Genomic DNA, 55844 nt, shown 5'->3' with positions numbered 1-55844 from the left:
GGACGGGCTGCGCGACGGTTCCTGACCCGGACCGGCAACCGCGGAGCCCGCCGCGCGCGTCCCTCGCACCATGATCAGACCAGCCGTTCCCGAAGACCTCGACGCCATCACCGCCCTGCACGCCGAGGCCCGTGCCACGTACTACCGCGGGCACATACCGGACGAGGCCTTCGACAGCCCCGCCGAGCACGCGCGCACCCGCGCGGGCTGGGCGGCGGCCATCGAGCGCGGTGCGGTGCTCTGCGCGGAACAGGACGGGGCCCTCGCGGGCGTCGCGGCCTCCCGTGCGATCGACGGCGTCATGACGCTCACCCAGCTCCATGTCGACCCCGCTCTCTGGCGCGCCGGTATCGGCACCGCGCTGCACCGGGCGTGCGTGGAGGGCTGGCGCGGCGCGGGCGTGGCCACCGCCCGGCTGGAGGTCTTCGAGCACAACCGGCGCGCCCAGGACTTCTACACCGCACACGGCTGGACCCCCGACCCGGACGAGCCGCTCTCGGGCAATCATCTGGTGATGCGGCTCACCGTGCCGGGCGCCGCGGAATGAGCCGGGTGGCCCGGGTGTTCACGTCGGAGCGGAGGTGGCCTCCGTACCGTTCGGACCCTGGAGAGAATCAGCATGCGCGTCGAGATCTGGAGCGACATCGCCTGCCCGTGGTGCTACATCGGCAAGGCGCGCTTCGAGAAGGGGCTCGCGGACTTCGCCCACCGTGACCAGGTCGAGGTCGTGCACCGGTCCTTCGAACTCGATCCGGGCCGCGCCAAGGGGGACACCGCGCCCGTCGTCGACATGCTGGCCCTGAAGTACGGGCGCAGCCGCGAGGAGGCACAGGCCATGGAGGAGCACGTCGCCTCCAACGCCCGCTCCGAGGGCCTCGGCTACCGCACCGAGGGCCGCGACCACGGCAGCACCTTCGACATCCACCGCCTGCTGCACCTCGCCAAGGCCCGCGGCCGCCAGGACGAACTGCTCGACCTCGCCTACCGTGCCAACTTCGCCGAGGAGCGCTCGGTCTTCGACGCCGAGGTGCTGGTGGAGCTCGCGGTCGAGGCCGGACTGGACGCGGACGAGGCCCGAGCGGTGCTCACCGACGAGGACGCGTACGCCGACGACGTACGGACCGACGAGCGCGAGGCCGCGGAGCTCGGCGCGAACGGCGTGCCCTTCTTCGTCCTCGACCGGCGCTACGGCATCTCCGGCGGTCAGCCGGCCGAGCTGTTCACCCAGGCGCTGGAGCAGGCCTGGCAGGGCCGGACCCTGACACCCGTCGCCATGGACGGCGCCGACGCGCCCGCGTGCGACACCGACGGCTCCTGCGAGGTACCGCGGCACTGATCGCGCGGGCCGGGTCCGGCGCGCCCGACGATGAAGCACCGCTGATGGGTACTCCTCAACGATTCGCGGTTGACCTGCGGTTGACCGCACCGCAGGGTGATCTCATGGAGACCCTGGGCGGTGCCGCGTTCGCGCCGGACAAGACGTATCTCAACACCTGTAGCGCCGGGCTGCTGCCCCGCCGAGCGGTCGATGCCCTCACGGCGCTGGCCGAGGAGCTCGCGGCCGGCCGGCCCGGCGGGGCGGGCGACTGGCCGAGAGTGGGTGCCGTCCGGCGGTCCTTCGCCCGGCTGACCGGTACGGACGAGGCCCGGGTGGCCGTCGGCGGCTCGGTCGCGGTGCACGTCGGACTCGTCGCGCAGTCCTTCGCGCCCGGCTCCGAGATCCTCTTCCCGGAGGGGGACTACTCCTCGGTGATCACCCCGTTCGCGGTGCGCGGCGACCTCAAGCTGCGCTTCGTGCCGCTGGACGGCCTCGCGGAGGCGGTGCGCCCCGGGACGGCGCTGGTCGCCCTCTCCTCCGTGCAGTCGTCGGACGGCCGGATCGCCGATCTGCAGGCGGTCCGGGCCGCGGCGGCCGCGCACGGGGCCCGGACACTCCTCGACGCCAGCCAGTCGGCGGGCTGGCTGCCGCTGGACGCGGACGCGGACGCGTGGGACTTCACCGTCACCGGCGCCTTCAAGTTCCTGATGTGCCCCCGCGGGGTCTCGTTCCTGACCGTGGGCGAGGAGGCGCAGCGGTCGGTGGTGCCGATCCACGCGGGGCCGTTCGCCGCCGAGGACGAGAACGGGTCGATCTACGGCCCGGTCGAGGAGCTGGCCCGCTCGGCCCGCCGCTTCGACGAGCCGCCGGCCTTCCCCTCGTACCACGCGGCCGAGCAGTCGCTCGCGCTGCTGGAGGAGATCGGCATCGGCGCCGTGCACGCCCATGACACCGCGCTGGCCCGGCGGTTCCGTGACGGGGTGGCACGGCTGGGGTACGAGGCCGTGCCGGGCGATTCGGCCGTCGTCGCCGTGCCGGGGCTCGACGACCGGGTGGCCGACCTCGCCCGCGCGGGTGTCGTGGTGTCGGCCCGGTCGGGGAACCTCCGGGCCGCGTTCCACCTCTACAACTCGGCCGCCGACGTGGACCGGGCGCTGGACGTGCTCGACGGCTGAGCGGCGGGGCCTACTGAACGGCGTGGGCCGGCTGAGCGGCGGGGGACTGCTCGGCCGCGCCCTCGGTCCGGGCGGGGGACTGCTCGGCCGCGTGCTCCGTCCGGTCGGGGCAGTCCCCGGCCTGTACGCAGAGGTTCTTCTCGACCTTCGCCAGCAGCCGGACCAGTTCGGTGCGTTCGTCGGTGCTCAGCCCGTGGAGTGTGTGCTCCTCCAGGTTCGTCCAGGCCTCTTCCACCGCGGAGTGCAGCGCGCAGCTGTCGGCGGTGGCCTCGATCAGGACGGCGCGCCGGTCGGCGGGGTCGGGACAGCGGCGGACGTGCCCGGCCTGCTCCAGCCGCTGGAGCATCTTGGTGACGGTGGACGGATCGAGTTCCACGGCCTTGATCAGCTCGGACTGACGCACCGGCCCGGCGTCCCACAGGTGCATCATCACGAACTCCTGCCCCGGGTAGAGGCCGGCGCCCTTGAGGAGCTTGCCCGCGGCCATGCGGTGCAGCCGGGCGACCCGGGAGACGGCATGGCTGACGGGACCGCCGAGCGCGGAGCCCGGCAGCGGGACCGTACAGGCGGGGTCGGCCGCGGTCTCGGACATCATCGGCCCTCCTTCTCGGGCGAGGCGCTGTCGTCGGGGACAGTCTTGCGGACAACTTTACCTTGGTCGGCCAATTAATGAGTTACAGTGGCTCCCGGCACGGATACTTGGCCGACCACATAACTCTCCGGGAGCCCCCCATGACCACCGTCTTCGACCCGATCGACCTGTCCGGTACACAGCTCGGCAACCGCATCGCCATGGCGCCGATGACCCGCAGCAGGGCGTTCGGCGAGGGCCTCACCGTCACCGACTCCACGGTGGAGTACTACAGCCAGCGCGCCGGCGCGGGGCTGATCATCACCGAGGGCATCCAGCCGTCCGTGACCGGACAGGGCTACCCCGACACCCCCGGGCTGCACAGCGACGAGCAGGTCGCCGCCTGGCGCAGGGTCACCGATGCCGTGCATGCCCAGGGCGGCACGATCTTCGCCCAGATCATGCACGCCGGACGCATCGGCCACCCGGTGCTCTTCCCCGACGGCCGGAGCAGCGTGGCCCCGTCCGCCGTGGCGGCCGCCGGCCAGCTCTTCACGCACGAGGGCCCGAAGGACTTCCTCGCCCCGCGCGAGCTGACGGCCGAGGAGATCCGCTCAGTCGTGGACGACTTCGCCGCCGCAGCGCGCAACGCGATCGCGGCCGGCTTCGACGGCGTCGAACTGCACGGCGCCAACGGCTACCTCATCCACCAGTTCCTCGCGCCCAACACCAACCTGCGCACCGACGAGTGGGGCGGTCCGGTGGAGAACCGCATCCGCTTCGCGGTGGAGGTGACCAAGGCCGTCGCCGCGGCCATCGGCGCCGAGCGCACCGGACTGCGGCTCTCGCCCGGCAATGTGTACAACGACATCGCGGAGACCGACACCGAAGCCCTCTACCCGGCGCTGGTCGAGCAGTTGGAGCCGCTGGGCCTCGGCTATCTGCACATCACCGAGACCAACGCGGGCGCCCGGGACGTGACGCTCGCCCTGCGCAAGCAGTTCAGCGGCACGTTCATCCTGAACCCCGTGACGGAGGGCCCCACCGACCACCGTGTCCTGCCGCTGGTCGAGGACGGGATCGCCGACATCCTCGCCTTCGGCGCGCTGTTCCTCGCCAACCCGGACCTGCCCGCCCGGCTGCGGACCCAGGGTCCCTACAACACGCCGGACACCGCGTCGTTCTTCGGCGGCGGCGACCAGGGGTACACCGACTACCCCACCCTGTAAGTCCTCGGCGCGGTGAGGCAGTAGTACGGCCCAGGGCCCGGCGCCCCTCACGAGGAGGGGAGCCGGGCCCTGGGCCGCGAAGCGTGTCAGCGCACGAGGCGTCAGCGCACGGGGGTGAAGTCCCGCGCCCCGATGAACTCCGGACGCGGTACCGGAGCGGCGAACGGCTCCTCCGCCACGTTCTCCACGCTGTTGAACACGATGAAGACGTTGCTGCGGGCGTACGGCGTGATGTTGTCGCCGGAGCCGTGCATGCAGTTGCAGTCGAACCAGGTCGCCGACCCGGCCCGGCCGGTGAACAGCCGGATGCCGTGCCGGTCCGCGAACCGGGTCAGCGCGGCGTCCGACGGTGTGCCGGCGTCCTGCATCTGCAGCGACTTCTTGTAGTTGTCCTTAGGCGTCTCGCCCGCACAGCCCAGGAACGACTTGTGCGAACCGGGCATGATCATCAGCCCGCCGTTGGTGTCACGGTTCTCGGTCAGCGCGATCGAGACCGAGACGGTGCGCATGTTCGGCAGTCCGTCCTCGGCGTGCCAGGTCTCGAAGTCCGAGTGCCAGTAGAAGCCCGAGGCGCCGAAGCCCGGCTTCACATTGATCCGCGACTGATGGACGTACACGTCCGAGCCGAGGATCTGGCGGGCCCGGCCCACCACCCGCTCGTCGCGCACCAGCGACGCGAAGATCTCGCTCAGCTTGTGGACCTCGAAGACCGAGCGCACGTCCTGCGACGTCGGCTCGATGATCGAGCGCTCGTCGGCGCGGACGGCCGGGTCGGCGATCAGCCGGTCCAGCTCGGCACGGTAGAGCGCGACCTCGTCGTCGGAGATCAGATCCTCGACCGTGAGGAAGCCGTCGCGCTCGAAGCCCGTCAGATCGTTCTGGCCAATCGGCCCCCCAGTGCCGGGCGGCGACCAGACGACCGGGTCCTGGCGGGGGGTCACCACCTCGCCAACGCCTCGGGTCGGGTAGAGATCGGTGCGTACAGCGGCGGTGGTCATTCTTCAGCCCTCCTCGGTGAGCAGCGGGTAGACGCCGTTCTCGTCGTGGTCCTCCCGTCCGGTGACGGGGGGGTTGAAGACGCAGACACAGCGGAAATCGGTTTTCGGACGGAGCGTGTGGCGCTCGTGCCCGTCCAGCAGGTACATCGTGCCGGGCTCGATCCAGTGGGTCTCGCCGGTCTCGTCGTCGGTGAGTTCGGCCTCACCCTCCACGCAGAGCACGGCCTCGATGTGGTTCGCGTACCACATCGACGTCTCCGTACCCGCGTACAGCACGGTCTCGTGGAGCGAGAACCCGACCTTCTCCTTGGCGAGCACGATGCGCTTGCTCTCCCAGGTGCCGGATGCGGACCGCACATGGCGATCGGTGTTCTCGATGTCCTTGAACGATCGGACTAGCACGGTGAGTTGATGCCTTTCCTTCAGGTACGGGTGTCAGGCGGTCTCGCGGACCGCGCGGGCCAGGATGCGCAGGCCCTCGTCGAGCTCGTCGGGCGTGACGGTGAGCGCGGGAAGCAGCTTCACCACCTCGCTCTCCGGGCCGGAGGTCTCCAGCAGCAGCCCCAGCTCGAACGCGCGGGCGCAGACGGCCGATGCGCGCGGCTTGTCGGTGAACTCCAGGCCCCAGACCAGTCCGCGTCCGCGGAAGCTGAGCCCGGTGTCGCCGCTCTCGGCGACGATGGCCAGCAGCGCCTGCTCGACCTGCTCGCCGCGGGCGAGGGTCTGCTTCTCCATCTGGCCGTCGGCCCAGTAGGTGTCGAGCGCGGCGGCGGCGGTGACGAACGCGGGGTTGTTGCCGCGGAAGGTGCCGTTGTGCTCGCCGGGCTCCCAGACGTCCAGCTCCGGCTTGAACAGGCAGAGCGACATGGGCAGTCCGTAGCCGCTGATCGACTTCGACAGCGTCACGATGTCCGGCGTGATGCCGGCCTCCTCGAAGGAGAAGAAGCCGCCGGTGCGGCCGCAGCCCATCTGGATGTCGTCGACGATCAGCAGCATGTCCTGGCGGTGGCACAGGTCCTGGAGCGCACGCAGCCACTCGGCGCGGGCGACGTTGATGCCGCCCTCGCCCTGCACGGTCTCGACGATCACGGCGGCCGGCTTGTTGAGCCCGGAGCCCTGGTCCTCCAGCAGTCGCTCGAACCACAGGAAGTCGGGGACCTGGCCGTCGAAGTAGTTGTCGAACGGCATGGGCGTGCCGTGCACCAGCGGTATGCCGGCGCCGGCCCGCTTGAAGGCGTTGCCGGTGACGGCCAGGGAGCCGAGCGACATGCCGTGGAAGGCGTTGGTGAACGAGACGACCGACTCGCGGCCCTTGACCTTGCGGGCCAGCTTCAGGGCCGCCTCGACCGCGTTGGTGCCGGTCGGGCCGGGGAACATGACCTTGTACGGCAGATCGCGCGGCCGCAGGATCACGTTCTGGAACGACTCCAGGAACGCTCGTTTGGCCACGGTCGCCATGTCCAGGCCGTGGGTGATGCCGTCACGCTCGATGTAGTCGATCAGCGCGCGTTTCAGCACCGGGTTGTTGTGTCCGTAGTTGAGCGAGCCTGCTCCGGCGAAGAAGTCCAGGTAGGTGTGGCCGTCCTCGTCGTGGAGGTAGCTGCCCTGCGCACGGTCGAACACTGCGGGCCAACCGCGGCAGTAGCTGCGCACCTCCGACTCCAGGGTCTCGAAGACACTTAGGGCGGGCGGGGTGATGGTCACAGCAGTCTCCAGAAGTGTGGGGGATCAGGCGGAGATGGGGCCGATGCGGTACAGAACTTCCGGCAGATGGGTTCCCTCGGGGAACAGATCGCCGTCGAAGAGGACTTCGCGTTCGAGCTGTGCGCCGTGGCGCTTGGCGTACGAGGTGAACAACCGGTCGGACGCCGTGTTGTCCGGCGTGATGGTCGTCTCCATCTGCGTCACGCCGCGGTCGCCGGTGACCTTGACGGTCAGCGCGTCCAGCAGCACACCCGCGAGTCCCTGCCCCTGGTGCTCCCGGTCGACGGCAACCTGCCAGACGACCAGGGTCTCGGGGCGGTCGGGGCGCGCGTAGCCGGTGACGAAGGCGATCGGCTCGCCGCCTGCGTCACGCGCCACCAGCGATGTGGCCGCGAAGTCGCGACACCACAGCAGGTAGCTGTACGAGGAGTTGAGGTCCAGGACCTCGGAGTCGCGGGCAATGCGCCAGATCGCGGCTCCGTCCTCCACTCGTGGGGTGTCGATCTCCGTGAATTCGCTCGGGGAAGTGGCTCGTACAAGGTCTTCTTGTGCGGCGGTCATGTCGATGCAATTTACCGAGCAAATTCAAAAAATGCATTGTCAGGAGGGGTTGGCTGGAGTCCCTTCATGTGTTATCGCGCGTGCCCGAGTCTGAGGGGGCCGAGGGGGCGGTATGGGTGGTTCTGCCCCGCAAATAGGCGGCGAATCGGGCACCCTGTGGAGTCGGTCACACGTCCGTAACGACTCCGAGATCTGCTCGAATCAGGCGTCGGATTCTTGATGGATCTCTGACGTTTAGGGTCGTCGAACGGGGGCAGAAGAAGCCGGGAAGCCGCCAGCAGTAAAAGAATTCACGGAATTGGTTTATTCACGCGGACTTCGACGCAGTGAGAAATGCCGTTCACTCTCCGGAAGAATTGCCGGAAAGGCGGGCCCGGCCCGCGGGAGAGATCCCGGCGCCGGGCACGTCGATGCGTGGGCACGCGAGCTGGGCACGATCCCAACGGCAGGCCCCGCATGGCCTCAGCGCCAGGCTTCGGTGACCGCGCTCCGAGCGGCCTCCAGGTCCACCCGCACACCCGTCTCCGCGAGCGCGGCACCCAGCGCCGCGAGGGAGGACTGCACCACGCCACGGGTGGCGTCCACGCCGTAGTGGTTCACCCGGATCATCTCCTTCGACAGCGCACCGCCACCGGCGATGAGCGGCAGGGAGGGGTCGGCGGCCAGTGCCCTGGCCACCAGCTCGGAGGCGTTCACGCCGGGCGGGGTGCGCAGCGTCGTCGCCACCGGGGCCGCGTCCCTCGCCTCGTGCACATACGGCCCGAGGCCGCCGCCGAGGGCCGTGACACCCGCGCGCGTGGCCGCCGCGGCCGAGGCGTGGCGGGCTGTCACCGCGTCGAGACCCTCCGTCTCGATGCGCTCCACACAGGCCTCCAGCGCCAGCATCTCCAGCTGCGCCGGCGCGTGCAGCAGCGCGGTGCGGCCGCCGTCGATCCACCGTTCCTTCCAGTCCAGCAGCGAGAGGTACGAGCGCCGCGGCGCCGCGGGATTGGCCGAAATCCGCTCCCAGGCGCGCTCGCTCACCGACACCGCCGAGACCCCGGCGGGGCCGCCCATGGCCTTCTGGGCGCCGATCACGCACAGATCGACGCCCCAGACGTCCGGCAGCAGCGGCTCGGCCGCCACCGACGCCACGGCGTCGAGCATGAAGAGCGCACCGTGAGCACGGACGACCTCACCGATCGGGGCGACGGGGTTGGTGTTGCCCGTGGCCGCCTCCGCGTGCACCAGCGAGACGAAGTCGATCTCCGGGTGCGCGGCCAGCGCCTGTTCCACCTGGTCGGCGGTGACCGCCGTGTGGAAGGGGATCTCGAGGTCGACGACGTTCGCGCCGCAGTCCCGCAGCCAGTTGCCGAAGGTCTGTCCGTACGGCCCGGTCACCACGTTCAGCGCGGTCGAACCCGGCCGCGCGCCGCCGCGGATGCACCCCTCCAGTGGGAGCAGGGCCTCGCCCTGCATGATCACCACGTCCTGCTCGGTGCCGAGCAGCGCGGCGACCCTCCGTTCGATGCCGGCGAACTGCGCGGCGGTCAGCGGGGCCAGGTCGAGCAGGGGGTGCGTCACGGTGGTGCCTTCTTCGTCGCGGTGTTCTCGGTCCTCCCGGCCGAGCCTACCGACGCCCTCGTACAGTGCTGGGCATGAGGGATCACGTGACGCTGCATGTGAAGGGGCGGGTGCTCGTCGGCCCGGAGGACGTCCGCGACGAGCTGTGGGTCGTCGACGGGCGCGTCAGCTACGACCGGCCGTCCGGGGAGACGACGACCGTCGAGGGGTGGGTGCTCCCGGGCCTCGTCGACGCGCACTGCCATGTCGGGCTGGACCACCACGGCGCGGTGGACGAGGCGACCAGCGAGAAGCAGGCGCTCACCGACCGCGAGGCGGGCACACTGCTCATCCGGGACGCGGGATCGCCCTCCGACACCCGCTGGATCGACGACCGCGACGATCTGCCGAAGATCATCAGGGCGGGCCGGCACATCGCCCGTACCCGCCGCTACATCCGCAACTTCGCGCATGAGATCGAGCCCGAGGACCTGGTGGCGTACGTCGGCGCGGAGGCCCGGCGCAGCGACGGCTGGGTCAAGCTCGTCGGCGACTGGATCGACCGGGAGGCGGGCGATCTGACCGCCTGCTGGCCGCGCGGTGCCGTCGAGGCCGCCATCGCCGAGGCGCACCGGCTGGGCGCGCGGGTCACCGCGCACTGCTTCGCCGAGGACGCGCTGCGTGACCTGGTCGAGGCCGGTATCGACTGCATCGAGCACGCCACCGGACTCACCGAGGACACCATCCCGCTGTTCGCGGAGCGCGGGGTCGCCATCGTCCCGACCCTCGTCAACATCGCCACGTTCCCGGCGCTCGCGGACGGCGGCGAGTCCAAGTTCCCCGTCTGGTCGGCCCATATGCGGCGGCTGTACGAGCGCCGCTACGACACCGTGCGCGCGGCGTACGACGCGGGCGTGCCGGTCTTCGTCGGTACGGACGCGGGCGGTTCGCTGGCCCACGGTCTGGTGGCGGCGGAGGTGGCCGAGCTCGTACGGGCCGGAATCCCGCCGCTGGAGGCCCTGTCGGCGACCGCGTGGGGAGCCCGCGAGTGGCTGGGCCGGCCGGCCCTCCAGGAGGGCGCTCCGGCGGACCTCGTCGTGTACGACACGGATCCGCGGGCGGACGTGCGGGCGCTGGCGGCACCGCGGCGGGTGGTCCTGAACGGGCAGGTCGTCGGCTGACGCGCCCGCCTCATCACCCGCTCGGTCACCGCCTCACCACGCGCTCGGTCACCGTGTCGACCGCGCCCGCGTCACCGTGTTGACCGAGCGTTACCCGGCGCCCCGGCCGTTCGTTGAAGCACTTTCGCACGCGACCCGTACACCACCCCGGGGCGGACCGGCGCACCTCCCTCACTCGTGTGTCCACGGCGCGTCGGGGAACGTGCGTGCATCAAGAATCGAATGCAGTCACGGAAACCCCCCTTTGGGGTGAACTGACGTCAGGTGTCTGTCAGTTCACTCTCCGTGCGTAAAGATTCCGGTGTCTCGGTCGCCGCCGCCCACGTGTCCCCGTGGGCGGCGGGCGACGCCGTGTCTCCTGTGGGGGTTCCACCACCTTGAACAGCAACGCCTTCCGCATGCCCGCACGCCGCTGCGCAGCCGCCACCGCCGCCGTCGCCCTGATGGCGGTGCCGGTCGCCCTGGCCGGTCCGGCGCACGCCACCGGCGGCGGCGAGGGACGGGCGAGTGCGGTCGTGCTCCGTACCGGGCTCGACGTGTCCCTGCTCAACAAGACCGTCAACGTCCCGCTCCGCGCCTCGCTCAACGAGGTGCAGGCCCCGGCCGATGCCGACAAGACCGCGCTCACCGTCGAGTTGGACGGGGTGGACGGCGGCAGGCCCTTCCAGGTGCTGCGCGCGGACGTCGCCACGGCGAAGGCCACCGCCGACCGAGGGAAGGCCGAGGGGTACGCCTCCCTGGCGCGTGCCAAAGTGCATGTCCCCGGCCTTCCGCTGCTGTCCCTCATCGAGATCCAGCAGGTCACCTCGAAGGCGGTGTGCGAGGCGGGCCGCAAGCCGGTGGCCGAGTCGAACCTTCTCGGGCATGTGCGGGTGCTCGGCAAGAAGGTCACCCTCACGACGGGTGGTCCCACGCGGATCGAGGTGCCCGGGGTCGGCGAGGTCACGCTCGAACTCTCCTCGACCCGCGTCACGTCCCGTACGGCGGCGGCCACCGCCCTCGAACTCGACGTCGCGGTGAACCCCCTCAAGCTCAACGTCGCGGAGGTGAACGGTTCCGTCACCCTCGCCCGGGCGACCTGCGAATCGCCCACCGCCCGGGAGCCGGAGAAGGAGGAGCCGTCGAAGGCGCCGGCCGAGGAGCCGACCACGGGCGTCCAGGCGCAGTCCGGCGGTGAGCCCACGCAGGCCCCGAAGGAGAACCTCGCCGAGACCGGCGGCAGCGCCACCACGATCTGGCTCGCGGGAGGTTCGGCGCTTCTGCTGGGCCTCGGCGGAGCCGCGGTCGTCGTCGCCCGCAGCCGCGCGCGCGGCTGACGGGAGCGGCCGGCGACAGCAGGCCAGGGGGAAGGGGCCCGCGACAGCAGGCCGGGGGCGACGGGGGACAGCGGGCCCGGGGGAGCGGGCCCGGGGTGGGGAGCAGGGGTTCGGGGCCCGGGGGGACCCCGGACCCCTGCCCGGGCACCGGTCGTACGGGACAGCTCTCAGCCGACCGTCGTCAACGCCTGGTCCAGCGCCTGGAGAAAACGGTTCGTCGTCGTCCGGTCCCGCACCGCGAGCCGCAGCCAGCCCGGGCCGAGGCCGGGGAAGGTGTCGCCCCGCCGGGCGGCGAAGCCCAGCCTGCGCAGCTGCTCGCGGACCTCGGCGCCGCGTCGCACACGGACGAGGACGAAGGGGGCCTCGGCCGCCTCCACCACCCGTACCTCTTCGAACTCCGCCAAGCCCGCCAGCAGATGGGCACGCTCCACGGCGATCAGCGCGGCCGCCTGCGCCGCCTCCTTCAGCGCCGCCGGATCCATGCACGCCTCCGCCGCGGCCAGGGCCGGCGTGGACACCGGCCACAGCGGCTGTGCCCGCTCCAGCGCCGCGATCGTCCCCGGATCGGCCAGCACATAGCCGATGCGAAGGCCCGCGAGCCCCCAGGTCTTGGTGAGGCTGCGCAGCACGATCAGCCCGGGGACGTCCGTACGGTCCGCCAGACTCTCGGACTCCTCCGGCACCGCGTCCATGAACGCCTCGTCCACCACCAGCAGCCGGCCCGGGCGGGCCAGCCGCTCGACGGCGGCGGCCGGGTGGAGGACGGAGGTGGGATTGGTCGGATTGCCCACCATCACCAGATCCGCCGCGTCCGGCACCGCCGCGGGATCGAGCCGGAAGCCGTCCTCCTCCCGCAGGAGCAGCCGCTCCACCCGGTGGCCCGCGTCCCGCAGCGCCGCCTCGGGCTCGGTGAACTGCGGGTGCACCACCAGCGGATGACGCAGCGTCAGAGCGCGGGCCAGCAGCACGAACGCCTCGGCAGCGCCCGCCGTCAGCAGCACCCGCTCCACCGGGAGACCGTGCCGCGCGGCCACGGCGGCGCGAGCGGCCCGCCCGTCCGGGTAGGCCGCGAGGCCCGTCAGGGACCCGGCTATGCGCTCGCGCAGCCACGGCGGCGGAGTGCCCGTCCGCACATTGACCGCGAGATCGGTCAGACCCGACGCCGCGTCCCGCACCTCCGCGTCACCGTGGTGACGCAGATCGTGTCCGTCAGTGTGCGTGTGCATGGCTGCCGTGGTGATGGCCGTGGTGGTGTCCGTCGTCGTCCGGATGGAAGTGCGGCTGCTGAGGCATCCCCACCTTGTCCTCGAACCCGGGCAGCGCGATGCGGTACACGCAGGTGTCGCAGTTCATCCGGATGTCGCCGGCGACGGCTTCGCGGTAGCGCTCCATCACCAGGTCGAGCAACTCCTCGGTGGGGCCCACGACATCGGCCGACAGCACCTCCACCTCCGGGTGCGCCTCCGCCCAGCCCTGTGTCTGGGCGCGCACCCGCTCCGGCAGAATGCCGGTGAACAGGAAGTACGGCAGCACGACGATGCGGCGCGCGCCCAGCAGCACACAGCGGTCGAGCCCGCTCGGCACGTCGGGCGCGGCGAGGGAGACGAAGGCCGTCTCCACGCCCGCGTATCCGCGGCCCTCCCACAGCAGTCGCGCCGCCTTCAGCACCTCGGCGTTGGCGTCCGGGTCGGTCGAACCCCGGCCCACCAGCAGGACGGTGACATCGGCGCGGTCGCCCGGGGTGCGAGAGGCACCGCCGAGCGCCTCGTCGAGCCGCCGCTCCAGGACCCGCAGCAGCGACGGGTGCGGGCCGAGGGGACGCCCGTAGGTGTACGAGATGCCGGGGTGCCGCTCCTTCTCGCGGGCCAGCGCGGCCGGGATGTCGCCCTTGGCGTGCCCGGCGGACACCAGCATGAGCGGCACCGCCGCGAAGCGTTTCACGCCCCGCTCCACCAACTCGGTGACGGCTTCGCCGAGCGGCGGCGGGGACAGCTCGATGAAGCCGCCGGCGACGGGGAGTTCGGGGTGCCGGCGGCCCAGCTCCCGTACGAAGTCCCGGAATGCCTCGGCCCCCGCTTCGTCACGGGTGCCGTGGCCGGCGATCAGCAGTGCGGGCGGGGTGGTCACGCGTTCTCCTCGGTGTGGGGGTGGTACAGCAGGGCGTTCAGCGCCGCCGCGGCGACGGCGCTGCCGCCTTTCTCGGACACATTGCTCACGGCCGGCAGTCCGCTCTCGCGGAGCGCGGCCTTGGATTCGACGGCCCCGACGAAGCCGACGGGCAGACCGATGACGAGCGCCGGCTCGGCGCCGATCACCAGCAGTTCCTCCAGGGCGGTGGGAGCGCACCCGACGACCCAGACGGCGCCCGGGCCGACCTGCTCGTACGCGAGACGCACGGCGTGGGCGGAGCGGGTGAGCCCGGGACCGGCGGTGGCGTCTTTCAACCGGCAGACGGTCTCGCGGCGGGTGATCCCGGCGGCGACCATCTCCACATCGGTGACGACGGGGGCGCCCGCGTGCAGGGCGGCGTGCGCCGCCGTCAACGAGGCCTCGTCGCAGACGAGATCGGCCGCGTAGTCCAGATCGGCGGCCGAGTGCACGACACGCTCCACGACGGCACGGGTCAGCGGCGGGAAGACAGTCGTGTCCAGACGCGCCCGCAGCCGCCGGAACGACTCCTGCTCGATGGGGTGAACGACGCGGTTCACAGGGCGGCTCCGGGATGCGGCGTGGGACGTGGGGAAGGGGCGGTGCGCCGGGTCATGACTGCCACCGGTAGCCACGGGGGGTCACCATGCGGCCCGCGATGTCCCGGGTGGCCGTGTTGCCGACCGTCACGACCGTCATCATGTCCACCGTCGCCGGATCCACTCCGGCGAGGGTCGTCATGCGGCTGGATTCGTCCGGCCGGGACGCGTTGCGCACGACGCCCACCGGAGTGTCCGGCGCCCGGTGCTCGGCGAGGATCGCCAGTGCCTTCGGCAACTGCCAGTCCCGGCCGCGGCTGCGCGGGTTGTAGAAGGTCACGATGATGTCCGCCTCGGCGGCCGCGCGCACACGCCGCTCGATGACCTCCCACGGGGTGTGCAGGTCCGAGAGGCTGATCGACACATGGTCGTGGCCCAGGGGCGCGCCCAGGATCGAGGCCGCGGCCAGTGCCGCCGTCACCCCGGGCACCCCGACGACGTCGATGTCGTCCGACGCCTCGGCGAGCGCGGGGGAGGCCATCGCGTACACCCCCGCGTCGCCGCTGCCGATGAGCGCGACCGCATGCCCGGCACACGCCTCGGCGACGGCGGTGCGCGCCCGTTCCTCCTCCGCGCCCAGACCCGACGCGAGGATGCGGGTGCCGGGCCGGAGCAGGTCGCGGATCTGGTCGACGTACTGGTCGAGACCGACGAGCACGGAGGCGCGCCGCAGTTCGGCCGCCGCCCGCGGGGTGAGCAGATCGCGGGCTCCCGGGCCGAGTCCGACCACGGCGAGACGGCCGCGCGGCCGCCTGCGGACCACCGCGCAGGTCGCCATCGCGGCCCGGCCCTGGGGGCTCGACTTCCGCTTGGGCACGAGGAGTTGACCGCCGCCCGCGAGCGCGGAGGCCTCCGCCACCGACGGCGTGCCCACTGCGGCGAGCGGCGCCTCGGACGGGTTCGGCACGTCGATGTCGGCGAGGCGTTCGGCGGCGTGGGTCACCAGCGGTACGCCGAAGTGCCCGGCGGCTGCGAGGATGCCCGGCTCCGACGCCTTCGCGTCCACCGTCGCCAGTTCCCCGATGCTCAGCGCGGACAGGCCGACATCGCGCAGCGTCTCCTCGATCAAACCGATGATCTCGTCCGCGGGCGCCCCGGAGGACGCGCCGACCCCGACGGTCAGCGACGGCGGCCGCAGGACCGCGTCGCCGGCGCCGACGTCGACGATGCGGTCCGTGACATGCAGTACCGCGCTGCCGTCGCCGGCGGGCCCCACATGCGCGGGCAGCGGCGGCAGCGGCCACACCACGTCCGCCCGCAGTTCCACCGGATCGCCGTCCAGCACCGCCCGGGTCACGGACGCCACCGCGCCCTCGACGGGCCAGCCGAGCGTGTCGAGGCCCGGCACCCCCGTCGCGTCCGTCGCGGTCGTGACCACCGGCTCGCAGCCGAGGACGTCCGCCACCTGCTCCGCCAGCAGATTGGCGCCGCCGCCGTGCCCGCCCAGCAGGGACACCGCGTACCGCTGCCCCTCGTCGACGCACACCACACCCGGATCCGCCGACTTGCCCGCGAGCAGCGGGGCGACCAGCCGGACCACCGCGCCCGTCGCGAGGAAGCACACCAGCTGCCCGCACTCCGCGAACGCGCGCTCCACGGCGTCGCGCACCGGGCCTTCGTACACCCGGGTGCGGCCGGGCCAGGCGGCGGCGAGCCGGTCGCGTGCGACGGCTCCCGCCGCCGTCGCGGAGATCAGGCCGATCACTGAACTGCTCCTTCGGTAGGCGCTTGTACGGGGCGGTCGCCCCACAGCAGGAAGACCGGGTTCGCGGCCGCCAGCCGCGTCACGTCACCCGGCAGCGGCGCCAGCCGTGCCGAGTTCAGCAGAACGCCGTCCGCGGCGAAACCCGCCGCGGCCAGCGCGCCGCGCACCGCGGGCACCCGGTCCAGCGCCGCCAGCGCGACCACGACGGTGCGCCGGGCCCGCCGGGCCGAGGCCGCGACGACGGCGGGCAGGTCGGCGCCCCCGCCGCCGATGAACACCGCGTCCGGGTCGGGAAGCTGGGAGAGCACGGTGGGCGCCGACCCGTGCACCGCGCGGACGTCCACGCCGTGTGCGGCCGCGTTGGCCCGGATGCGTCCGACGCCGTCCGCGGCCTTCTCCACCGCGACCACCGCCGCGCCGAACCGGGCGCACTCCACGGCCACCGAACCCGAACCGGCGCCGATGTCCCAGACGAGATCGCCGGTACGCGGCCCGAGCCGTGCCAGCGCGAGGGCCCGTACCTCGAACTTGGTGATCATCGAGTCGCGGTGCGCGAACGCGCTCTCGTCCAGCGCCCATCGGGACGGCCCGAGCTGCCGCCCGGCGACCGTTCGCTGACCGGTGGCGAGCGACCGGCTCTCGTCCAGACACAGCACGACGCTCACCGCGTCCCACTCGCGCTCCGCGGCCTGCGCCGGGGTGAGCCGCTCGACACGCTCGTGCTCCGGGTCGCCGAGCGCCGACGCCACCACCAGCACACGGTCGGCGGACCGGTACGCCAGCTCGGCGCCCAGCTCCGCCGGCCCCGCTCCCGGCCCGGTCAGCACCGCCGTCTTGGGATGCGCACGGCACACATTGACCGCGGTCCGCAGATCACGGCCGTGCGCGCTGACGACGACCGCGTCGTCCCACGGAAGACCGGCCCGGGCGAACGCGACCGCCACCGACGCGGCTCCGGGCCGCACGTCCAGCGCGTCCGCGCCGAAGCGTTCGGCCAGCACCCGGACGATCCCGAAGAACCCCGGGTCGCCGGAGGCGAGCACCACGACGCGCGCCGTACCGTCCGCCCGGGCCTTCTCGATCGTGTCGAGCGCCGGCCCGAGCGGCCCCATCGCCACCTGCTCGGCGGCGGCGGGCACCCGGGCCGCCGTCAGATGCCGCCGCGCGCCGACCACCAGGGTCGCCGCGTCGAGTGCCTCGGCGTCCCGGACGGAGGGCGGCGCGCCGGTCCCGGTGCCGATGACCGTGATCACGGGGTGGCGCCCTGTGCGCGCAGCGCCTTGCGGGCGGCCGGGTCGGCCTTGCGGAAGCCGTGGAAGTGGCCCGGGTGGTACAGGTGCGAGCGGGTCCCCGAGGCGGAGAGAGCCGGGCCGACCAGGAACAGCGTGTGCTTCCAGAGCTTGTGCTCCTTGACCGTCTCCTCCAGCGTGCCGAGCGTGCAGCGCAGGATCAGCTCCTCGGGCCAGGTCGCCTGGTACGCGATCACCACCGGCGTGCTGGTCGGATAGCCGCCTTCGAGGAGCTCCTGCGTCAACTGGCCCGAACGGGCCGCGGACAGGAACAGCGCCATCGTCGTGCCGTGCCGGGCGAACTCGCGTACCTCCTCGCCCTCCGGCATCGGCGTCTTCCCGCCCCCGAGCCGCGTCAGGATCACGGACTGCGCGACCTCCGGGATCGTCAGCTCGCGCTGCGCGATCGCCGCGACCGCCGAGAACGAGGAGACGCCCGGCACGATCTCCACCTCGATGCCCAGCTCCACGCAGCGGTCGAGCTGCTCCTGCGTGCCGCCCCACAGGGCCGGGTCGCCGGAGTGGATGCGGGCGACCTTCAGGTCCTCGTCGTGCGCCCGCCGGTAGACCGCCACGACGTCCTCCAGGGACAGCGCGGCGGAGTCGAGGATCTCGGCGCCCTCGCGTGCGTGGTCGAGCACTTCGGCCTGCACGAGGCTCGCCGCCCAGATCACGATGTCGGCGTCGGCGATGGCACGCGCGGCGCGGAACGTCAGCAGATCGGCGGCACCGGGGCCGGCGCCGACGAAGGTCACCTTGCCGTGGAGGTCGGCATCGGCCATGAGCGGGGGTCCTCTCGGGTCAATCGGGTGATTGCGACGGATCGCAATCCGGGATGTGCGAAGAAGGCGGTCAATCCGCTAGCAAGGGCGCATGGCGGTGTTCGTCGCGCTCGGCGCGTTCCTGATGACGCTGTTCGGCGGCTGGACGGCGCAACGCGTCACCGACCGCCGCCACCTCGTGCTGGGTCTCGCCGGAGGGCTGATGCTCGGCGTGGTCGGCCTGGACCTGCTGCCGGAGGCCCTGGAGGCGGCGGGGCACGAGGTGTTCGGCGTACCGCAGGCGTTGCTGCTGTTCGTCGGCGGCTTCCTCACGGCCCACCTGGTGGAGCGTCTGCTGGCGAGCAGGCAGGCGGCGCACGGGGCGGACGAGCGGGAGAAGGTCCCGCAGGTGGGGCTGACGGCCGCGGCGGCGCTGGTGGGCCACAGCCTGCTGGACGGTGTCGCGATCGGCGCGGCGTTCCAGGTCGGCGGGGCGATGGGCACCACCGTGGCGCTCGCCGTCATCGCCCACGACTTCGCGGACGGCTTCAACACGTACACGATCACCAGCCTGTACGGGAACACCCGGGCCAAGGCCGTCGCGATGCTCTTCGCGGGAGCGCTCGCGCCCGTCGTCGGCGCGGCGTCGACCCTGCTGTTCACCCTTCCGGTGGAACTTCTCGGCAGCTATCTCGGGTTCTTCGGCGGCGCCCTGCTCTACCTCGCCGCCGCCGAGATCCTCCCCGAGGCACACCACACCCACCCGGCCAGATCGACCCTGCTGTGCACGGCCGCGGGGGTCGGCTTCATCTGGCTGGTGGTGGGCATCGCCGAGTGACGAGGCGCGTGTACGCGTCGGACGCGGGGTCACAACTTGCCGCCCCGGGCGCCGTCCCGCGGTGCGGGGGCGATGAGCGTCGACAGATAGGGCAGCGGTCCCTCCGTCAGCTCGGACGCCTGCCGGATCGACTCCTCCGGCAGCCCGAGCGCCGACCCCCACACCGCTCCCTCGGTCCGGCCCGTCTCCCGCAGCGCGGTCGCCACCTCCGCGGCGAGCCGCCCGAACTTGTACGCCACGACCGTCCCCGGCCCGTCGAGGGCGTCCTTGAGCACGGCGGCGCCCGCGGTGACCGGCACCAGGGTCAGCGGCTCCGTGCCCTCGGTCAGCACCGCGCCGCTGCGGGCCGCCAGATCCTGCATCGCGGTGATGCCGGGCACCGTCTCCACGGCCGTACCGGGCACGAGTTCGCCGATGGTGTGCGCGAGATAGGTGAACGTCGAGTACACGTTGGGGTCACCGATCGTCGCGAACGCCACGCTGCCGCCGTCCCGCAGCAGTTCGGCGACGTGCGCGCCCGCCGCGTCCCACGCGGCCTCGCGCCGGGCCCGGTCGGTGCGCTCGTTGAGCGCGAAGACGATGCGCACGACCTTGGCGGCGTCGACGTAGTGCAGCACGGTCGCCTCGGCGCGCCCTCGCTCGCCCGTCTCCATGACGGGCACGACGACGACATCGGCCTCCCGCAGGACGCGTACGCCCTTGACGGTCACCAACTCCGGGTCACCGGGCCCGACTCCGACCCCGATCAGCCTGCTCATCGTGTACACCTCTCGACAAATCGACGGGCGATCCCGGGCTCGGCGGCCCAGTGCGTGTGCAGATAGCTCGCGTGCACGCCCTGCTGGACGAAACCTTCGAGCCGGCGTTCCGGCCGGTGCATCCCCCAGGCGGCGGCGGGCCCGGCGCCCGGTTCGACGGTGGTGCGGTGGAACTCGTGCCCCCGCAGACGTGTCCCGGCGACGGCCAGAGCGCTGTCGCTCACGGCGACGGCGTCGCGGTATCCGAGGGTCAGCGCCGCACCCATCCGCGTCTCCGCGTCCAGCACACCGCACATCTTCTGTCCGTCCAGGGAGCGCGACAGATACAACAGCCCGGCGCATTCGGCCGCGACGGGCGCACCGGAGCGCGCCAGTTCGCCGACCGCCTGACGCAGCGGCTCGTTGGCGCTGAGCTCGGGCGCGTACACCTCGGGGAACCCGCCGCCGATGACGAGCCCGTCGGTCCCGTCGGGGAGCCGTGTGTCCCGCAGCGGGTCGAAGACGGTGACGTCGGCGCCGGCGGCGGTGAGGAGTTCGGCGTGCTCGGTGTACGAGAAGGTGAAGGCCGGGCCGCCCGCGACGGCGACGACGGGTCTGCGCCGGGGCTGTTCCCCGCCCTGCCCCTTCCCGTCGCCGTGGGCTCCGCTCCCGGACCCCCGCGCCTCGATCGTCCGCGGGGCTGGTGCATCCAGGCCGTCCGGCGATGGAGGACACGGCCGGAGGCCGGACGCGGTCCACGGCTCACCCCCGAGGTCCGACGCACCGCGTGCCAGCGCGAGCAGCGCGGCCAGGTCGCAGCCGCGCCGTACCAGCTCACCCATCGCGGCCACCGCGGCGACCGCGTCCCCCCGCCGCTCGGCCACCGGCACCAGCCCCAGATGCCGGGACGGCGTCTCCACGGGAACCGCCCGCCGCAGCACGCCGAGCACCGGCACCCCCACCTCCTCGACGGCCTCCCGCAGCAGCGCCTCGTGCCGGTCCGAGCCGACCTTGTTGAGGATCACGCCCCCGATCCGCACCTCCGGGTCCCAGCTCACGAACCCGTGCACCAGCGCGGCCACCGACCGCGACTGCGAGGAGGCGTCGACCACGAGCACCACCGGCGCCCGCAGCAGCTTGGCGATCTGCGCGGTCGACGCCAGTTCGCCGGCGCCGGCGGCTCCGTCGTACAGGCCCATCACACCCTCGACGACGGCGACGTCCGCCCCGGCCGCGCCGTGCGCGAACAGCGGTGCCATCAGCTCCGGCCCGCACAGGTAGGCATCCAGATTGCGGCCCGGGCGGCCCGTCGCGAGCGCGTGATAGCCCGGGTCGATGTAGTCGGGGCCCACCTTGTGTCCGGACACCGTGAGGCCCGTCGCCGCGAGGGCCGCCATCAGGCCCGTCGCGACGGTGGTCTTGCCGCTGCCCGACGAGGGGGCCGCGACGACGAGACGTGCTACCACTCGATGCCCCGCTGCCCCTTCTGGCCGGCGTCCATCGGATGCTTCACCTTCGACATGTCGGTCACCAGATCGGCGAAGTCCACCAGCTCCGCGGGGGCGTTGCGGCCCGTGATCACCACATGCTGACCACCGGGTCGGTCCCGCAGCACCGAGATCACCTCGTCGGTGTCCACCCAGCCCCAGTGCATCGGGTAGGCGAACTCGTCGAGGACGTACAGCCGGTACGTCTCGGCCGCCAGGTCACGCTTGACCTGCTCCCAGCCCTCGCGCGCCGCCTCCTCGTTGTCGAGCTGTTTGTCGCGCTGCACCCACGACCAGCCCTCGCCCATCTTGTGCCAGTCCACGCTGCCGCCCTCGCCGGACGCCCCCAGCACCTTCAGCGCGTTCTCCTCGCCGACCTTCCACTTCGCCGACTTGACGAACTGGAACACCCCGATGGGCCATCCCTGGTTCCAGGCGCGCAGCGCGAGCCCGAACGCGGCCGTCGACTTGCCCTTGCCGATGCCCGTGTGGACGACGACGAGGGGACGGTTGCGGCGCTGGCGGGTGGTGAGCCCGTCGTCCGGTACGACGGACGGCTGTCCCTGCGGCATTACGCTGCCCTCCTGGCGGTCTGGACGTCCTTCACGAGCCCGGCGATGGCGTCGGCCCGCAGCTCGTCGAGCGTGACGGCGGTGCCGCCGAGGTCACCGGCGAGCGAGCGTGCGAGCCCGAGCCGCACCGGACCCGACTCGCAGTCGACGACGATCGCCGCCGTCCCCTCGGCCGCGTGCAGCCGCGCGGCCCGCGAGGCGAGCGCCACCGGCTCGACCCCGCCCGTCGCCCGGCCGTCGGTCACCACGACCAGCAGCGGCCGGCGCGAGGGATCACGCAGCCGCTCCACCCGCAGCACATGCTGCGCCTTGAGCAGTCCGGCGGCCAGCGGCGTCCTGCCGCCCGTCGGCAGCAGATCGAGCCGGGCGGCGGCCGCGTCCACCGACGAGGTCGGCGGCAGGGCCACCTCCGCGTCCTTGCCGCGGAACGTCACCAGACCGACCTTGTCCCGCCGCTGGTAGGCGTCCAGCAGCAGCGACAGCACCGCGCCTTTGACCGCGGTCATCCGCTGCCGCGCAGCCATCGACCCCGAGGCGTCGACCACGAACAGCACGAGGTTGCCCTCGCGTCCCTCCCGGGTCGCCTGCCGCAGATCGTCGCGGCGGACCACCAGACCACGGCCGCTGCGCCCGCGTGCCCGCTGGTGCGGGGCCGCGGCCTGCACGGTCGCCGCCAGATGCAGCTTGGTGAGGGCGCCACGGGGCCGCCGGGCGCCGGTCGTCCGGCCGTGCTCGGTCCGGGCGCGCGACCGGCGGCCCGCCGCGCCCTCGCCGATCCCGGGCACGCTCAGCGCCTTGGTGCGGAACGGCTCCCCGGCGCGTACCGGCTGCTGCTCGCCGCCGCCCGACGACCGGGGACGGCCCTCCTCGGCCTGTTCCTCGCGCGCCGAAGAGTCCTCCGCCGATGCGTCCCCCGGCGACGGCGCGTCGTCGGGCCCGTCCTGCGGAGGACGGCCACCGCCCCCTCCGTCCGGGTCGGGATCGGGGTCGTCGTCCTCGCCCCGCTCGGCCTCGCTCCGGTCCTCGTCGCCGCCGAACTCCTGGAGCGTGTCGTCGAGTTTGTCCTCGTCGAGGCCGGGCGCGTCGAACGGATTGCGCCGCCGCCGGTGGGGGAGTGCCAGCAGAGCGGCCTGCCGTACGTCCTCCGCCAGGACGTCGGTGCGCCCGGCCCAGGCGGCCAGCGCGGTCGCCGTGCGGGCCATCACGATGTCGGCGCGCATACCGTCCACCTCGAACGCCGCGCAGGTGGCCGCGATCTGCCGCAGCGCCGCGTCACCGAGACGGACCGAGGGCAGGAGCGCCCGCGCCGCCACGATCCGGGCACGCAGCGAGGTCTCCTCGTCGGCCCACCGTGCCGCGAAGCCGGCCGGATCGTCGTCGTACGCCAGGCGCCGACGCACCACCTCGACCCGTTGGTCCGGCTCGCGCGACGCGGCGACCTCGACGGTGAGCCCGAAGCGGTCCAGCAACTGCGGCCGCAGCTCGCCCTCTTCGGGGTTCATGGTCCCGACGAGCAGGAAGCGCGCGGCGTGCCGTACCGAGACGCCCTCACGCTCGACGTACGAGGCACCCATCGCCGCCGCGTCCAGCAGCAGATCGACCAAGTGGTCGTGCAGCAGGTTGACTTCGTCGACGTACAGGATGCCGCGGTGCGCGTCCGCGAGGAGGCCGGGCTCGAAGGCCTTCACACCCTCGGCCAGCGCCCGCTCGATGTCGAGCGCGCCGACGAGCCGGTCCTCGGAGGCACCGACGGGCAGTTCGACCATCCAGGCCGGCCGTGAGCCGGCGCCGCCCGCCTCGTGCGGCCCGTCCGGGCACGCCGGGTCGGGGGCCGCGGGATCGCAGGAGAACCGGCACCCGGCGACGACGTCCACCTCGGGCATCAGGGCGGACAGCGCGCGTACCGCGGTGGACTTGGCGGTGCCCTTCTCGCCCCGCACCAGCACGCCGCCGACCTGCGGGGACACCGCGTTGAGCAGCAGCGCCAGGCGCAGGTCGTCCTGCCCGACCACGGCGGTGAAGGGGAACGGGGTACTCATACAAGCTCCTCGGTGGTCTTCGGCCTCGGCGGAGGTGCGGTGTCAGGGGCGGTGGCGCGGCCGTTCACTCGTCGCCCTCCAACTGGCCCTCGAGCTCCAGATACGTCGCGCGCAGCCGTTCCAGCGTCTCCGCGTCCGGCTCCGCCCACAGTCCGCGCTCGGCCGCCTCCAGCAGCCGCTCGGAAATCCCGCGCAGCGCCCAGGGGTTGGACTTCTGCATGAACTCCCGGTTCTCCGGGTCGAAGACGTACTCCGCCGACAACTTCTCGTACATCCAGTCGTCGACGACCCCGGCCGTGGCGTCGTACCCGAACAGGTAGTCCACCGTCGCGGCCATCTCGAACGCGCCCTTGTAGCCGTGCCGCCGCATCGCCGCCATCCAGCGCGGGTTGACCACCCGCGCCCGGAACACGCGGTGCGTCTCCTCGCCCAGCGTCCGGGTCTTCACCTGGTCCGGGGTGGCCGAGTCTCCGACGTACGCCTCGGGCGAGGTGCCCGTCAGATGGCGCACCATCGCCACCATGCCGCCGTGGTACTGGAAGTAGTCGTCCGCGTCGACGAGATCGTGCTCACGGGTGTCGACGTTCTTCGCGGCGACCGCGATCCGGCGGAACGCCGTCTCCATGTCACCGCGCGCCGCACGACCGTCGAGCTCCCGCCCGTAGGCGTAACCGCCCCACACCGCGTACACCTCGGCCAGGTCGGCGTCGCTGCGCCAGTTGCGCGCGTCGATCAGCGGCAGCAGACCCGCGCCGTACGCGCCCGGCTTGGAGCCGAAGATGCGAGCGGTCGCGCGCCGCCGGTCGCCGTGCGCGGCCGTGTCCTCGTCGGCGTGCGCCCGTACGAAGTTGGCCTCGCCCGGCTCGTCCAGCTCGGCCACCGTCCGCACCGCGTCGTCGATGAGCCCCACCACGTGCGGGAACGCGTCCCGGAAGAAGCCGGAGATGCGCACGGTCACGTCGATGCGCGGCCGTCCCAGCTCTTGGAGCGGCACGACGTCGAAGCCGGTCACCCGGCGGGAGGCGTCGTCCCACACCGGGCGGCAGCCCAGCAGCGCGAGGATCTCGGCGATGTCGTCGCCCTGGGTGCGCATCGCCGAGGTGCCCCAGACCGTGAGGCCGACGGACCGCGGGTAGTCGCCGGTGTCCGCCAGATAGCGGGCCACCAGCGAGTCGGCGAGCGACTGGCCGACCTCCCAGGACAGCCGCGAGGGGATGGCCTTGGGATCGACCGAGTAGAAGTTCCGTCCGGTCGGCAGCACATTGACCAGGCCGCGCGTCGGGGAGCCCGACGGGCCCGCCGGGACGTAGCCGCCGTTCAGCGCCCGCAGGATGTTGCCGATCTCGTCCGTCGTCCGGGCGAGCCGCGGCACGACCTCCGTGCAGGCGAACCCCAGTACGGCCACCGCCTCGGGCAGTTCGGTGCCCAGCACCTCGCGCACCAGCCCGGCGGCGTCCGCGATGTCCCAGCCGCGCGCCTCCATGCCCTCCGCGAGCCGCCGGCACAGCTGCTCCAGCAGGTCGATCGCGTCCGCGCCCGTCCTGGCCGGTCCCTCGACCAACTCGGTGAGCTCGACGGGCACCTTCACCGGCGCGCCGGGCTCGCCCAGCAACTCCTTCTCCACCAGCCCGAAGTGCTCGGCGAGGGCGGCCCGCAGCCCCGGCAGGGCGTTGGCGTTGCCGCCCCACACCTGGGAGGCGCGCAGCACGGCCAGGACGAGGTTGACCCGCGCCTCCGCCTCGGGGCCGCCGCCCAGGATGTGCAGTCCGTCGCGGATCTGGACGTCCTTGATCTCGCACAGATAGCCGTCGATGTGCATGACGAACGAGTCGAAGTCGTCGTCGCCGGGCTGCTCGTCGACATGCAGGTCGTGGTGCAGCTCGGCGGCCTTCACCAGCGTCCAGATCTGCGCCCGTACCGCCGGGGCCTTCGTCGGGTCGAGATCGCTGACGAGCGCGTACTCGTCGAGCAGCTGCTCCAGTTTGGCCAGGTCGCCGTAGGTGTCGGCGCGCGCCATCGGCGGCACCAGATGGTCCACGACGGTCGCGTGGCCGCGGCGCTTGGCCTGGGTGCCCTCGCCGGGGTCGTTGACGATGAAGGGGTAGACGAGCGGCAGTTCACCGAGCACCGCGTCGGGGCCACAGCCCGCGGACAGTCCGAGGCCCTTGCCCGGCAGCCACTCCATGGTCCCGTGCTTGCCCATGTGCACGACCGCGTCGGCGCCGAACGACTCCTCCAGCCACCGGTAGGCCGCCATGTAGTGGTGCGAGGGCGGCATGTCCGGGTCGTGGTAGATCGCGATCGGGTTCTCGCCGAAGCCGCGCGGCGGCTGGATCATCACGACGACGTTCCCGAACTGCAGGGACGCCAGCACGATGTCGTCGCCGTCCACGTACAGCGAGCCGGGCGGCTCGCCCCAGTGCTCCATCATGCTCTCGCGCAGCGAGGGCTCCAGTTTGTCGAACCAGCTGCGGTAGTCCGCGAGCGGCACCCGCGCAGGGGCGGCGGCCAGCTGCTCCTCGGTCAGCCACTCCACGTCGTGGCCACCGGCGTTGATGAGCCGGTGGATCAGCTCGTCGCCGTCGTCGGGGTGGCCGTCGACCCGGTAGCCCGCGTCCCGCAGGGCGTCGAGGACCCGCACCGCGGACGCCGGGGTGTCCAGACCGACGGCGTTGCCGACCCGGGAGTGCTTCGTCGGGTAGGCGGTGAAGACGACCGCGAGCTTCTTCTCGGCGTTCGGCTTGTGCTTCAACCGCGCGTGACGCACGGCGATTCCGGCGACCCGCGCGGCCCGCTCGGGGTCGGCCACGTACACCGGTACGTCGTCGGGCCCCTGTTCCTTGAAGGAGAACGGCACGGTGATGAGCCGGCCGTCGAACTCGGGGATCGCCACCTGCATCGCCGCGTCCATCGGGGACAGGGCCGCGTCCGACTCCTCCCAGGCGGCGCGGGACGAGGTCAGGCACAGTCCCTGGAGCACGGGAACGTCGAGATCGGCGAGCGCCCCGATGTCCCAGGCCTCGTCGTCGCCGCCCGCACTGGCGTCACTGGCGCGGGTGCCGCCGGCCGCCAGCACGGTCGCGACCAGGGCGTCCGCGCGGCCGAGCAGCTCGTACAGCTCCGCGTCGGCTCCCCGCAGCGAACCGCAGTACACGGGCAGCGCGTTGGCGCCGCGCGCCTCGATCCGGTCGCAGAGTGTGTCGACGAATCCGGTGTTCCCGGAGAGTTCGTGGGCGCGGTAGAAGAGCACACCGACCGTCGGCCTGCCCTCGACGAGAGCGCGGTCGCCGTGCAGACCCCATTCGGGCATCTTCCGCGGCTCGGCACTGTGCCTGCTCAGGGTGTCCGCGGCGGGGCCCTGACCGGCCGGCAGCACGTCCTCCGTCAGGAAGCGGGCCAGCTGGACGAGGTTCGCGGGACCGCCCTCGACGAGATACCGCAGGGCCTCCGCGACCGTCCCCGCGTGCACGGTCGACTCGGCCATCAACTCCGCGTCGGGCACGCTCTCGCCGCCCAGCAGCACGGTCGGCAGGCCGGACGCCTTGAGCGCCGCGAGCCCGTCCTCCCAGGCACGCCGGCCGCCCAGCAGCCGTACGACGACGACGGAGACGCCCTCCAGCAGGGCCGGCAGCTCCTCGGCCACGTCGATACGGGTCGGGTTCCCGATCCGGTACGGCGCGCCGGAGGCCCGGGCCGCCAGCAGGTCCGTGTCGGCGGTGGACAGCAACAGCACGGTGGTCTCGGTGCTCATGGCGCTCCAGGTGCGATGAAGGGAAGTCCTGCCGGTGCGCCCGACTCGATGAGGTGGAGCAGCGCACCCGTGTCCGTGTGTTCCTCGATCAGATCGCCGAGGCGGTCGAGCTGTTCCTCGCGCAGCGCGGCGAAGCAGGTGTCCGGTGCGGGGACGAAGCGGCGCCCCGCCTCCCGGGCCACTTCGCGCAGGAAGGCACGGCGGAAGCCGTCGCTCTCCAGCGAGCCGTGCCAGTGGGTGCCCCGGACCGCGCCGACCCGGCAGCCGTCCAGGAAGACGTCGCCGCCGAGGACGTCGGCGACGCCGTGGTGGATCTCGTAGCCCTCGACCGGCTCGCCCAGTGCCTCGCCGACCGGACGGGCGAGGGTCTTCTCGGCCGCGAACCGCACCCGGACGGGCAGCAGTCCGAGCCCGTCGACGGCTCCGGCACGCGACTCGACCTCGTCGTCGATGTGCTCGGCGAGCATCTGGAAGCCGCCGCAGATGCCCAGCACCGGCCGGCCCTCGGCGGCCCGCCGGACGAGGGCGTCCGCGAGCCCCCGCTGTCTGAGCCAGTCCAGCGCCCTGACCGTGCCCCGGGTGCCCGGCACGATCACCAGGTCGGCGTCGACGAGTTCCTCCGCGCGGTCCACGAACCGCACGACGACGCCCGGTTCGGCCGCCAGCGCGTCCACGTCGGTGAAGTTGGACATCAGCGGCACGGCGCAGACCGCGACCCGCAGCACGTCCTCGCCGACGGGCGGGGCGAGCACCGACTCCCGCACCGTGCCGCGCAGCGAGACGCGCAGCCCGTCCTCCTCGTCGATGCCGAGCCCGTGCGCGTAGGGCAGAACGCCGTACGTCCGCCGTCCGGTGAGGCCGTGCAGCATGTCGAGACCTGGCTCCAGCAGGGACACGTCCCCGCGGAACTTGTTGACCAGATAGCCCGCGATCAGCTCCTGGTCGGCCGCGCTCAGCAGTGCCGTCGTACCGAAGAAGGAGGCGAACACCCCGCCGCGGTCGATGTCCCCGACCACCAGCACCGGAAGCCGTGCGGCCCGCGCGATGCCCATGTTCACGATGTCCGTACGCCGCAGATTGATCTCGGCCGGACTGCCCGCCCCCTCGCAGATCACGGCTTCATACGTGCCCCGCAGCTCCTCCAGGCACTCCACGACGGTGCCGAGGAGGGCCTCCTGCCGGCCGCCGTGGTAGCCGCGGGCGCTGAGCTCGCCGACCGGCTTGCCCATCAGCACGACCTGGCTGGAGCGGTCGCTGCCCGGCTTGAGCAGGACCGGGTTCATCAGGGCGCTCGGCTCCACCCGCGCGGCCTGCGCCTGCATGGCCTGCGCGCGGCCGATCTCCGCGCCCTCACGGGTCACGAACGAATTGAGGGACATGTTCTGCCCCTTGAAGGGAGCGACCTTCACGCCCTGGCGTACGAGCCACCGGCAGATCCCGGCCGTGACGACGCTCTTGCCCGCGTCGGACGTGGTGCCCGCGACCAGCAGCCCGCCGCCCTTGCGCCCGCTCATCCCCGCCTCCTTCGTGCGCGCCGGGCGCGCAGTGCCTGACCCGTGACGCGGCCCGCGGCGCAGACCGCCAGCGTCAGAAGGCCGACGCGGCGGGAGAGCCGCACGGCGCGTTCGATGTCGCCGAACTCCACGGCGCGCCCTTCGGCGTTGAGGACCGGCCGGTGCTCGACCCGCCCGCCGTACGAGAGCGTTCCGCCGAGCCGGACGCCCAGCGCCCCCGCGAACGAGGCCTCCACGGGACCGGCGTTGGGGCTGGGGTGCCGTGCCGCGTCGGCGCGCCAGGCGCGGACGGCCCCCCGGCCGTCCGCTCCCGCGAGCGCCGCGAGCCCGGCCGTGAGCCGCGCGCCGGGCCAGCCGGCCACGTCGTCCAGTCGCGCCGAGGCCCACCCGAACCTTCGGTAGCGGGGCGAGAGATGCCCGACCATCGCGTCCAGGGTGTTGACCGCCCGGAATCCCACCAGACCGGGCACGCCCGCCAGGGCACCCCACACCAGGGCGCCGACCACGGCGTCGGAGGTGTTCTCGGCGACGGACTCGACGACGGCCCGCGCGATCTGCTGCTCGTCCAGGCTCTGCGGATCGCGGCCGCACAGATGGGGCAGCCGCTCGCGGGCGAGTTCCACATCGCCGGCGGCGAGCGCCCCGCCGATGGCCCGGGCCTCGCGCCCCAGCGAGGTCCCCCCGACGACCGACCAGGTGGCGGCCGCGGTCAGGGCGACGGAGGCGGCGGAACTGCCCCGCGCCGCGCGCGCGACGAAGGCCGCGGCGGCGGCCGTACCCCCGGCGCAGAGCAGGGTGTGCAGCGCACCCCAGCCGCGGTGGTCACGCCACAGCGCACGCTCGACGGCTCCCGCGGCCCGCCCGAACGCGGCGACCGGATGCCCCCGGCGGGGATCACCGAGAAGCAGGTCGCAGGCCAGGCCGGCGGTGGAGCCGTACACGAACACTCGGTCGGCACGCATGGGTTCAGGCCGCGATCTCGCCTCGGTGCAACCGTGAACTCAGGGCCGTACTCACAGCAGGAACGGAACCGCAGCCGGGCATGGCGATATGTCCTCACTCAGGGTGTCCGCGCCCTGGTTCGACGTGAACGGCGGTGAGAGTTCCTGGCTTCCGGGGACTGCTCCCCGGTGACAGTGGCGGGACCGCGCCGGATTTGCACCGGCTTCCTCTGCTGCCGCCGTAGATGGCCCCGGCAGTCCACCACGCCGCCCGAACTGCGTCAACTTGCCTTTGACCTGCGACGGGACAGTGTGCTGAGCCCCACACCCGAAAGCCGGGCCGGTCACCCCAAAGGGTGCCCGGCCCGGCTTCGGATGCGCGTGATGCCGCTGTGGCGTCAGCTGACGATGAGATAGATCCCGTACGTCACCGCCGCCGCGCAGAGCGCGAAGCACACGTACGCCCCGGTGCGCGCCAGGGCCGCCGATCCCCCCTGCGCGGACGCCGATTTCTGCTTGCTCAGTCCCACCACGCCCAGGGTGAACAGACCCACCAGGGCCACGGTGGCGACGAGGCTCACGCCGAAGACGGAGCCGAGAGCTGCCCAGTCGATGCTCATGCTGTTTCTGTCCTCACACCGCGGCCGTGCGGGCCGGCTCGGATTCGGGGGCCGGAGCCGGGATGGTCGTCTGGATGTCCTGGGCCGGGGCCGGGGTGCCGGCCGGCGGCGGGGTGACGGCCGCGATGGCGGCGGTCACGACACCCGCGGGCTCGCCGTCCACGCTCGTGTCGTTGACGTTGGTGTGGTCGACCACCTGACGGCGGGAGACCAGCCAGATCGCGGCGCAGGAGCCGATCAGGAAGACGACGACGGCCGCCACGCCCCAGTCGCCCTGGCGGGTGACCAACTCCGAGCCCGCCGCCACCAGCGCGGCCGCCGGCAGGGTCAGACCCCAGGCGACGAACATCCGGGTGGCGGTGGACCAGCGGACCACGCCGCCCTTGCGGCCGAGGCCCGCGCCCATCACCGCGCCGGAGCAGGAGTGCGTGGTCGACAGCGAGAAGCCGAGGTTGGAGGAGGCGAGGATGACGCTCGCCGCGCTGGTCTGGGCGGCGAAGCCCTGCTGCGGCTGGAGGTCGGTGAGGCCCTTGCCCATGGTGCGGATGATGCGCCAGCCGCCCAGGTAGGTGCCGAGCGCGATCGCGAGACCGGCGGAGAGGATGACCCACATCGGGGGGTTGGACCCGGGGGAGAGGACGCCACCGGCGACCAGGGCCAGCGTGATGATGCCCATCGTCTTCTGGGCGTCGTTGGTGCCGTGGGCCAGCGAGACGAGGCCGGCCGAGGCGATCTGGCCGGCGCGGTAGCCCTTGGCGGTGGCCTTCTCGTCGGTGTTCCGGCCGATCCTGTAGGTCAGCCGGGAGGCGAGGTAGGCGGCGATGCCCGCGACCAGGGGGGCCGCGATGGCGGGGATCAGCACCTTGGTGACGACGGTGCCGCCGTTGACGCCGCTGACGCCGACCGAGGCGATCGTGGCGCCGACCAGTCCGCCCATGAGGGCGTGCGAGGAGCTGGAGGGCAGGCCGATCAGCCAGGTGAGCAGATTCCAGAGGATGGCGCCGACGAGCGCCGCGAAGATGACTTCTGGGGTGATGCCTGACTCGGTGACGATGCCGCTGGAGATCGTCTTGGCGACCTCCACGGACAGGAACGCGCCGACGAGGTTGAGCACGGCGGACATGGCCACCGCGGTCTTGGGCTTCAGGGCTCCGGTCGAGATGGTCGTCGCCATCGCATTGGCTGTGTCGTGGAAACCGTTCGTGAAATCGAACACGAGAGCTGTCACGATCACGATCGCGAGCAGCAGCGTGATGTGTTCCATTTACCCAGGCAATCTATGGACGTCAGTGGCGAGTGGAACCTAGGAAACCTGAGTGAACGGAAGATGAACTGGGCCGGGCTTTGTGGTGTCTCCAAGTGAGGGTCTGTGACTCCGCTTTCGGTCGGTGGCGCAATCAGGCCCCTCCGCGGCTTCGATCTCCCCGTCTGTGATCTGCGTCACCGCCCCTCCCCGGTCCCTTCCCGGCGTCTCTCCCGGTCCTTCCCCGGTCGCTCGCGGCGGCCTGGCAGGATCGCCGCATGACCGATGCGGAGCGGCAGGAGACGATCGACCGGGCATGGCGCGACCTCGTGGCCACGGCCCGCAGAACGGCCGCGGAGGGCCTCGTCGTCGGCACATCGGGCAATGTCTCGGTACGGGCCGGTGACCTCGTCCTGGTGACCCCGAGCGGAGTGCCCTACGACCGGCTCACCTCCGAGGACACCGTCGCCGTCGACCTCGACGGCCACCAGATCCTCGGCGACCTCAAGCCCACCAGTGAGCTGCCGCTGCATCTGGAGGTCTACCGCGGCACCTCGGCCAGGGCAGTGGTGCACACCCACGCCGTGCACGCCACGGCCGTCTCCACTCTCGTCCCCACGCTGCCGCCGATCCACTACATGACGGCGGCGCTCGGCGGACCCGTACGCGTCGCCCCCTACGCGCTCTACGGCTCGGACGAGCTGGCCGCGGCCATGCGGGCGGCGCTGGAGGACCGCACCGCCTGTCTGCTCCAGAACCACGGCACCATCGCCCACGGCGACACACTCGACCAGGCGTACGACCGCACCGCCCAGCTGGAGTGGATGTGCCGGCTCTGGCTGACCGCCTCCTCGGTGCCCGGCCGCACTCCCACCCTGCTCTCCGGCGCCCAGCTGGCCGAGGTCGGGGAGAAACTCCGGGGCTACGGCCAGGGGCGCTGACACCGGTGGCGTCCGTCCACTGGCAGGCCGGCCCTCCGGTACCGACACTGGAGCAGTGCGCCCGGCTACAGCGACGGCAGCGGCCGTCACCACTCTGATAGGTGCCGGCGCGGCCGCGTTCGCGGCCGGCCGCTACGCCAGCGACGCCGCGCTCAAGGCGCCGCCCGGCCGCCCGCTGCCCGGAGAGCCGAAGCTCACCGTGCACGCCGTGGCCGCCGGCCGGGTCACGCTCACGCGCAGCCTGGCCTCGCGGCGCCCCGGCAGATACGGCCTCGTCGGTCCCGGCATCCACGCCGTCGTCGGCCCGGTGCTCGACGACGTGCCGCACGCGGCCGACACGCTCGTGCGCCGTCTGGAGCGGGTCGCCCTCGGCACGCTCGGCCCGGGCACCAGGGTCCGGATGACGCCGCAGCTGTACCACGGCAGTCCGCGGGAGGCGCTCGACATCGACTGCTCCGAGGTCAGCATCCCCGGCGAACTCGGCCCGCTGCCCGCCTGGTTCGTGCCTGGCGTCCGCGGCACCTGGGTGATCGCCGTGCACGGTCTCGGCACCACCCGCGAACACCCCCTGAACCTGCTGCCGTTCCTCCGGAGCCAGCGCTGCCCGGTGCTCGGGCTCGGCTACCGCGGCGACCCCGACGCGCCCAGGTCCCCCGACGGCCTCAACCACCTCGGCGACTCGGAATGGCGCGACCTCGACGCCGCCATCCGTTTCGCCGTACGCCACGGCGCCGAACAGATCGTCGTCCACGGCTGGTCCACCGGCGCCTCCATGGCCCTGTACGCCGCCGCCAACTCCGGTCTGCGCGACCGGATCAGCGGCCTCGTCCTCGACTCCCCGGTCCTCGACTGGGAAGCCACCCTGCGCGGTCTGGCCTCCGCCCGCCGCACCCCCGCCGTCCTGCTGCCCCTGGCCGTCCGGGCCGCGCAGGGCAGGACGGGCCTGTACGGCGACCGGCTGCGGGACGTCGCAGACCCCCGCGCCCTGACGGTGCCCACCCTGATCTTCCACGGCCCCGACGACACCCTCGCGCCCTGGCAGCGCTCGCGCGACCTCGCGGCCGCCCGTCCCGATCTGGTGAGCCTCCAGACGGTCCGCGAAGCCCCTCACGCGGCCATGTGGAACGCCGACCCGGCCCACTACGAGGAGGCGCTGCGCCGCTTCCTCACGCCCCTCCTGTAGGCGGCTCACCAGGTTCCGTTTGGGCTTTCGGGCCCACAGCGGGAACACTGCTCCCTGTGACGTCCCGAAAGCCTGATGAGCAATTGGCGCGCAACTCCAGACTCCGTCTTGTCCGCCCGCGGTCACTGGCCGCCGCACGACGGGCCGTGACGACCCGGCGCACCCGGCCGGCACCCAGGCCCCCCGAGGGCACACCCCCGCCCGCGGAGCTCGCCCGTCAGGCGCGGGCGGTCCTCGCGGACGCCGTCCGCATCGCCCGCTGGGCGGCCGTCGAAAGGGACCCGAGCACCGCTCCGCTCGCCGACCGGGCGCGGGAACGGGCCGCTGCCGCACTGGAGTTGACACCGCTCCAGGTGCGCACCGGCTGGGACCGGGCCCGTCTCGCCGGTCTGGTCGAGCTGCACGGCGACACCGCGCGCCCCGGCTGGCGTCTTCGCGCCTGGGACCGCGACGACATGGCCGTCCTGCGCGGCTGGGTCGCCCTCTTCGACGCCTGGTCGCTGATTCACCCGGCCCCCGCCGATGTCGCCCCCACCGCGGTCGCCGAGGTCGTCGAGGCCGTGCCCCAACTGCTCTCGCTCCTCCAGCTCTCCGCCGGCCCGGTCCTGGTGCCCGCGCTGCTCGACCTGCTGGAGCAGCGTGTCGCCGAACTGCGCGAGGAGCGCTGCGAGGTGCCGTACGGCCTCCAGGAGCAGCCCGTCCCCGCCGCCTCGGACGCCCCCCTGCCTCCGCTGCTCGACTGGGCCCTGGAGGGCCTGTCCGCCGTCGGCGCCCTGACGCTCGACGCGGGCAGCTCCGCCACGCTCACCCCGCTCGGCAACTGGGCGGTGTGGGTCAAGCTCGAACAGATCTGTGTCGCCGCCCAGAGCCCCGCCGGCAACATCGAGCAGTCGGCCGAGGACATGCTCCGCGGCTGTGCCCGCCTCACCCCGGGACCGGCCCGTGCCGAGTACCGCGCCTGGCTGGCCGCTCGTACGGTCTCCAGCGCCGTCGCCGAACTCCTCGGTGTCGCCCGCGGCGAGGACGCCCTGCTGCGCGGACTCGCCTTCGAGGCGCTGCGCGTCGTCGGCGCCCCCGCCGAGGGCGAGGTCCGCGCCGCCGCGCACGAGCCCTCGCTGCGCCCCTACGCGCTGCTGTGGCTCGCGGAGTACGACGGGGCCGACCCCGAGGACGCCGCCGAGGTCCTCACCCGGGAGGAGGCCACCTGGCTCTGGGTGGACACCGCGGCGGCCGTCGCCGACCACGGTGAGCCCCAACTCCTGCTGCGCCACCTCGACTCGGCGGTCCAGGGCACGGTCCCCGCGCTCCTCGACGAGGTCCGGGCCGGCGGCCACCCCCGCACCGTCCAGGTCCTCGTCGCGCTCGCGGCCGCGCATCCGGACCCGGCACTCGCCAAGGCCGTGCGCCGGGCGGCGTTCCAGGTGCACACCGGCGGCGCCTGAGGCTGTCCCCTGACGGGGCCCGGCGCGCAGGAGTACTTCTTCTTCCACCGGAGGGGCCGGCCCCGGCCCCTCCGGTTACGCCGTCCCCGGTGCGTACGTGCCGAAGCTCCACACATTGCCCTCGATGTCGCGCGCCATGTAGTCCCGCGCCCCGTAGTCCTGATCGGTCGGCGGCATCACCACGTCCACCCCGTGCTCCACGGCCTTGCCGTGGTGCGCGTCGACATCGTCGACATGGACGAAGACACCCGCGGGCCCGGCGTCCGTCATCAGCTTGTCGAACTCGCCGCCGGTGCCCTTGCTGCCCAGCATCACCATGCCGTTGCCGTACATCAGCTCGGCGTGGACCACCCGGCCGTCCTCGTCCTCGTACACCGCGTGCTCGGTGAAACCGAAGGCCTCGGTGAGCTGCCTGATCGCGGCCTTGGCGTCCGCATAGACCAGGGTCGGACTGATGCTCGGTGACTGTGCCATTCCGATCACTCCTTCATGCTCGACGGTGGGGATGTGATCTGGGTCTCAGTCTGGCACCGGCCACCGACAACGCCCGGAGCCCCGCCAGGGCCGTCAGGCGAAGGTGTTGCACCGTGCCATGTCACCGGTGCGATAGCCCGTGTAGAACCACTGCTGGCGCTGTGCCGCCGAACCGTGGGTCCAGGACTCGGGGGTGACGCGGCCCTGGAACCTCTCCTGGATCCGGTCGTCGCCGACCGCGGCCGCCGCGTCCAGGCCGTCCCTGATGTCGGCGTCCGTCAGCTTCGTGAGCACCGGCCTGCCGGTCCGCTCGTCGGGGGTGGTCGTGGCGTGGTGCGCCCAGACGCCCGCGTAGCAGTCCGCCTGGAGCTCCACCCGCACCGCGTTGCTGTTCGCGCCCTGCCGGCCGTCCTGGGCGCGCTGGAGGGTGCCCATCAGGTTCTGCACATGGTGGCCGTACTCGTGGGCCACCACGTACGCCTGGGCGAACGGCCCGCCGGTCGACCCGAACTTCGTCCGCAGGTCGTCGAAGAAGCCGAGATCCAGATAGACCTGACGGTCGGCGGGACAGTAGAACGGCCCGACCGCCGCGGTCGCGGCTCCGCAGGCGGTGCCCACCTGCCCGGTGAACATCACCGTGCGGGCGTCGCTGTAGCGCCCCTGCCGCCGCGGGAACTCCGCACGCCAGTAGTCCTGCACGCTGTTGACCACGGCGACGGTCCGGCAGTCCTCGCGGGTGTTGGCGTCCGACCCCCGCCGGCACGCCTGGTCGACCTCGGCCTGGGTGGAGGCCGTCGGGGCCGGGGCGGTGTCGCCCGACGAGAGGCCGAGCTGTTCGGGCCCGACGCCGAAGAACAGGCCGAGGATCAGCGCGATGATTCCCGCGATGCCGCCGCCGATGGTGGCCCTGCCGCCGGGGACACGGCTGCCGCGGACGTCCCGGACCTCGGACGTGTCCAGATCGGCGTCGTCGTCGAACTGCATGGGCCACCACCCTCGGCTGCGCGGGCGTGGCGCCGGCCCGCCGCCGGCGCCACCTGGCGCCGAGTATTGATCATTCCGTTGTGAATCGCCCCTTTTGTCGCGATCGCGTCGCGACGGGCCCGCCCACAGCCCCGCCCGAGAGCCCGCCCGGAGCCTCCCGGGGACGGTGGCCCCCGCCCCAGCAGCGGCACGACCACTTGCACCGCCCGGTTAGACTGGCCTCCATGGCCATTCTCCTTGCGCATTAGACGGCGTCGAAGCTTCCACGACCGTCCCTTCCGCCGTCCACCCGCCCTGGAGTCTGTCCGTGATCACCGCTTCCGGCATCGAGTTGCGCGCCGGCGCGCGCGTACTCATCGAGTCCGCTTCCTTCCGTATCGCCAAGGGCGACCGCATCGGCCTGGTCGGCCGCAACGGCGCCGGCAAGACCACGCTCACCAAGTGCCTCGCGGGTGAGGGCATCCCCGCGGCCGGCACCATCACCCGCTCCGGCGAGGTGGGCTATCTCCCGCAGGACCCGCGCACCGGCGACCTCGACACCCTCGCCCGCGACCGGATCCTCTCCGCCCGCGATCTCGACTCCGTGCTGAAGAAGATGCGCGAGAACGAGGACCGGATGGCGAACGGCCAGGGAGCCACCCGCGAGAAGGCGATGAAGAAGTACGAGCGCCTGGAGACGGAGTTCCTCACCAAGGGCGGCTACGCCGCCGAGGCCGAGGCCGCCACCATCGCCGCCGCGCTGGGGCTCCCCGACCGGGTGCTCGGCCAGCCCCTGCACACGCTCTCGGGCGGTCAGCGCCGCCGGGTCGAGCTCGCCCGCATCCTGTTCTCGGACGCCGACACCCTGCTCCTGGACGAGCCGACGAACCACCTCGACGCCGACTCCATCGTCTGGCTGCGCGACTACCTGAAGACCTACCGCGGCGGCTTCATCGTCATCTCCCACGACGTCGACCTGGTCGAGACGGTCGTGAACAAGGTCTTCTACCTGGACGCGAACCGCTCGAACATCGACGTCTACAACATGGGCTGGAAGCTGTACCAGCAGCAGCGCGAGGCGGACGAGAAGCGCCGCAAGCGCGAGCGCCAGAACGCCGAGAAGAAGGCCGCGGCGCTCAACTCCCAGGCCGACAAGATGCGCGCCAAGGCCACCAAGACGGTCGCCGCGCAGAACATGGCCCGGCGCGCCGAGCGCCTGCTCTCGGGCCTGGAGGACGTCCGCATGGCCGACAAGGTCGCCAAGCTGCGCTTCCCCGACCCCGCCCCCTGCGGCAGGACCCCGCTCACCGCCGAGGGCCTGTCGAAGTCGTACGGATCGCTGGAGATCTTCACCGACGTCGATCTGGCGATCGACAAGGGCTCCCGGGTCGTCATCCTCGGTCTGAACGGTGCGGGCAAGACGACCCTGCTGCGGCTGCTTGCCGGTGTGGAGAAGCCCGACACCGGCGAGGTAACCCCTGGCCACGGCCTCAAGCTCGGCTACTACGCCCAGGAGCACGAGACGCTCGATCCGGACCGCACGGTCCTGGAGAACATGCGCTCCTCCGCGCCCGACCTCGATCTGGTCCAGGTGCGCAAGACGCTCGGTTCCTTCCTGTTCTCCGGGGACGACGTGGACAAGCCCGCCGGGGTCCTCTCCGGCGGCGAGAAGACCCGCCTCGCGCTGGCCACCCTCGTCGTCTCGTCCGCCAACGTCCTGCTCCTCGACGAGCCCACCAACAACCTCGACCCGGCCAGCCGCGAGGAGATCCTCGGCGCGCTGCGCACCTACAAGGGCGCGGTCATCCTCGTCACCCACGACGAGGGAGCGGTCGAGGCGCTGGAGCCGGAGCGGATCATCCTGCTGCCGGACGGCGTCGAGGACCTGTGGGGCAAGGACTACGCCGACCTGGTCGCCCTGGCATGACCGCCGCCGGGGGCCGTGCGGCCCCCGGTCTCCGGGCCTGTGGTGCACTGATCCACTCCGTATGGATCATTCGGCCGACACGTGATCCATCATCTGTGTGAGTGCGTCTCGTACTACGGCGTGGCGACGAGCGGATTGCCGCCGTCCGTGTCCCGGTCGGCGCCGGCTCCTGCCCACCCGTTCTGACCTGGCCGTTCTTCGGAAAGATCGGCCTGACGTGCGACTACGGGCACTCGGAATCATGGGCTCCGGTCGTGGCGACGGCCCCGCGCACCGCAAAGCTCGTCGTACGGACCTTGCCGAATGGGTGGCCAGGAAGCCCGCAAGGGGTGATCATGAGAAGTCCAGAGCGCACTTCCCATGAGGAGGCACGGGTGGCCGAGACTCTGAAGAAGGGCAGCCGGGTTACCGGCGCCGCGCGCGACAAGCTCGCGGCAGACCTGAAGAAGAAGTACGACTCCGGTGCGAGCATCCGGGCGCTGGCCGAAGAGACCGGCCGTTCCTATGGATTCGTCCACCGGATGCTCAGCGAGTCCGGAGTCACGCTGCGGGGACGCGGCGGAGCAACACGAGGCAAGAAGGCTTCGGCCTGACGACCTGGCTCCTTCGGTCCACCGGTTCCAGGCGGTGGCCACCCGGTCGGTCGGTTGCCCGACCGGGTGGTTACTGTGCAGTCGCTTAGCTAATCTGCACCTGACTGCCCTTGAACCGGAGGCGCCCCCATGACTTCGCTCGACTCTGTGCTCGACAAGGACGGCGTACGGCTCACCGTCGAGGACGCTGTTGCCACGGTGACCCTGACCAACCCGGACAAGCGCAACGCCCAATCTCCCGCTCTGTGGCGGGCGTTGGCGCAGGCGGGTCGGTCACTGCCGGGCACTGCACGGATCGTGGTGCTGCGCGGTGAGGGCAAGTCCTTCTCCGCCGGTCTCGACCGGCAGGCGTTCACGCCCGAGGGCTTCGAGGGTGAGCCGTCCTTCCTCGATCTGGCACGGGGCTCCGACGCGGAGCTCGACGCTGTCATCGCCGAGTACCAGGAGGCATTCACCTGGTGGCGTCGCAGTGATGTCATCACGATCGCGGCCGTTCAGGGCCATGCGATCGGAGCGGGCTTCCAGCTCGCCCTCGCCTGCGATCTGCGGGTCGTGGCGCAGGACGTGCAGTTCGCCATGCGCGAGACCAGTCTCGGACTCGTCCCCGACCTCACCGGCACGCACCCCCTGGTGTCGCTCGTCGGCTACGCCCGCGCGCTCGAAATCTGTGCGACGGGCCGCTTCGTGCATGCCGAGGAGGCCGAGCGCACCGGCCTGGCCAACCTCGTGGTGCCCGGCGACGAGCTCGACGGCGCCGTCCGCGATCTCGCCTCCGCGCTTCTCGCCGCCCCGCGCGACGCCATGATCGAGACGAAGGCGCTGCTCCAGGGTGTCCAGGGCCGCTCCTACGAGGAGCAGCGCACCGCCGAGCGCGCGGCGCAGGCGCGCCGGCTGCGGGATCTCGCGGGTATCGGGGACTGACACCGGGCGGCCGGCCGTCCCCCGAGTGGGCGAGTCGGCCGCCGTGCGATTTCCAGCGGCGCCGGCCTCGCCGTCTCCTCCGGCCCGGCCCGTCGATCCCGGCCTGTACGGCCCCACCTCAGCCGTGCCGTATCGGCGCCGGTCGCCGGCGAGACCAGGCGCATCTCCGGAGCGAATGCGGGCATCCCGTCCTAATGTGGACATCGAAGCCCGCAATCGCCCGGAAAGGACACACGGCGATGACTGAAACCGCGCCGGGGAACCGGCCCGACACCTCCGGCAGAGATCTGTCCGGCTCGGGCGAAGAGCCGAGGAAGCCGTCGACGACCAAGAGGGGTTCCGGGGACCCCGCGTCCCGTGGACGCACCACCATCGCCGACGGAGTGGTCGAGAAGATCGCCGGACTCGCGGCTCGTGACGTCATCGGCGTGCACGCGATGGGCAGCGGGGCGTCCCGTACCTTCGGAGCCGTCCGCGACCGCGTACCGGGCGGCAGCCGCTCCAGCGCCAGCCGCGGGGTCAAGGCCGAGGTCGGCGAGGTGCAGACCGCGCTCGACCTGGACATCGTCGTGGACTACGGCGTCTCCATCGCCGACGTGGCCCGCGCGGTCCGCGAGAACGTGATCTCCGCCGTCGAGCGCATGACAGGTCTTGAGGTCGTCGAGGTCAACATCGCGGTCGGCGACGTCAAGCTGCCCGATGAAGAGGACGACGAGCCCGAGCCACGTATCCAGTAGAGGAGCTCACGATGAGCATGGCTGTGGTCGGCCTGATCGCCGGCATGGCGCTCGCCTTCGCCGGATACTTCGGCGGTTTCGGCGCGTTCCTGCTGGTCGCTGCCTTGGGGGCGGTCGGCTTTGTGGTGGGCCGGTTCCTCGAGGGTGACCTCGAACCCGGAGAGTTCTTCCGCAGTCGCGAGCGCGGCGACCGGCCCCGGTGACCGCCGTGTCCGCCGGTCCCGCCCCCGAAGGCGGGGGAAGCGTCGCAGCCGGCGAGCGCGGGGCGACCGTCATCGCCGACCGGGTCGTGGCGAAGATCGCCGCGCGTGCGGCACGCGAAGCGCTGCACGCCGTCCCGGAAGGCGGCAGTCCGCCCCATGCCTCGGTGACGGTGCACCATGACATCGCCCGTGTACGGGTGACCCTGGAGCTCGACTACCCCTCCGACATCGGAGCGCAGTGCGGCGCCGTGCGTCGCCGGGTCGCGGAGCGGGTAAACGCGTTGGCGGGGATGGACGTGCCCGAGGTCGCCGTGATCGTCGAACGGCTGCACTCGGTGCACTCACGCTCGGCCGGGCAGGGGAGGATCAGATGAGTGAGCCGGTACCGCCCGCGGCACCCGTGCTTGACCTCGACCAGTCCGCCTCGGCCGCGGCCTACGACCGCCCCGGGGCGACGGGGGAGGGCGACGGCGGCAGGGCAGGACGCTTCTGGTCCGTGCGCAGGGTGCCGGCGGCACTGCTGGCGCTCGTCGTGCTCGGCGGGGCGGGCGTCCTGCTGTACGACGTCGCCGCCGTCCGGGCGGGCCGGCCGGGCATGCAGTGGCGCCGCGTCACGGCGGAGCGCCTCGCCGGCTGGCAGGTCGACAACACCTGGGTGATGGTGGCCGCGTCCGTCGCGGTGCTCCTCGGCCTCGTTCTCCTCGTCCTCGCCCTGAGCCCGGGCCTGCGGCGGCTCCTGCCGATGCGGCGCGAGACCCCCTCTGTCCGGGCGGCCCTCGACCGGCAGGCGGCGGCCCTGGTGCTGCGCGACCGGGCGATGGAGGTGTCCGGGGTGCAGTCCGTCCGGGTGCGGATGCGACGCCGCAAGGTGTCCGTGCGGGCCCGCTCCCACTTCCGCGAACTCGACGACGTACGCCGGGACCTGGACACCGCGGTGGGCTTCGGCATCAGCGAACTCGGGCTCGCCAAGCCGCCGTCCCTGGCCGTGCACGTCGGCCGGCCCGCGAAGAAGGGGTGAGGCCGCATGCTCCGGATCGTCAACCGGGTCCTGATCGGCCTCGCCGGGCTGGTGCTCGTATGTCTGGGCGGAGGGGTGCTCGCGGCCGCGGCGGGCCTCGCGGTGCCGTCCTGGTGGCCCTGGGACGGACGGCACGACGTCCTGCTCAGCGACGCGGACCGGGAGCGGTGGCGGGGCGAGGGCTGGTGGTGGCCGGTGGTCATCGCGGTCCTCGCGCTGCTGGTGCTCCTGGCGCTGTGGCACTTCATCGCCCAACTGCGCCGCAAGCGCCTGGCGGAGGTCCTGGTCGAGAGCGGCGACGGCGAGGGCGCGCTGCTGCGTGGCCGGGCGCTGGAAGGCGTCCTGGAGCGCGAGGCGGAGTCCCTGGACGGGGTCGCCGACGCCCACATCATGCTCATGGGCAGCCGTACGGCCCCGGCGACGCGCGTGGGCCTCCTGCTGGAGCCGCATGCGTCCCCCCGTGAGACGCTGGCGCGCCTGACGGACGAGGCGGTCACCCACGCACGCGAGTCGGCGGGACTGGAGTCGCTGCCGACGGAGGCTCACCTGCGCGCGGCGAAGCACACCCCGCGCAGGGTGTCCTGACGGCGGACCGGTTCGTCCAGGGCGGTCAGAAGCCGTGGCGTGCGCCACCGTCCACCGGGAGCATGATGCCCGTGAGATACGAGGCGGCGGGGGAGAGCAGGAAGGCCGCTGTCCGGCCGAACTCCTCCGGGGCGCCGTAGCGCCGCAGCGGAATACGGGACTCGTTCGACGCGCGGGCCGCGTCCGCGTCCCCCGAGAGCGCATCCAGTTCGCGCACCCGGTCCGTGTCGATACGCGCCGGCAGCAGGCCCACCACGCGGATGCCCTGCGGGCCGAGTTCGTCGGCGAGGGACTTCGCGAAGCCCGCGAGTCCCGGGCGCAGCCCGTTCGAGATGGTCAGGCCGGGGATCGGCTCGTGGACCGAGCCGGACAGCACGAAGCCGATGACGCCGCCCTCGCCGAGCGCCGCCGCGGCGGTGCGCGCCATTCGCACCGCTCCGAGGAACACCGACTCGAACGCCGACTGCCACTGCTCGTCGGAGTTGTCCGCGGCGAACCCGGGCGGCGGCCCGCCCACACTGATCAGCACCCCGTCGAAGCGCCCGAAGTGCGCCCGCGCGGCGGCGATCAGGCGCTCCGCCCCCGACGAATCGGCGTTGTCCACCGAGACCCCGACGGCGTTCGCGCCGAGTTCGGCCGCGGCGTCCGCGACCGTCTTCTCGTCGCGCCCGGTGATGACGACCTTCGCCCCGTCGGCGACCAGCGCACGCGCGGACGCGTTCCCCAGCCCTCGCGAGGCACCCGTGACGATGTAGACGCGGTCCTTCAGTCCAAGATCCATGGGCCTATCCTGCATCCTCGTCCGCGCTCAGCGCGAGAGCCGTGTGCACCAGAGCGATATGGCTGAACGCCTGCGGGAAGTTCCCCAGCTGCCGCCCCGAGACCGGTTCGTACTCCTCGGCCAGCAGCCCCACGTCGTTGCGCAGCGAGAGGAGCCGCTCGAACAGCTCCCGCGCCTCCTTCTCCCGGCTCGTCATCCGCAGTGCGTTCGCCAGCCAGAACGAGCACGCGAGGAACGCCCCCTCGTCGCCCGGCAGCCCGTCGACCGTGCGGCCCTCCGTGCTGTAGCGCCGGACCAGCCCGCCCTGCGTGCCGAGTTCGGCGCGGACCGCGTCCACCGTCCCGATCACCCGCGGGTCCTCGGGAGGCAGGAATCCCACCTGGGGGATGAGCAGCGTCGCCGCGTCGAGCTCCTTGGAGCCGTAGTACTGCGTGAAGGTGTTCCGCTTCGGGTCGTACCCCTTCTCGCACACCTCCCGGTGCACCTCGTCCCGCATGGCCCGCCAGCGCGCCACGTCACCGCGCAGCGCCGGTTCCTTCTCCAGCGTCCGCACCGCGCGGTCCGCCGCCACCCAGGCCATCACCTTGGAGTGCACGAAGTGACGGCGCGGGCCCCGTACTTCCCACAGGCCCTCGTCCGGCTCACGCCACTTCGACTCCAGGAAACCGAGCAGGCTCAACTGGAGGTACCACGCGTGATCCTCCGGCGCGAGGCCCGCCTCCCGCGCCAGGTACAGGGAGTCGATGACCTCGCCGTAGACATCGAGCTGGAGCTGGTCCACGGCGGCGTTGCCGACGCGCACCGGACGGGAGCCCTCGTACCCGGCGAGCCACGGAAGCTCCGTCTCGGGCAGTCGCCGCTCCCCGGACAGGCCGTACATGATCTGCAGATCGGCCGGGTCGCCCGCAACCGCCCGCAGCAGCCAGTCGCGCCACGCCTCGGCCTCGTCCTGGTAGCCGGCCGCGATCATCGCACCCAGGGTCAGGGTGGAGTCGCGCAGCCAGCAGAAGCGGTAGTCCCAGTTGCGTACGCCGCCGATCTCCTCCGGCAGCGAGGTGGTCGGGGCGGCGGCGATCCCGCCGGTCGGCGCGTACGTCAGCGCCTTCAGCGTGATGATGGAGCGGATCACGGCCTCGCGGTAGGGCCCCTTCATGTCGCACCGGTGGGCCCACTCCTCCCAGTCCGCCATGCAGGACTCCAGCGCCTCGTAGGGGTCGACGAGGTCGGGCCGCGGCTCGTGCGAGGGGTGCCAGGTGAGCACGAACGCCACCTTCTCGCCCTCGCGGACCGTGAAGGAGGAGACCGTGCTGTACTGCTGGCCCCATGTCTTGACCTCGGGTTCGCTCCGCAGCCACACCGAGTCCGGTCCCGCGATCGCGACCCGGTGGCCGTCCTCCCGGCGCATCCACGGCACGATCGAGCCGTAGTCGAAGCGCAGCCGCAGCGTCGAGGTCACCTCGACCCGGCCGCTGACGCACTCCACGATGCGCATCACATCGGGGGTCGCGTCGCGTTGGGGCATGAAGTCGATGACCTTGACCGTGCCGGTGCGCGTCTCCCAGACCGTCTCCAGGACGAGCGAGTCCCCGACGTAGCCGCGCCGGGTGCAGATGCCGGCGCCCTCGGGAGCGATCCGCCAGTGGCCGTTGTCCTTGTCGCCGAGGATGGCGGCGAAGCATGCCGCGGAGTCGAAGCGGGGCAGACAGAGCCAGTCGATGGATCCGTCCGTGCCGACCAGGGCCGCGGTCTGCAGATCGCCGATGAGCGCGTAGTCCTCGATGCGTAGGGTCACGCAGTGGCGTGTTCCCTTCGCGCGCCGCCGTTAAGCAGGCGATATGCCCTTCCCGAGGGGCCGTCAGACGTTCGCGGGCGCCGGCTCCGGCGTGCTCCGTGCCGCCGCGGTCAGCCGGTCCCGCTTCTCCCTGCGGACGAGGATCACCCAGCCGACGGGTACCCCCGCGGTGAACAGCCACCACTGGACGGCGTACGCCATGTGGGCGCCGATCGACTGGTGGTCGGGTTCGGCGATCGGTTCGGGGCTGCTTCCGGCCGGCTCGGGGGCCGACTGCTCCAGATAGCCGCCGAGCACCGGCCTGCCCAGCGCCTTCGCCTGCTGCGCGCTGTTGATCAGCATGATCTGGCGGGGCGGCAGACCGGTGAGGTCCTTGATGCCGCTGTCCTTCGTCGTCTCGTCCGCCTTGAGCCGGCCGGTGATCGTCACCGTGCCCCGGGCGGCCGGCGGGACGGTCGGGAAGGCCTGCTGGTCGGCCGCGGTGGGGATCCAGCCACGGTTGACGAGGACGGCCCGGCCGTCGGCGAGCACCAGAGGGGTGAGGACGTGGAAGCCGACCCGCTCGTCCGCATTGGTGCGGCGGCGGACGACGACCTCGTGTGCGGTGTCGTACGTGCCGGTGGCGGTGACGCGGCGCCAGTAGTCCGCGCGGGGAACGGTGTGCCCGGGGGAGGTGAGCTCGGTCACCGGGACCGGCTTCGCCTCCAGGTTCCGGGCGATCAGCGCGTTCTGCTCGACCCGCCGTTCATGGCGGTGCAACTGCCAGAAACCCAGCTCGACCATCGTGGGGATGAGAACGAGGCCGATGAGGGTGAGGATCACCCACTGCCGGGACAACAGGAAGCGGTACACGGCTTCGACCGTACCCGCTGCGGCGCGGCGCCCGGACGGTGGGTCCCCGTCCGGGCCGGCTCCGCCGGACCTCACACCTTGTCGACGATGCCCACCTGTCCCTCCGCCCGGGCGCAGTGCCCGCCGCAGTACCAGTGGCCCTCGACCTCGACGCCCTGGCCGATGATCTGGACCCGGCAGTGCTCACAGATGGGCGCCATGCGGTGAATGGCGCAGGAGAAGCAGTCGAAGACGTGCACCGCGCCCTGCGCGTGCACCTCGAAGGACATGCCGTAGTCGTTTCCGCAAACCTCGCAACGTGCCATGCGCCACAGGGTGCGGGGCACGGTCGCCGAAGCGTGGGCGGCACGCCCGGTCATCACCCGTCTGCCGGGTCCACATCCCGCAGCAACTGGGTGAACGCCGCCTCGTCGATCACCGGGGTGCCGTACGCCTTCGCCTTGACGGTCTTGGAGGTGGCCGAGTCCGGGTCGTTGCTCACCAGCAGACTGGTGAGCCGGGAGACGCTGGTGGCGATGTGGAGCCCTGCCTCGATCGCCCGGTCCTCCAGCAGCTCACGCTCCACGGAGGTGTCGCCGGAGAACGCCACCCGCATGCCCTGCTTGAGCGGCTTGTCCGCTTCGTACCGTCCGGGGTTGGGATAGGGGCAGGCCGGGCGGCGGCGCGCGGGACGCCAGGTGCCCCGCCCGTAGGGCGACTGTCCGTACGACGGCTGATGGCCGACGCGCGGGGTGACGGGGGAGTCCGACCACTCGGTCAGGGGACGGCATTCGAGGAGCGGCAGCCGCACCCCGTCCCTGGCCGCGGTGTGCAGACTCGGCCGGAACGCCTCGGCCAGCACCCGCGCGTCGTCGAGCGCGTGGTGCGCCCGCTGCTGAACGACCCCGAAGTGCGCGGCGAGTGACGCCAGCTTGTGGTTGGGCAGCGGCAGCCGGAGCTCCTTCGCCAGAGCGATGGTGCACAGCCGCTGACGGGTGGGCGCCGTCTCCCGCGCCCGGGCGTACTCCCGCGCGATCATCGACCAGTCGAAGATGGCGTTGTGCGCGACGAGCACCCGGCCGTCGAGCCGTTCGGAGAAGTCGGCGGCGATGTCCCCGAACAGCGGGGCGCCTTCGAGCACATCGCTGGTCAGTCCGTGGATCCACACCGGTCCCGGATCACGCTCGGGATTGACCAGGGTGTACCAGTGGTCCTCGACTTCGCCCCGGGCGTCGAGGCGGTACACGGCAGCGGAGATTATCCGGTCGTCGCGGGCGAGTCCGGTGGTCTCCACGTCGACGACCGCGTATCCCCGGGGATACGCGGTCGGCCACGGTGCCGCTGTCGAGATGTCGTCGAGCATGGTCACAGAGAATACGGGCCGGGACTGACAACACCTGCCCGGGCGTCACCTGACCGTGTACCGGAACGGACGGCACCGGCCGGTGCTGTCACCCCAGTTCGGGTCCGCGGTCCGGGTCCGCCTCGCGGGTCGGCGCCGGCGGTTCGAGGAGCGCGCTCACCAACGCCCGTACCGACGTCTCGAACAGCTTCTCCGGCTCCGCCGGCCGCGACAGCGCCCTCGCCAGTGCCGGGTCGTGCTCCGCGGTCCGGGTGTCCCACAGCTCCTCACGGGCGGGGGACTGGACGGGCGATCGGTCACGGTTGCGCTCGACGAGTACGAAACCGACGACCTGGTACTGCACCGAGCGCACCACCTCCGCGGCCCGGGCCCCGCGCAGCCCGGCCGCGTGCACCTCGTGGACGAGGGCCTGCTGCGCGGGCAGGAACATCCGGTCCGTCAGGCCGCGTTCGTGCACCATCGCGATCAGATGGGGCCGCTCGCGCAGCTCGCGGTGGAGGCGGCGGGCGACGGAGACGATGCGCTGCGCCGGGGTGCGGCCGGCGGGCCGGATCGCTCCCATCTCGTGCACCGTCCGCTCGACCAGCGCGTCCAGAAGGGACTCGCGGTTGCCCACGTGCCAGTAGATCGAGGTGACGGCCGTGCCGAGTTCGGCGGCGAGCTTGCGCATGGTGAGGGCCTGCGGGCCGAGCTGCCGGACGAGGGCGGCCGCCGCGTCGAGAACGTCGTCACGGGTCAGGGCGGTACGGGTCATCGTGCCCTCAATTCTCGTGCCTGCACGGCTCTTTACCCTTCATCGGCTCCGGTGTAACTGTGTTACAGCCCGCTGTGCGGCGGACCCCCGGAAAGGCACTCCCAGGAAGGGCGGTACGACATGACACGCGTACGGTACGGCGCGCGCTCGGCAGCCGAGATCTCCGCTGCCCGCGCGGCAGGAACCACCCTCCCCGACATCTGGTCGACGGGTGTCGTCGCGGTGTGGGAGAGCGACCCGGACGCGGTGGCCGCCGTACTGCCACCGCCGCTGGCGCCCGCCGAACGGCCGCTCGTACGAGCCGCCGTCAGCCGCGTGCAACTGCCCGGATATCCGCTCGGCGCCGGCTCGGTCGCGGTATCGGCCCGGCATGAGGGGCACGAGGGCTGGTATCCGCTGGTCATGCCGATGACCCACGAACGCGCGCTGATCGGCGGCCGTGAGGTGTTCGGGGAGCCGAAGAAACTGGGCGACGTCACCCTGGAACGGGACGGACTCGTCGTCCGGGCCGCTCTCGCCCGGCACGGCATCGCCTTCGTGGAGGTGCGCGGCGCCGTCGCCGGACCGCTCCCGTTGCCGGAACCGGCCGAGAAGCTCGATTTCTACTTCAAGTTCCTGCCGGCCGTGGACGGTTCGGGGTTCGACGCCGATCCCGTCCTCGTGCACTGCGTCCGCCACGAGAAGGTCCGCAGACTGGAACGGCTCACCGGCGACGTGGTGCTCCGCGAGTCCATGTACGACCCCGTCGCCGACCTCCCCGTACGCCGCGTCGTCGAGATGACCATCGGCGAGAAGACCAGCGACCAGAAGGGCATGGTCGCCGGGCGGGTGAGCGCGCGGGAGTTCCTGCCCTACCTCCACCAGCGCTACGACGACCCGCAGCAGATCCTGGACGGCCCTCCCGCCGGGAGCGTCCGATGAGACTGACCGAGGGACAGGTCGCCGTGGTCACCGGCGCCGCCAGTGGCATCGGACGCGCGATGGCACGGCGGTTCGCCGCCGAGGGTCTCGCGGTGGTCCTCGCCGACGTCGAGGAGAGCGCCCTGCGCGAGGCCGCCGGTGAACTCGCCGGCGACGGCGCGAAGGTGCTCGCCCGGGTGGTCGACGTCTCCGACCGCGACGCGGTGTTCGCGCTGGCCGACGCCGCCTACGAAGCCTTCGGCGCCGTGCATGTGCTCTGCAACAACGCGGGCGTCGGATCGGGCGCCGAGGGACGGATGTGGGAGCACGAGCCCAACGACTGGAAGTGGGCCTTCGCTGTCAACGTCTGGGGTGTCTTCCACGGCATCCAGGCCTTCGTACCGCGGATGATCGCGGGCGGCGAGCCCGGCCATGTCGTCAACACCTCCTCCGGCGACGGAGGCATAGCCCCACTGCCGACCGCCTCCGTCTACGCCGTCACCAAGGCGGCGGTCGTCACCATGACCGAGTCGCTGTACGCCCATCTGAAGGCGGAGAACGCCCGCGTCGGCGCCTCCGTCCTCTTCCCCGGCCCCCACATGCTCCGTACCGGACTGTGGGAGTCGCACCGCAACAGGCCCGCGCGCTATGCGAAGGAACGGCCCCGCAGAACCCCGTACCGCACCCTCGGCCAGTGGGAGGCGGCGATGAAGGAGGCCGGACAGGACGTGGCCTTCACCCCGGTCGAGGACGTCGCCGCGTTCGTCGTCGAGGGCATCCGTGCCGGCCGTTTCTGGATGCTGCCGCCGGGCGAGCACAGCGACCGGCAGATCCGCGCCCGGTCGGCGTCGATGCTCGACCGGACCGACCCCTCCTACCTCGAGCGCTTCATCCTGGATTGAGGACGTGTCATGACGGACCGGAACGACCCGTACCTGATCATCTCCTCCGACTGCCACGCCGGACTGCCGACGGAACGGTACCGGCCCTATCTGGACGCCCGGTTCCACCGCGCGTTCGACGAGTTCCTCGCGGGCCGGGACGCCCGGCGCGAGGAGATGACCCGCCTCGGCGTGCGCAACGAGGACTTCGCGGCCCGCTGGTTCAGCGACAACGAGGAGGGCCTGAAGGGAGGTTGGGACTCGGATCAGCGCATCAAGGAACTCGACGGCGACGGGATCGCCGCCGAAGTGGTCTTCCCCGACGCGGACGCCGTCGACAGCGGCACGGCCGCGCCCTTCGGCGTCGGGCTCGGTCTCCGCGGCGACCAGGACCCGGACCTCGGGATGGCCGGGGCCCAGGCCCACAACCGGTGGCTCGCCGAGTTCGTCGGCGAACACCCCGAACGGCACTGCGGGGTGGCCCTGCTGCCCGTCACGGGCGAGGTCGGGCGCGTCGTCGCCGAGATCCACCGGGCCAGGGAGTCGGGCCTCGGCGCCCTGATGATCCCCTCGATGTGGATGGACAAGGCCCCGTACCACGACCGGCGGTACGACCCGGTCTGGGCGGCCGCCGAGGAGACGGGCATGCCCCTGGTCACCCACTCCGGCGCGGCGCCCCGCCACGAGTACGGCGACCATCTGGGCATCTACGTCTCCGAGGTCACCTGGTGGCCGGCCCGCCCGCTGTGGTTCCTGCTCTGGTCCGGAGTCTTCGAGCGCCACCCGGGGCTGCGGTTCGGCGTCGCCGAGTCCGGCTGCTGGTGGCTGCCGAACCTGCTCTGGTTCATGGACCGGCTCTACCTCGGGGCGCACGGCGGCAAGAAGCTCTCCCCGTTCGCCGAACTGCGGCGCCCGCCCAGCGAGTACCTCGACCGGCAGGTCTTCGTCTGCGCCACCAACACCAAGCGCCGTGAACTCGCCCAGCGGTACGAGATCGGCGTCGACAACATCCTGTGGGGCAGCGACTTCCCGCACCCCGAGGGCACCTGGCCGAAGACGCGGGAGTGGCTGAGGAACACCTTCCACGACATCCCCGTCGCGGAGACCCGCCGGATGCTCGGACTGGCCGCCGCCGAGGTCTTCGGCTTCGACACCGCGAAACTGGAGCCCGTTGCCCGGCGTATCGGCCCCACACCGGCAGAGCTCGGCCAGTCCGCCGACCAGCAGGCCGTGGAGGCATCCTGGGCCGCGTCGCGCGACGTGGGCCGGCACTGGCTGACCGACCACGACTTCCCGGTCCTGGGGGTCTCCTGATGCCCGCCGACCGCTACACCGTCATCTCCGCCGACTGCCACGCCGGGGCCGACCTCCTCGACTACAAGCCGTACTTGGAGAAACGCCACCACGACGACTTCGACGCCTGGGCCGCCACCTACGTCAATCCGTACGAGGACCTGCTCGCCGACACGGCCGACCGTAACTGGAACTCGGCGCGCAGGCTCGCCGAACTGGAGGCGGACGGCATCGTCGCCGAGGTCGTCTACCCGAACACCATCCCGCCGTTCTTCCCCAGCGCCTCGCTGATGGCCCCGGCGCCCACCCGCGAGGAGTACGAGCGACGCTGGGCGGGACTGCGCGCCCACAACCGCTGGCTCGCCGACTTCTGTGCCGAGGCCCCCGGACGCAGGGCCGGGGTCGCGCAGATCCTGCTGAACGACCCCGACGAGGCGGTGCGGGAGATCCGCCGCACCCGGCAGGCCGGTCTCACCGGCGGGATCCTGCTGCCCGGCACCCCGCCGGGCTCCGGACTGCCGGAGCTGTACTCGCAGACGTACGACCCGATCTGGGCGGTCTGCGGCGAACTCGGCGTGCCCGTCAACCATCACGGCGGGTCGGCATCCCCGCCGCTGGGCGAGGAACCGGCGGCCCGGGCGGTCTTCATGGTGGAGACGACCTGGTTCTCGCACCGGGCGCTGTGGCATCTGATCTTCGGCGGTGCCTTCCGCCGCCACCCCGGCCTCACCCTGGTGCTGACCGAGCAGGGTTCCGGCTGGATCCCGGGCGTGCTCGACATGCTCGACTACTACCACGGCAGGCTGGTCGCGGCGGCGGCGCGGACGGCGACGGCCGAGTCCAAGTTCGGTGCCGGGCTCGCCGCCGCGATGGGCCGGGGGCCGAGCGAGGTCTGGCGGGACAACTGCTTCGTCGGGGCCAGCTTCATGCGGCCCCACGAGGTGCCGCTGCGCGACCGGATCGGCCTCGACAAGATCATGTGGGGCTGCGACTACCCGCACGACGAAGGCACCACCCCCTACTCCCGCGAAGGCCTCCGCATCGCCTACGCGGGTCTGCCGCGCGACGAGATCGCGGCGATGGCCGGGGGCAACGCCGCCCGGGTCTACGGGTTCGACCTCGGCCTGCTCGACCCGATCGCGGCGAGCGTCGGTCCGACGGTGGAGGAGATCGCCCGGCCGCTGGTAAACGTCCCGCAGGGCGCGACCAGTCCCGCGTTCGCCCGGGGCGGGTCGGTGCGTGTGTGGTGACACCCGCGGTGGGAACCTCCCCGCATGAGTGGAGCGACTCCCCGAACGCCGCATGACGAGCCCCACGGCCGAGTACTCGGCTCGCGGCTGAACTGGCTGCGGGCCGCGGTGCTCGGCGCCAACGACGGCATCGTCTCCACCGCCGGTCTCGTGGTCGGCGTCGCCGGTGCCACGACCGACCGCGACGCCCTGCTGACCGCCGGCCTCGCCGGCCTGCTCGCCGGTTCGATGTCCATGGCCACCGGCGAGTACGTCTCCGTGTCCACCCAGCGGGACTCGGAGAAGGCGGCACTGACCCTGGAGAAGCGTGAGCTGCGCGACCAGCCGGACGCCGAACTCGACGAACTGACCGGTCTGTTGACGGCCAGGGGGCTGTCACGGGAGGTGGCCCGGGAGGCGGCCGTCCAGCTCACCGAGCGCGACGCGCTGCGCGCCCACGCGAGCGTGGAACTCGGCATCGACCCGGACGACCTGGCCGACCCCTGGCGCGCGGCTCTCGCCAGCCTGCTCGCCTTCACCACCGGGGCGCTGCTGCCCCTGCTGGCGATCGTGCTGCCACCGCATCAGCTCCGGCTGCCGGTGACCGTCGTCTCGGTCCTCGTGGCCCTCACCTTCACCGGCTGGTCGAGCGCCCGGCTCGGAGACGCCCCCGCGGGCCGGGCGGTGCTGCGGAACGTCGCCGGGGGAGCGGTGGCGATGGCGGTGACATACGGAGCCGGGTCGCTGCTGGGGGCGGTTGGCGTGTGACAGGGCGGTGGGTGTGTGACCGCGCGGTGGGGGGTCCGACGGCCGGTCCGCCGACGGGCCGACTGTCGGGAGACGCCAAAGGCTGCTGACATCCCGTCTCGCATACTTGTCGGTAACACCATCTAGCCGTGCCCCTCGCCGTGCCTCTACCGTGCACGCATGCCGCACCTGCCCGATGTCGTGCTGTGGTCGATACCCGCCTTCGTGCTGCTCACCGTCCTGGAGATGGTCAGCTACCGCCTCCACCCCGACGACGACGCCGCCGGATACGAGTCCAGGGACGCCGCCACCAGTCTGGGGATGGGGCTCGGCAGCCTCGCCTTCGACTTCTTCTGGAAGATCCCGATCCTGGCGATCTACACGGTGGTGTACGAACTCACCCCGGCCCGCGTGCCCGTCCTGTGGTGGACCGTGCCGCTGATGCTGCTCGCCCAGGACTTCTTCTACTACTTCAACCACCGCGGGCACCACGTGGTCCGCATCCTGTGGGCCTGCCATGTGGTCCACCACTCCAGCCGGAAGTTCAACCTCACCACGGCGCTGCGCCAGCCCTGGACGAGCCTGACCGTCTGGCCGTTCTATCTGCCCCTCGTCGCCTGCGGAGTGCATCCGGCCGCGCTCGCCTTCTGCTCGTCCGCCAGCCTCGTCTACCAGTTCTGGATCCACACGGAGCGGATCGACAAGCTGCCGCGGCCCTTCGAGTACGTCCTCAACACGCCCTCGCACCACCGGGTGCACCACGCCTCGCAGGGCGGCTACCTGGACCGCAACTTCGGCGGCATCCTCATCGTGTGGGACCGGCTCTTCGGCTCCTTCGCGCCGGAGACCGAGCGGCCCGTCTTCGGGCTCACCAAGAACATCGAGACCTACAACCCGCTGCGGGTGGCCACCCACGAGTACGCGGCCATCGCCCGCGACGTACGGGCGGCGGCCACCTGGCGGGAGCGGGCCGGGAGGGTGTTCCGCGGCCCCGGCTGGCAGCCGGCCGGCAGGGGAACCACGTCGGCGGAGGCACCCGCACCGGCCCCGGCCCCGGCGCCCGCTCCGGCTCCGGCCTCGGGACCCGCTCCGGCTCCGGAGAAGATCGCCTGACGCGTACACCGCGGGCGGCTTCATCGGGCCGTACGCGCGGGCGTACCGTGAAGTCGGACAATCATCCGATCCGACTGATCAGCAAGGACCCGCAGCATGCGCGCCACTGTCATCCACGCCCCGCACGACATCCGCGTGGAGGAGGTGCCCGATCCCGCGGTCCAGCAGCCCACCGATGTGGTCCTGCGGGTGCTGCGGGCCTGCATCTGCGGCAGCGACCTGTGGGCCTACCGCGGTGAGAGCGCTCGGCAGCCGGGTCAGCGCATCGGCCACGAGTTCCTCGGCATCGTCGAGGAAGCGGGCGCCGAGGTCACCGGATTCCGCCCCGGAGATCTGGTCGTCGCGCCCTTCGTCTGGTCCGACGGCAGCTGCGAGTACTGCGCCGCCGGTCTCCAGACCTCCTGCCCCCGCGGCGGCTTCTGGGGCTCCGTCGGCTCCGACGGTGGCCAGGGCGAGGCGGTCCGGGTGCCGTTCGCCGACGGCACCCTCGTGAAGCTGCCCGCCGAGGCCGCGTCCGACGACCGGCTGCTGACGGCGCTGCTCGCGCTCTCCGACGTCCTCGGCACCGGCCACCACGCCGCTGTCGGCGCGGGCGTGACCCGGGGCACCACGGTCGCCGTCGTCGGTGACGGAGCCGTCGGGCTCTGCGGTGTGCTGGCCGCCAAGCGGCTCGGCGCCGAGCGGATCATCGCGCTGGGCCGTCACGAGGCCCGCACCGACATCGCCCGTACCTTCGGCGCCACCGATGTCGTCGCCGAGCGCGGTGACGCGGCCGTCGAGGCCGTCCGCGAGCTGACCGGCGGCGGCGCCCATGCCGTGATCGAGGCCGTCGGCACCGAGCAGGCGATGCGTACGGCCGTCGGGATCACCCGCGACGGCGGCGCGATCGGGTATGTCGGCGTGCCGCACGGCAGCGGCACCGGCCTGGACCTGAGCGTGATGTTCGACCGCAACATCTCGCTGCGCGGTGGGGTCGCACCCGTGCGCGCCTACATCCCCGAACTGCTGCCGGACGTCCTGGACGGCTCCGTCGACCCGTCGCCGGTCTTCGACCTCGCGGTCGGGCTCGACGGCGTGCCGGCCGGCTACCGGGCGATGGACGAGCGCACGGCACTGAAGGTCCTCGTCAAGCCCTGACCGGCGCCTGCCCGCGGACGCGAAGAGCACACGGATCACACGGAGACATACAGAGACACACGGAGACGCAGGAGACGCACGGAGGGGGGGGGGGGCGGGGTGGGGGGCGGCCCCCCCCGCGCGGGGGCAAGCGGGGGACCCCCGCCCCGGGGGGGGGGGCGCCCCGGGCCGACCACCCCGAAGCGGGGGGCCGACCC

The 55844-nt window shown here is 72.3% G+C and carries 55 protein-coding genes and 1 riboswitch (1 of these 56 running past the window's edge); of the genes, 26 read left to right on the top strand and 29 right to left on the bottom strand.

Features of this window, described 5'->3' with window-relative positions; all coding sequences use genetic code 11:
* From ACFWU3_RS02040 to ACFWU3_RS02025, 4 genes are all read left to right on the top strand, one after another.
* Positions 1 to 25, top strand: the 3' portion of a protein-coding gene (locus ACFWU3_RS02040) for a DUF1349 domain-containing protein (protein WP_384429752.1). The gene continues 590 nt to the left of window position 1, outside the view; 25 of the gene's 615 nt are visible here — the last part of the coding sequence; its start codon lies beyond the left edge, outside the window; the stop codon is at positions 23 to 25.
* Positions 26 to 70: 45 nt separating this feature from the next.
* Entirely contained in the window at positions 71 to 547 is a 477-nt protein-coding gene (locus ACFWU3_RS02035; RefSeq protein ID WP_384429749.1) for a GNAT family N-acetyltransferase, read from the top strand.
* A 72-nt stretch (positions 548 to 619) separates the two neighbouring features.
* Positions 620 to 1336 carry a DsbA family oxidoreductase gene (locus ACFWU3_RS02030; RefSeq protein ID WP_384429746.1) on the top strand — a complete coding sequence of 239 codons (717 nt, stop codon included), beginning with the start codon at positions 620 to 622 and terminating at the stop codon, positions 1334 to 1336.
* Between the two features lie 104 nt (positions 1337 to 1440).
* Positions 1441 to 2493, top strand: a complete 1053-nt coding sequence (locus ACFWU3_RS02025; protein WP_384429743.1) for an aminotransferase class V-fold PLP-dependent enzyme — start codon at positions 1441 to 1443, stop codon at positions 2491 to 2493.
* A gap of 10 nt (positions 2494 to 2503) precedes the next feature.
* Here the strand turns inward: ACFWU3_RS02025 and ACFWU3_RS02020 are convergent, their stop codons facing one another.
* The gene (locus tag ACFWU3_RS02020; RefSeq protein ID WP_384429740.1) at positions 2504 to 3088 is read right to left on the bottom strand and encodes a MarR family winged helix-turn-helix transcriptional regulator; all 585 of its coding nucleotides are present in this window, start codon (positions 3086 to 3088) and stop codon (positions 2504 to 2506) included.
* Between the two features lie 137 nt (positions 3089 to 3225).
* Between ACFWU3_RS02020 and ACFWU3_RS02015 the strand changes: the two genes are divergently transcribed.
* Positions 3226 to 4293, top strand: coding sequence for an alkene reductase (locus ACFWU3_RS02015; RefSeq protein ID WP_384429736.1), 1068 nt, complete (start codon positions 3226 to 3228; stop codon positions 4291 to 4293).
* A 101-nt stretch (positions 4294 to 4394) separates the two neighbouring features.
* On the opposite strand, the gene thpD is transcribed toward ACFWU3_RS02015, so the two are convergent.
* From thpD to ACFWU3_RS01990, 5 genes are all read right to left on the bottom strand, one after another.
* Positions 4395 to 5291, bottom strand: a complete 897-nt coding sequence (gene thpD, locus ACFWU3_RS02010; protein ID WP_384429733.1) for an ectoine hydroxylase — start codon at positions 5289 to 5291, stop codon at positions 4395 to 4397.
* Between the two features lie 3 nt (positions 5292 to 5294).
* Entirely contained in the window at positions 5295 to 5693 is a 399-nt protein-coding gene (locus tag ACFWU3_RS02005; RefSeq protein WP_313947081.1) for an ectoine synthase, read from the bottom strand.
* A gap of 33 nt (positions 5694 to 5726) precedes the next feature.
* The gene (ectB, locus tag ACFWU3_RS02000; RefSeq protein ID WP_327684907.1) at positions 5727 to 6995 is read right to left on the bottom strand and encodes a diaminobutyrate--2-oxoglutarate transaminase; all 1269 of its coding nucleotides are present in this window, start codon (positions 6993 to 6995) and stop codon (positions 5727 to 5729) included.
* 24 nt (positions 6996 to 7019) lie between these two features.
* The gene (gene ectA / locus ACFWU3_RS01995; RefSeq protein ID WP_313947083.1) at positions 7020 to 7556 is read right to left on the bottom strand and encodes a diaminobutyrate acetyltransferase; all 537 of its coding nucleotides are present in this window, start codon (positions 7554 to 7556) and stop codon (positions 7020 to 7022) included.
* Positions 7557 to 8018: 462 nt separating this feature from the next.
* Entirely contained in the window at positions 8019 to 9119 is a 1101-nt protein-coding gene (locus ACFWU3_RS01990; protein ID WP_384429729.1) for a pyridoxal-phosphate-dependent aminotransferase family protein, read from the bottom strand.
* A 74-nt stretch (positions 9120 to 9193) separates the two neighbouring features.
* Between ACFWU3_RS01990 and ACFWU3_RS01985 the strand changes: the two genes are divergently transcribed.
* Positions 9194 to 10279 (top strand): amidohydrolase family protein, encoded by a 1086-nt coding sequence (locus tag ACFWU3_RS01985; RefSeq protein WP_384429726.1) that lies wholly within the window; start codon positions 9194 to 9196, stop codon positions 10277 to 10279.
* Between the two features lie 377 nt (positions 10280 to 10656).
* Positions 10657 to 11595, top strand: coding sequence for an SCO1860 family LAETG-anchored protein (locus ACFWU3_RS01980; RefSeq protein WP_384429723.1), 939 nt, complete (start codon positions 10657 to 10659; stop codon positions 11593 to 11595).
* Between the two features lie 167 nt (positions 11596 to 11762).
* On the opposite strand, the gene cobC is transcribed toward ACFWU3_RS01980, so the two are convergent.
* The 6 genes from cobC to cobM are packed head-to-tail and all read right to left on the bottom strand — an operon-like array spanning position 11763 to position 18118.
* On the bottom strand, positions 11763 to 12821 hold the full coding sequence (gene cobC, locus ACFWU3_RS01975) for an Rv2231c family pyridoxal phosphate-dependent protein CobC (RefSeq protein WP_384429720.1): 1059 nt from the start codon (positions 12819 to 12821) through the stop codon (positions 11763 to 11765).
* The gene (locus ACFWU3_RS01970; protein ID WP_384429717.1) at positions 12805 to 13722 is read right to left on the bottom strand and encodes a sirohydrochlorin chelatase; all 918 of its coding nucleotides are present in this window, start codon (positions 13720 to 13722) and stop codon (positions 12805 to 12807) included. The genes cobC and ACFWU3_RS01970 overlap by 17 nt, the downstream gene beginning before the upstream one ends.
* The gene (locus ACFWU3_RS01965) at positions 13719 to 14303 is read right to left on the bottom strand and encodes a precorrin-8X methylmutase (protein WP_384429714.1); all 585 of its coding nucleotides are present in this window, start codon (positions 14301 to 14303) and stop codon (positions 13719 to 13721) included. The genes ACFWU3_RS01970 and ACFWU3_RS01965 overlap by 4 nt, the downstream gene beginning before the upstream one ends.
* A gap of 52 nt (positions 14304 to 14355) precedes the next feature.
* Positions 14356 to 16047 carry a precorrin-3B C(17)-methyltransferase gene (gene cobJ, locus ACFWU3_RS01960; protein ID WP_384429711.1) on the bottom strand — a complete coding sequence of 564 codons (1692 nt, stop codon included), beginning with the start codon at positions 16045 to 16047 and terminating at the stop codon, positions 14356 to 14358.
* Positions 16044 to 17300: a precorrin-6y C5,15-methyltransferase (decarboxylating) subunit CbiE gene (gene cbiE, locus ACFWU3_RS01955; RefSeq protein WP_384429708.1), complete on the bottom strand. Its 1257-nt coding sequence runs from the start codon at positions 17298 to 17300 to the stop codon at positions 16044 to 16046. The genes cobJ and cbiE overlap by 4 nt, the downstream gene beginning before the upstream one ends.
* Entirely contained in the window at positions 17297 to 18118 is an 822-nt protein-coding gene (gene cobM / locus ACFWU3_RS01950; RefSeq protein ID WP_384429705.1) for a precorrin-4 C(11)-methyltransferase, read from the bottom strand. Before cobM ends, cbiE begins: the two co-directional genes overlap by 4 nt.
* Before the next feature lie 91 nt (positions 18119 to 18209).
* Between cobM and ACFWU3_RS01945 the strand changes: the two genes are divergently transcribed.
* Positions 18210 to 18935: a ZIP family metal transporter gene (locus ACFWU3_RS01945; RefSeq protein ID WP_313947093.1), complete on the top strand. Its 726-nt coding sequence runs from the start codon at positions 18210 to 18212 to the stop codon at positions 18933 to 18935.
* 29 nt (positions 18936 to 18964) lie between these two features.
* Here ACFWU3_RS01945 and cobI read toward each other — a convergent pair whose 3' ends face one another.
* From cobI to ACFWU3_RS01900, 9 genes are all read right to left on the bottom strand, one after another.
* Complete coding sequence (cobI, locus tag ACFWU3_RS01940) at positions 18965 to 19693, bottom strand: precorrin-2 C(20)-methyltransferase (protein WP_313947094.1); 729 nt, start codon at positions 19691 to 19693, stop codon at positions 18965 to 18967.
* Complete coding sequence (locus tag ACFWU3_RS01935; RefSeq protein ID WP_384429700.1) at positions 19690 to 21138, bottom strand: cobyrinate a,c-diamide synthase; 1449 nt, start codon at positions 21136 to 21138, stop codon at positions 19690 to 19692. The genes cobI and ACFWU3_RS01935 overlap by 4 nt, the downstream gene beginning before the upstream one ends.
* Complete coding sequence (gene cobO, locus ACFWU3_RS01930; protein ID WP_384429697.1) at positions 21132 to 21731, bottom strand: cob(I)yrinic acid a,c-diamide adenosyltransferase; 600 nt, start codon at positions 21729 to 21731, stop codon at positions 21132 to 21134. Before cobO ends, ACFWU3_RS01935 begins: the two co-directional genes overlap by 7 nt.
* A complete protein-coding gene (locus tag ACFWU3_RS01925) occupies positions 21731 to 23770 on the bottom strand; it encodes a putative cobaltochelatase (RefSeq protein ID WP_384429694.1) in 2040 nt (679 codons plus the stop codon). Before ACFWU3_RS01925 ends, cobO begins: the two co-directional genes overlap by 1 nt.
* Positions 23771 to 23834: 64 nt before the next feature.
* Positions 23835 to 27521, bottom strand: a complete 3687-nt coding sequence (gene cobN / locus ACFWU3_RS01920) for a cobaltochelatase subunit CobN (protein ID WP_384429691.1) — start codon at positions 27519 to 27521, stop codon at positions 23835 to 23837.
* Positions 27518 to 29035 (bottom strand): cobyric acid synthase, encoded by a 1518-nt coding sequence (locus ACFWU3_RS01915; RefSeq protein WP_384429688.1) that lies wholly within the window; start codon positions 29033 to 29035, stop codon positions 27518 to 27520. Before ACFWU3_RS01915 ends, cobN begins: the two co-directional genes overlap by 4 nt.
* On the bottom strand, positions 29032 to 29997 hold the full coding sequence (locus ACFWU3_RS01910; RefSeq protein WP_384429685.1) for a cobalamin biosynthesis protein: 966 nt from the start codon (positions 29995 to 29997) through the stop codon (positions 29032 to 29034). Before ACFWU3_RS01910 ends, ACFWU3_RS01915 begins: the two co-directional genes overlap by 4 nt.
* A 117-nt stretch (positions 29998 to 30114) precedes the next feature.
* Positions 30115 to 30256: riboswitch (cobalamin riboswitch) on the bottom strand.
* Between the two features lie 118 nt (positions 30257 to 30374).
* Positions 30375 to 30596: a hypothetical protein gene (locus tag ACFWU3_RS01905; RefSeq protein WP_384429682.1), complete on the bottom strand. Its 222-nt coding sequence runs from the start codon at positions 30594 to 30596 to the stop codon at positions 30375 to 30377.
* 13 nt (positions 30597 to 30609) lie between these two features.
* Entirely contained in the window at positions 30610 to 31860 is a 1251-nt protein-coding gene (locus ACFWU3_RS01900) for an anion permease (protein ID WP_384429679.1), read from the bottom strand.
* A 257-nt stretch (positions 31861 to 32117) separates the two neighbouring features.
* Here ACFWU3_RS01900 and ACFWU3_RS01895 point away from each other — a divergent pair, with 257 nt between their 5' ends.
* From ACFWU3_RS01895 to ACFWU3_RS01885, 3 genes are all read left to right on the top strand, one after another.
* Complete coding sequence (locus ACFWU3_RS01895) at positions 32118 to 32780, top strand: class II aldolase/adducin family protein (RefSeq protein WP_384429677.1); 663 nt, start codon at positions 32118 to 32120, stop codon at positions 32778 to 32780.
* Positions 32781 to 32835: 55 nt separating this feature from the next.
* The gene (locus ACFWU3_RS01890) at positions 32836 to 33963 is read left to right on the top strand and encodes an alpha/beta hydrolase family protein (protein WP_384429673.1); all 1128 of its coding nucleotides are present in this window, start codon (positions 32836 to 32838) and stop codon (positions 33961 to 33963) included.
* Positions 33964 to 34109: 146 nt separating this feature from the next.
* The gene (locus tag ACFWU3_RS01885; protein ID WP_384429670.1) at positions 34110 to 35405 is read left to right on the top strand and encodes a hypothetical protein; all 1296 of its coding nucleotides are present in this window, start codon (positions 34110 to 34112) and stop codon (positions 35403 to 35405) included.
* A 75-nt stretch (positions 35406 to 35480) separates the two neighbouring features.
* Here ACFWU3_RS01885 and ACFWU3_RS01880 read toward each other — a convergent pair whose 3' ends face one another.
* Together ACFWU3_RS01880 and ACFWU3_RS01875 are read right to left on the bottom strand one after the other, a co-directional pair.
* On the bottom strand, positions 35481 to 35879 hold the full coding sequence (locus tag ACFWU3_RS01880; protein WP_384429667.1) for a VOC family protein: 399 nt from the start codon (positions 35877 to 35879) through the stop codon (positions 35481 to 35483).
* 93 nt (positions 35880 to 35972) lie between these two features.
* On the bottom strand, positions 35973 to 36863 hold the full coding sequence (locus ACFWU3_RS01875; protein WP_384429664.1) for a neutral zinc metallopeptidase: 891 nt from the start codon (positions 36861 to 36863) through the stop codon (positions 35973 to 35975).
* 307 nt (positions 36864 to 37170) lie between these two features.
* On the opposite strand from ACFWU3_RS01875, the gene ACFWU3_RS01870 reads away from it, so the two are divergent.
* The 8 genes from ACFWU3_RS01870 to amaP all read left to right on the top strand — a co-directional run bounded on the left by ACFWU3_RS01870 (position 37171) and on the right by amaP (position 42826).
* On the top strand, positions 37171 to 38769 hold the full coding sequence (locus ACFWU3_RS01870; protein WP_327684928.1) for an ABC-F family ATP-binding cassette domain-containing protein: 1599 nt from the start codon (positions 37171 to 37173) through the stop codon (positions 38767 to 38769).
* Positions 38770 to 39143: 374 nt separating this feature from the next.
* Positions 39144 to 39362, top strand: coding sequence for a helix-turn-helix domain-containing protein (locus ACFWU3_RS01865; protein WP_019060653.1), 219 nt, complete (start codon positions 39144 to 39146; stop codon positions 39360 to 39362).
* Between the two features lie 129 nt (positions 39363 to 39491).
* Positions 39492 to 40283 carry an enoyl-CoA hydratase/isomerase family protein gene (locus ACFWU3_RS01860; RefSeq protein ID WP_384429660.1) on the top strand — a complete coding sequence of 264 codons (792 nt, stop codon included), beginning with the start codon at positions 39492 to 39494 and terminating at the stop codon, positions 40281 to 40283.
* A 239-nt stretch (positions 40284 to 40522) separates the two neighbouring features.
* Positions 40523 to 41020: an Asp23/Gls24 family envelope stress response protein gene (locus ACFWU3_RS01855; protein ID WP_384429657.1), complete on the top strand. Its 498-nt coding sequence runs from the start codon at positions 40523 to 40525 to the stop codon at positions 41018 to 41020.
* 11 nt (positions 41021 to 41031) lie between these two features.
* The gene (locus ACFWU3_RS01850) at positions 41032 to 41223 is read left to right on the top strand and encodes a hypothetical protein (RefSeq protein WP_313947111.1); all 192 of its coding nucleotides are present in this window, start codon (positions 41032 to 41034) and stop codon (positions 41221 to 41223) included.
* Positions 41220 to 41597 (top strand): hypothetical protein, encoded by a 378-nt coding sequence (locus tag ACFWU3_RS01845; protein WP_384429654.1) that lies wholly within the window; start codon positions 41220 to 41222, stop codon positions 41595 to 41597. Before ACFWU3_RS01850 ends, ACFWU3_RS01845 begins: the two co-directional genes overlap by 4 nt.
* On the top strand, positions 41594 to 42241 hold the full coding sequence (locus ACFWU3_RS01840) for a DUF6286 domain-containing protein (protein WP_384429651.1): 648 nt from the start codon (positions 41594 to 41596) through the stop codon (positions 42239 to 42241). The genes ACFWU3_RS01845 and ACFWU3_RS01840 overlap by 4 nt, the downstream gene beginning before the upstream one ends.
* Before the next feature lie 6 nt (positions 42242 to 42247).
* Positions 42248 to 42826, top strand: a complete 579-nt coding sequence (gene amaP, locus ACFWU3_RS01835) for an alkaline shock response membrane anchor protein AmaP (RefSeq protein WP_384429649.1) — start codon at positions 42248 to 42250, stop codon at positions 42824 to 42826.
* A gap of 25 nt (positions 42827 to 42851) precedes the next feature.
* On the opposite strand, the gene ACFWU3_RS01830 is transcribed toward amaP, so the two are convergent.
* The 6 genes from ACFWU3_RS01830 to ACFWU3_RS01805 all read right to left on the bottom strand — a co-directional run bounded on the left by ACFWU3_RS01830 (position 42852) and on the right by ACFWU3_RS01805 (position 48347).
* On the bottom strand, positions 42852 to 43607 hold the full coding sequence (locus ACFWU3_RS01830) for an SDR family oxidoreductase (protein WP_384429646.1): 756 nt from the start codon (positions 43605 to 43607) through the stop codon (positions 42852 to 42854).
* 4 nt (positions 43608 to 43611) lie between these two features.
* The gene (locus tag ACFWU3_RS01825; protein ID WP_384429643.1) at positions 43612 to 45399 is read right to left on the bottom strand and encodes a glycoside hydrolase family 15 protein; all 1788 of its coding nucleotides are present in this window, start codon (positions 45397 to 45399) and stop codon (positions 43612 to 43614) included.
* Between the two features lie 63 nt (positions 45400 to 45462).
* Positions 45463 to 46251, bottom strand: a complete 789-nt coding sequence (locus ACFWU3_RS01820; RefSeq protein ID WP_384429640.1) for an SURF1 family protein — start codon at positions 46249 to 46251, stop codon at positions 45463 to 45465.
* A 71-nt stretch (positions 46252 to 46322) separates the two neighbouring features.
* A complete protein-coding gene (locus ACFWU3_RS01815) occupies positions 46323 to 46556 on the bottom strand; it encodes a hypothetical protein (protein WP_266991763.1) in 234 nt (77 codons plus the stop codon).
* A gap of 53 nt (positions 46557 to 46609) precedes the next feature.
* A complete protein-coding gene (locus tag ACFWU3_RS01810) occupies positions 46610 to 47599 on the bottom strand; it encodes a DEDDh family exonuclease (RefSeq protein ID WP_384429637.1) in 990 nt (329 codons plus the stop codon).
* 82 nt (positions 47600 to 47681) lie between these two features.
* The gene (locus ACFWU3_RS01805; protein ID WP_384429634.1) at positions 47682 to 48347 is read right to left on the bottom strand and encodes a TetR/AcrR family transcriptional regulator; all 666 of its coding nucleotides are present in this window, start codon (positions 48345 to 48347) and stop codon (positions 47682 to 47684) included.
* Positions 48348 to 48467: 120 nt separating this feature from the next.
* On the opposite strand from ACFWU3_RS01805, the gene ACFWU3_RS01800 reads away from it, so the two are divergent.
* The 7 genes from ACFWU3_RS01800 (at position 48468) to ACFWU3_RS01770 (ending at position 55647) form a co-directional block, all read left to right on the top strand.
* The gene (locus ACFWU3_RS01800) at positions 48468 to 49268 is read left to right on the top strand and encodes an acetoacetate decarboxylase family protein (protein ID WP_384429631.1); all 801 of its coding nucleotides are present in this window, start codon (positions 48468 to 48470) and stop codon (positions 49266 to 49268) included.
* Positions 49265 to 50149, top strand: a complete 885-nt coding sequence (locus tag ACFWU3_RS01795) for an SDR family NAD(P)-dependent oxidoreductase (protein WP_384429628.1) — start codon at positions 49265 to 49267, stop codon at positions 50147 to 50149. Before ACFWU3_RS01800 ends, ACFWU3_RS01795 begins: the two co-directional genes overlap by 4 nt.
* A 9-nt stretch (positions 50150 to 50158) precedes the next feature.
* On the top strand, positions 50159 to 51442 hold the full coding sequence (locus ACFWU3_RS01790) for an amidohydrolase family protein (protein ID WP_384429625.1): 1284 nt from the start codon (positions 50159 to 50161) through the stop codon (positions 51440 to 51442).
* Complete coding sequence (locus tag ACFWU3_RS01785) at positions 51442 to 52671, top strand: amidohydrolase family protein (protein ID WP_384429622.1); 1230 nt, start codon at positions 51442 to 51444, stop codon at positions 52669 to 52671. The genes ACFWU3_RS01790 and ACFWU3_RS01785 overlap by 1 nt, the downstream gene beginning before the upstream one ends.
* Before the next feature lie 24 nt (positions 52672 to 52695).
* Complete coding sequence (locus ACFWU3_RS01780) at positions 52696 to 53418, top strand: VIT family protein (RefSeq protein ID WP_384429619.1); 723 nt, start codon at positions 52696 to 52698, stop codon at positions 53416 to 53418.
* A gap of 159 nt (positions 53419 to 53577) precedes the next feature.
* Complete coding sequence (locus tag ACFWU3_RS01775; protein ID WP_384429616.1) at positions 53578 to 54510, top strand: sterol desaturase family protein; 933 nt, start codon at positions 53578 to 53580, stop codon at positions 54508 to 54510.
* A gap of 96 nt (positions 54511 to 54606) precedes the next feature.
* Positions 54607 to 55647, top strand: a complete 1041-nt coding sequence (locus ACFWU3_RS01770) for a zinc-dependent alcohol dehydrogenase family protein (RefSeq protein WP_384429613.1) — start codon at positions 54607 to 54609, stop codon at positions 55645 to 55647.
* Positions 55648 to 55844 lie beyond the last annotated feature (197 nt).

The organism is Streptomyces sp. NPDC058685, from assembly GCF_042714725.1.
Lineage (GTDB): Bacteria > Actinomycetota > Actinomycetes > Streptomycetales > Streptomycetaceae > Streptomyces.
The sequence above is the reverse complement of the archived record's forward strand: the minus strand, read 5'-3'. Positions and strand labels throughout refer to the sequence as shown.

Bases quoted from the DNA above. Each gene is read 5' to 3' on its own strand.
- ACFWU3_RS02035 (WP_384429749.1), top strand. From the start codon at position 71: ATGATCAGACCAGCCGTTCCCGAAGACCTCGACGCCATCACCGCCCTG.
- ACFWU3_RS02030 (WP_384429746.1), top strand. From the start codon at position 620: ATGCGCGTCGAGATCTGGAGCGACATCGCCTGCCCGTGGTGCTACATC.
- ACFWU3_RS02025 (WP_384429743.1), top strand. From the start codon at position 1,441: ATGGAGACCCTGGGCGGTGCCGCGTTCGCGCCGGACAAGACGTATCTC.
- ACFWU3_RS02020 (WP_384429740.1), bottom strand. From the start codon at position 3,088: ATGATGTCCGAGACCGCGGCCGACCCCGCCTGTACGGTCCCGCTGCCG.
- ACFWU3_RS02015 (WP_384429736.1), top strand. From the start codon at position 3,226: ATGACCACCGTCTTCGACCCGATCGACCTGTCCGGTACACAGCTCGGC.
- thpD (WP_384429733.1), bottom strand. From the start codon at position 5,291: ATGACCACCGCCGCTGTACGCACCGATCTCTACCCGACCCGAGGCGTT.
- ectA (WP_313947083.1), bottom strand. From the start codon at position 7,556: ATGACCGCCGCACAAGAAGACCTTGTACGAGCCACTTCCCCGAGCGAA.
- ACFWU3_RS01985 (WP_384429726.1), top strand. From the start codon at position 9,194: ATGAGGGATCACGTGACGCTGCATGTGAAGGGGCGGGTGCTCGTCGGC.
- cobC (WP_384429720.1), bottom strand. From the start codon at position 12,821: ATGCACACGCACACTGACGGACACGATCTGCGTCACCACGGTGACGCG.
- cobM (WP_384429705.1), bottom strand. From the start codon at position 18,118: ATGGCCGATGCCGACCTCCACGGCAAGGTGACCTTCGTCGGCGCCGGC.
- ACFWU3_RS01945 (WP_313947093.1), top strand. From the start codon at position 18,210: ATGGCGGTGTTCGTCGCGCTCGGCGCGTTCCTGATGACGCTGTTCGGC.
- cobI (WP_313947094.1), bottom strand. From the start codon at position 19,693: ATGAGCAGGCTGATCGGGGTCGGAGTCGGGCCCGGTGACCCGGAGTTG.
- cobO (WP_384429697.1), bottom strand. From the start codon at position 21,731: ATGCCGCAGGGACAGCCGTCCGTCGTACCGGACGACGGGCTCACCACC.
- ACFWU3_RS01925 (WP_384429694.1), bottom strand. From the start codon at position 23,770: ATGAGTACCCCGTTCCCCTTCACCGCCGTGGTCGGGCAGGACGACCTG.
- cobN (WP_384429691.1), bottom strand. From the start codon at position 27,521: ATGAGCACCGAGACCACCGTGCTGTTGCTGTCCACCGCCGACACGGAC.
- ACFWU3_RS01915 (WP_384429688.1), bottom strand. From the start codon at position 29,035: ATGAGCGGGCGCAAGGGCGGCGGGCTGCTGGTCGCGGGCACCACGTCC.
- ACFWU3_RS01910 (WP_384429685.1), bottom strand. From the start codon at position 29,997: ATGCGTGCCGACCGAGTGTTCGTGTACGGCTCCACCGCCGGCCTGGCC.
- ACFWU3_RS01905 (WP_384429682.1), bottom strand. From the start codon at position 30,596: ATGAGCATCGACTGGGCAGCTCTCGGCTCCGTCTTCGGCGTGAGCCTC.
- ACFWU3_RS01900 (WP_384429679.1), bottom strand. From the start codon at position 31,860: ATGGAACACATCACGCTGCTGCTCGCGATCGTGATCGTGACAGCTCTC.
- ACFWU3_RS01895 (WP_384429677.1), top strand. From the start codon at position 32,118: ATGACCGATGCGGAGCGGCAGGAGACGATCGACCGGGCATGGCGCGAC.
- ACFWU3_RS01880 (WP_384429667.1), bottom strand. From the start codon at position 35,879: ATGGCACAGTCACCGAGCATCAGTCCGACCCTGGTCTATGCGGACGCC.
- ACFWU3_RS01875 (WP_384429664.1), bottom strand. From the start codon at position 36,863: ATGCAGTTCGACGACGACGCCGATCTGGACACGTCCGAGGTCCGGGAC.
- ACFWU3_RS01860 (WP_384429660.1), top strand. From the start codon at position 39,492: ATGACTTCGCTCGACTCTGTGCTCGACAAGGACGGCGTACGGCTCACC.
- ACFWU3_RS01855 (WP_384429657.1), top strand. From the start codon at position 40,523: ATGACTGAAACCGCGCCGGGGAACCGGCCCGACACCTCCGGCAGAGAT.
- ACFWU3_RS01850 (WP_313947111.1), top strand. From the start codon at position 41,032: ATGAGCATGGCTGTGGTCGGCCTGATCGCCGGCATGGCGCTCGCCTTC.
- ACFWU3_RS01840 (WP_384429651.1), top strand. From the start codon at position 41,594: ATGAGTGAGCCGGTACCGCCCGCGGCACCCGTGCTTGACCTCGACCAG.
- amaP (WP_384429649.1), top strand. From the start codon at position 42,248: ATGCTCCGGATCGTCAACCGGGTCCTGATCGGCCTCGCCGGGCTGGTG.
- ACFWU3_RS01830 (WP_384429646.1), bottom strand. From the start codon at position 43,607: ATGGATCTTGGACTGAAGGACCGCGTCTACATCGTCACGGGTGCCTCG.
- ACFWU3_RS01815 (WP_266991763.1), bottom strand. From the start codon at position 46,556: ATGGCACGTTGCGAGGTTTGCGGAAACGACTACGGCATGTCCTTCGAG.
- ACFWU3_RS01805 (WP_384429634.1), bottom strand. From the start codon at position 48,347: ATGACCCGTACCGCCCTGACCCGTGACGACGTTCTCGACGCGGCGGCC.
- ACFWU3_RS01800 (WP_384429631.1), top strand. From the start codon at position 48,468: ATGACACGCGTACGGTACGGCGCGCGCTCGGCAGCCGAGATCTCCGCT.
- ACFWU3_RS01795 (WP_384429628.1), top strand. From the start codon at position 49,265: ATGAGACTGACCGAGGGACAGGTCGCCGTGGTCACCGGCGCCGCCAGT.
- ACFWU3_RS01790 (WP_384429625.1), top strand. From the start codon at position 50,159: ATGACGGACCGGAACGACCCGTACCTGATCATCTCCTCCGACTGCCAC.
- ACFWU3_RS01785 (WP_384429622.1), top strand. From the start codon at position 51,442: ATGCCCGCCGACCGCTACACCGTCATCTCCGCCGACTGCCACGCCGGG.
- ACFWU3_RS01780 (WP_384429619.1), top strand. From the start codon at position 52,696: ATGAGTGGAGCGACTCCCCGAACGCCGCATGACGAGCCCCACGGCCGA.
- ACFWU3_RS01775 (WP_384429616.1), top strand. From the start codon at position 53,578: ATGCCGCACCTGCCCGATGTCGTGCTGTGGTCGATACCCGCCTTCGTG.
- ACFWU3_RS01770 (WP_384429613.1), top strand. From the start codon at position 54,607: ATGCGCGCCACTGTCATCCACGCCCCGCACGACATCCGCGTGGAGGAG.